Genomic DNA, 56,212 nt, shown 5'->3' with positions numbered 1-56,212 from the left:
TCGGCCTGCTCAACGTTCATCATCGGGTGAAACTTCTCTATGGCGAGGGGCTGCATATCCGCACCCTGACGCCAGGAACGGAGATCGCTTTTTATGTCCCCAATCACTCTACGCCGCAGGCGCTGACGGAGTCTCTGTTGTCATGAGCGGAGAAAAGATGAAAGTTATCATTGTGGAGGATGAGTTTCTGGCCCAACAGGAACTCTCCTGGCTTATCAACACCCACAGCCAGATGGAGATCGTCGGCAGCTTTGACGACGGACTGGACGTGCTGAAATTTCTCCAGCACAACAAGGTCGACGCCATCTTTCTCGATATCAATATTCCGTCGCTGGACGGCGTTCTGCTGGCGCAGAACATCAGCCAGTTCGCCCATAAGCCTTTTATCGTCTTTATCACCGCGTGGAAAGAACACGCCGTGGAAGCCTTTGAGCTGGAGGCGTTTGACTACATTCTGAAGCCCTACCAGGAGTCGCGCATCATCAATATGCTGCAGAAGCTGACCGCCGCCTGGCAGCAGCAAAATAACGCCGCTTCCGGGTTGACCAGCGTGGCGCCTCGGGAAAACGACACCATCAATCTGATAAAAGATGAGCGGATCATCGTCACCAGCATTCATGATATCTATTATGCCGAGGCGCACGAGAAGATGACCTTCGTCTACACTCGCCGGGAGTCATTCGTCATGCCGATGAACATTACCGAATTCTGCAGCAAACTGCCCACCGCACAGTTCTTTCGCTGTCACCGCTCGTACTGTGTGAATCTCAGCAAAATTCGGGAAATTGAGCCGTGGTTTAACAATACCTATGTGCTACGCCTGCGCGACCTGGAGTTTCAGGTTCCGGTCAGTCGCAGTAAAGTGAAAGAGTTTCGCCAGCTGATGAATCTGTAGACGGCGGGGAGCCCCGCCTGGCCGGGCTACGACAGTAGCCCGGGAGGAATGCGCTTACAGCACCTGACCCAGCGTCTGACGCAGATGCGCGCCGGAGCCCAGCAGGCCTGGGTTGTCATGCACGATCAGGTAAACCGGGATATCCTGGACATAGGCTTTAAAACGGCCTTTGTCCTCAAAACCGCCGCGGAAGCCGGAGGCTTTAAAGAACTCCAGGAAGCGCGGCACGATGCCGCCAGCGATATAGACGCCGCCAAACGTCCCCAGGGTCAGCGCCAGGTTTCCACCGAAGCGCCCCATAATGACGCAGAACAGCGACAGCGCCCGGCGACAGTCGGTGCAGCTATCCGCCAGCGCCCGCTCGGTGACCTCACGCGGCTGCAGGTTCTCCGGCAGTCGACCATCCGATTTGACTATCGCGCGATAAAGGTTGACCAGACCAGGACCGGAGAGGACGCGTTCTGCGGAGACATGCCCTAGCTCAGCGCGCAGCTCTTCCAGAATAATGCCCTCTTCTTCGCTGTTCGGCGCAAAATCGACATGGCCGCCTTCGCCCGGCAGGCTGACCCAGCGCTTATCAACGTGTACCAGATGGGCTACGCCCAGCCCGGTTCCGGCGCCATAAACGGCGATCGGTTTGCCGGCTACCGGCGCGCTGCCGCCGAACTGAATCAGGTGCTCGGCTTTCAGCATCGGGATGGCCATTGAAACGGCGGTGAAATCGTTGATAATCTCCAGGTGCGCAAAGCCAAGGTTGCGCTTCATCTCGGCGATGGAGAAGGCCCAGGTATGGTTGGTCATCGCCACCCAGTCGCCGGTGATCGGGCAGGCGATAGCGATACAGCCTTCGCTGACCGTCACCTGATGCTCCTCGAGATAGACGCGTACCACCGCCTCCAGACTGGGGTAATCGAGCCCGGAATAGGTCTTTGCACGAGAGATCTCTCCGCTCGCCAGATCACACAGCGCCAGGCGGGCGTTGGTCCCCCCGACATCTCCTACTAAAGCAAATTTTGTCATTCCGTTACGGCTCCGCTAAAGTCAAAATAAATCTTTTGGCACACTGTAAATTCATGGCGGCTTAACAACAACGTCCAACTCGCGGACGCCCCTTGTTTAGCGACACAGGTCACATTTAGTTTGTAATCAATGCAAAGTAGCCTATTAACGAGGCCACGGGTATCAGACGCCGCCTTAACTTTATCGTTTCAGCACCATTTGCATCGACGGTCCCCGCCGACAAAGGCAAAGTAGTGCTCCTGAACTTTAACAAGGACATTTTCATGCTCCATCCTTGCGCCAGAACAATGCTGATCCTGTCGGTGCCGGCTATCCTGATTGGCATCGCCTCCAGTCTGATCCTGATCGGCGCGATGAAGATTGCCGCGTTGCTGCAGCGCATCCTGTGGAGCAATTTGCCTGTGCAGTTTGGAGTGAGCGCCGAGAACCCGCTGTGGATCATCGCCATTCTCACGGCGACGGGGATCGCGGTGGGCCTGGTCGTCCGTTACAGCCCGGGGCATGCCGGGCCGGACCCGGCGACCGAGTCGTTAATCGGCGCGCCTATTGCCACCGGCGCGCTGCCCGGGCTGCTGGCGGCGCTGATCCTTGGCCTCGCCGGCGGCGTCAGCCTCGGCCCGGAGCATCCGATTATGGTGGTGAATATTGCGCTGGCCGTCGCCGTCGGCTCCCGACTGTTCCCGCGGGTCAGCTCTCTGGACTGGACCATTCTCGCGGCCTCAGGCACCATCGGCGCCCTCTTCGGCACCCCGGTGGCCGCCGCGCTGATTTTTTCGCAAACCCTCAACAGCAGCAACGAGTCGCCGCTATGGGATCGTCTGTTTGCCCCGATGCTTGCCGCCGCTGCGGGCGCGCTGACGACCGGGTTGTTTTTCCACCCCCACTTCACGCTGCCGCTCCCACACTATAGCCAGATGCACTTCGTCGATATCGTCAGCGGCATGATCGTCGCCCTGATCGCTATCGCCGTCGGTATGGTCGCCGTCTGGTGTCTGCCGCGCCTGCACACGCTGATGCATCGCCTGAAAAACCCGATCCTGACGCTGGGCCTCGGCGGCTTGCTGTTAGGGATCCTCGGGACAATTGGCGGACATTTAACGTTGTTTAAGGGGCTGGATGAGATGCAGCAGCTGGCTTTCAGCCAGACGCTGACCGCCTCGGATTATCTGCTCATCGCGCTGGTTAAACTGGCTGCGCTGGTTCTCGCCTCGGCCTGCGGCTTTCGCGGCGGGCGGATTTTCCCCGCGGTCTTCGTCGGCGTGGCGCTGGGGCTGATGCTGCATGCCCACGTGGACGCCGTGCCGGCGGCGATCACCGTCTCCTGCGCGATCCTCGGCATGGTGCTGGTCGTCACCCGCGACGGCTGGCTGAGCCTGTTTATGGCCGCCGTGGTGGTGCCGGACACCACGCTGCTGCCGCTGCTGTGCATTGTGATGCTCCCGGCCTGGCTGCTGCTGGCCGGGAGGCCCTTGATGATTGCCAGACACCATACCGACTAAACGCGGCTGTTTCGTTCCTCCAGCGCCTGCGTCACCGCGCGCAGGAAATCGGGGATATCCATTTTCGGCAGCATCACTTCCACCAGGGTGAGCGTATCGGAGGTGATGCTCTCCGCCATCGCCTCCCGTAGCTCATCGGTGTGCGTAACCCGCCAGCAGCGCGAGGCAACGTCCGGGGCGAAGGCTTCCGGCAGGCGTCGCCAGTCCCACAGGGCAATGTCATTGTAGCGCTGCTCCGGGCCGTGAATCGCCCGTTCCACGGTATACCCTTCGTTATTCAGCAGCAGAATAAGCGGCTTTTGCTTATCGCGCAGCATAGAGCCCATCTCCTGAATCGTCAGCTGGGCGGCGCCATCGCCGACGATCAGCACCACCCGCCGCTCTGCCGCCGCGGTTTGCGCGCCATAGGCGGCCGGGAGGGTAAAACCAATCGAGCCCCACAGCGGCTGGACGATCAGCGACGCCTCTGACGGCAGCTTCAGCGCGGCAATGCCGAAGGCGGCCGTACCCTGGTCGGCGAGAATAATATCGCCGGGACGCAGCGCCCCCTGCACCGTCGCCCAGAAATTTTTCTGAGTGAGTTCGCCGTCGGCCCCCTCCTCCACTTCCGGCGCCACGACCTGAGGCGCAGCCCACTCCGCCGCCAGCGGTGCGGAAAGGGTCATCAGCGCAGCCAGTGCCTGATCCATCGGCACGCCGCTGAACCAGTGATCGCCCACCCTGACCGCGAAGGGCTGGATCTCTATCGTCTTATCCCGCGCCAGATGCTGGGTGAATCCTGCGGTGATGGTGTCGGTGAAGCGCGTGCCGATGCAGATGATGGTGTCAGCGTTTTCGATGGCCTCCCGGGTCTGCGGCGCGCTGGCGATACCGCTGTAGGTGCCGACAAAACCTCTCTGCTGCTCATCGAACAGCCCCTTGCCCATTAGCATGGTGGCGTGGGCGACGGGGGTTTTCGCCACCCACTCCCGGAGCGTGTTTTGCAGGCCATAGCGTTGCGCGAGGAAGTCCGCCAGCAGGGAGATGCGTCGACTGCCCCGCAGCAGGCGGCTGGCATGCTCGCAGAATCCGGCGAGCTGGTTTTCATCCGCCGGAGCGGCCTCCACCAGCAAGCGCTGCGCTGGGGCAATCGCTGCCGCTCTGGCGACATCGGCCGGCAGCATCAGATAGCCAGGCCGATGATGCGTCAGCATATCGCGCAGAACACGGTCGATCTCATGGCAGGCGTTGCCGGCGGTCAGCAGCGCCTGGCTACAGGTGATCTGCTCGCTCATCCGCGCAAAATGGCGGAAATCGCCGTCGCCCAGGGTGTGATGCAGCAGTTCGCCGCGCTGCTGAGCGCCAGTGGAGGGCGCGCCGACGATATGTAATACCGGAATATGCTCCGCATAGCTGCCCGCCACGCCGTTCAGGGCGCTCAGTTCGCCGACGCCGTAGGTTGTTAGTAACGCACCGGCTCCCTTAATGCGTGCATAACCGTCAGCAGCATAGGCCGCATTGAGCTCGTTGGCGCAGCCGACCCACCCCAACGCATTGTGCGCAATGACCCGGTCGAGAAACTGTAAGTTGTAATCTCCCGGCACGCCGAACAAGCGGTCAATACCGCAGTCGACGAGGCGATCCAGCAGATAATCCCCAATAGTGTAAGTCGGTTGCATATCCATTTTCCTCATTTTGGCGCAGGTGTAATTTGAGTATTGAATAAGCGATCCGCCTGTCCAGAAAGGGGGCGTTAAAGGCAGTGTAAAGCAATAATTACGCCGAAAAAGCGATGTACTCCACGCAGAACATTGATTAGTGTAAACGTATACACACCCTGTTTTATCTGCGGAGGAAGAATGGTTTACCAGGCAAGTACCACGCGATATCAAACGATGGCCTATCGTCGCTGCGGCCGCAGCGGCCTTCAACTGCCGGCAATTTCTCTCGGTCTGTGGCATAACTTTGGCGATGAAACGCGGGTGGAAACCAGCCGGCAGATGCTCCAGCACGCGTTTGACCTCGGCATTACCCATTTCGACCTGGCCAACAACTATGGGCCGCCGCCGGGCTCGGCGGAGAGCAATTTTGGCCGCATCCTCAAAGAGGCGCTCCTGCCCTATCGCGATGAGTTGATCATCTCCACCAAGGCGGGCTACACCATGTGGGACGGCCCTTACGGGGACTGGGGTTCACGCAAATATCTGGTGGCCAGCCTTAACCAGAGCCTGCAGCGCATGGGGCTGGAATATGTCGATATTTTTTATCATCACCGCCCGGACCCGGAGACACCGCTGACGGAAACGATGCGCGCGCTTGATCACCTTGTCCGCCAGGGTAAAGCGCTGTACGTCGGCATCTCCAACTATCCGCTGGCCCAGGCGCGGGAGGCGGTGAAGATCCTTAACGATCTCGGCACCCCCTGCGTCATTCACCAGCCCCGCTACTCCATGTTTGAACGCGGCGTGGAAGAGGGGCTGCTGGATTTTTTGCAGACGGAAGGGGTGGGAAGTATAGCGTTTTCACCGCTGGCCGGCGGACAGCTCACCGACCGCTATCTCAACGGCATTCCGGCAGACTCACGTGCCGCCAGCAGCAGTCGTTTTCTGCAGCCGGAGCAGCTGACCAGCGCCAGATTAGAAAAAATTCGTCAGCTGAATACGCTGGCGGAAGCACGGGGGCAGAAGCTGTCGCAGATGGCGCTGGCCTGGGTGCTGCGCGAGGAGAAAGTCACCTCCGTGCTGATCGGCGCCAGCAAAACCGCCCAGCTGGATGACGCTGTCGGAATGCTGAAACATCGTCATTTCAGCGCCGAAGAGTGCGCCGCGATTGATGCCATCCTGGCGCTGTAAAGCAAATGTTACTTTAGCAAAAAGTGCTCTTTTCTGTGCTTTCGGAGTTCATCCGATGCGATAGGTCTTTACCGGCCCGTAATATCACGTTAACAGGCCGCTTAGGGCCCCGATCGTGAAGGAGAAGAGTATGTTCAGGTCACTGATTCTGGCAGCAGTACTGCTGGCCGCAGCGCCATTAGTCGCTAACGCTGGTGAAATCACCCTGTTGCCATCGATAAAATTACAAATTGGCGATCGTGACAATTACGGTAACTACTGGGACGGTGGCAGCTGGCGCGACCGTGATTACTGGCGTCGTCACTATGAATGGCGTGATAACCGTTGGCATCGTCATGACAACGGCTGGCACAAAGGCTGGTACAAAGGCAGAGATAAAGCCTGGGAGCGCGGCTATCGCGCGGGCTGGAGCGACCGCGACGATCGCCGCGGCGGCTGGGGACGTGGTCCCGGCGGGCGTGGTCACGGTCATGGACATGGCCATCACTAACAGACGAAAAGGGGAGCCCATCGGCTCCCCTTCGCTTTATTCCGCATCAGGAGGCCATTAATCCACCCCGAGCAGCGATCCCACAATTAACCAGCCGTTCAGGCTCACCACAATCGCGACTATCGCCCAGCCGATGCCTCTCACCCAGCGGGTATTCACCAGGTCTCCCATTAGCTTTGCATTGCTGGTAAATATCAGCAGCGGTACCAGGGCAAGCGCAATACCAAAGCTCAGCAACACCTGACTCATCACCAGGATGCGCGTTGGATCCAGCCCCAGCAGAATGACGACAAACGACGGCAGCATAGTGACCGCCCGGCGAAACCACAGCGGAATATGAAAGCGAATGAAGCCCTGCATGACCACCTGACCTGCGAGAGTCCCCACCACCGTCGATGATAAACCTGCAGCGACCAGGCTGAGGCCAAAGATGGTCGCCGCCGCATGGCTCAGCAGCGGCTCCAGCGTTCTGTAAGCCTGATCAAGATCGGCGACGCCGGTATGGCCATTGAAATGGAATGCCGCCGCGGCGGTCGCCATCATCGCCAGGTTGACGAACCCGGCAATGGTCATGGCGATCGCCACATCCCAGCGGGTCGCGTTATAGCGCTCTTTTCGCGTCCCGCCGTGCAGGTGCTGGGTAAGCGAGGAGTGTAAGTAGATCACGTGCGGCATAATGGTGGCCCCCAGCACCCCGGCGGCTAAGAATACCGCCTCGCCGTTGGGCAGCGTAGGGATCGCCAGCCCTTTGGTCAGGGGAGCCAGCGCGGGCTGGGAAAAGATCAACTCAACGACATAGGCGACGGCAACAAACAGCAGCAAGCCGCCAATCACCTTCTCCAGCGGTTTTTGTCCGCGCCGCTGCAGCATCAGGATCAGGAAGGTCGCCACCCCGGTCAGCACCGCCCCTTGCAGAAGCGATACGCCCAGCACCAGCTTAAAGCCAATCGCAGCGCCGATAAATTCGGCCAGGTCGGTGGCCATGGCGATGATTTCCGCCTGCACCCAGTAAAACCACACTACCGGGCGCGGGTAATGGTCGCGGATCTGCTCGGCCAGGTTTTTACCGGTGGCAATGCCGAGTTTGGCAGAGAGCACCTGGATCAGCATTGCCATCAGGTTGGCCCATACCACCACCCACAGCAGCTGATAGCCAAAGCTGGCGCCAGCCTGAATATTCGTGGCGAAATTACCCGGATCGATATAGCCAATGGCAGCGACGAAAGCTGGCCCCATTAAGGCGAGCTTCACCTTGCGCGCGGCGCGACTACTGCTATTCTCAACGCGACTGCTAGTCATCTTCTGCCTCTGGAAATATAGCCTTTGCTATGTTTCATGCTATCAAAATGCGAATGATTATCAAGTTCATTTAGAATGGAGATAATGATTGCTGTGATAGGAGGGAACAATTGCTGGCCGGAAATGAAAAACGGGCGTCAGTAAACCCGATCGCGCCCGCTATTAAGAGTAGTACAAGAATGCAACTTTTAAAACCTTTACGTAACATAACAAAAGTGGATGTTTGATCACTATTTTTGCCATTGGTCACAGTTCCTTGCAATAGTGTGCAATTGATCTCGTTTTCTTTAAAGCCGTTGCATAGAATGTGCACGGAAATTTAACCTGCCTCATATTTGGAGCAACTATGGACCGCGTCTTGCATTTTGTCCTCGCGATCGTTGTGGTGGCTATACTGGCCCTGTTGGTCAGTCATGACCGTAAAAAGATCCGTATTCGTTATGTTGTTCAACTGCTTGTCATTGAAGTCCTGCTGGCCTGGTTCTTCCTGAACTCCGATATTGGTCTGGGTTTTGTGAAAGGCTTCTCCGAGATGTTTGAAAAACTTCTCGGCTTTGCCAACGAAGGGACAAACTTCGTGTTCGGCAGCATGAACGACAAAGGTCTGGCCTTCTTCTTCCTTAAGGTTCTGTGCCCTATCGTCTTCATTTCCGCGTTGATCGGTATTTTGCAGCATATTCGCATCCTGCCGATTGTTATTCGCGCCATCGGTACCGTGCTGTCGAAAATCAACGGCATGGGCAAGCTGGAGTCCTTCAACGCCGTCAGCTCGCTGATCCTAGGCCAGTCGGAAAACTTTATTGCCTATAAAGATATTCTCGGCAAAATGTCGCGCAACCGTATGTACACCATGGCGGCGACCGCGATGTCCACCGTATCGATGTCCATCGTTGGCGCATACATGACCATGCTGCAGCCGAAGTACGTCGTCGCGGCGCTGGTGCTCAACATGTTCAGCACCTTTATCGTTCTGTCGTTGATTAACCCGTACCGTGTGGAAGAGAGTGAAGAAAATCTGCAGATGTCGAATCTGCACGAAGGTCAAAGCTTCTTCGAGATGCTGGGCGAGTACATTCTGGCGGGCTTTAAAGTCGCGATTATCGTGGCGGCGATGCTGATCGGCTTCATCGCGCTGATCTCCGCGCTGAACGCCCTGTTCGCCACTGTGACCGGCTGGTTCGGCTACAGCATCTCCTTCCAGGGGATCCTTGGCTATATCTTCTACCCGGTCGCCTGGGTGATGGGCGTGCCGGCAAGCGAAGCGCTGCAGGTGGGCAGTATTATGGCTACCAAGCTGGTCTCCAATGAATTCGTCGCCATGATGGATCTGCAGAAAATCGCCTCGACGCTCTCCCCGCGCGCGGAAGGCATTATCTCTATTTTCCTGGTCTCCTTCGCCAACTTCTCGTCTATCGGCATCATCGCCGGGGCGATCAAAGGTCTGAACGAAGAACAGGGCAACGTGGTTTCTCGCTTCGGTCTGAAGCTGGTTTACGGCTCCACGCTGGTCAGCGTCCTGTCTGCTTCTATTGCGGCTCTGGTTCTGTAACAGGCGCCAGTCATCTGAGCCGGGCGATGCCCGGCTTTTTTTTACCCGTCATTCGCCCAGCGGCTGAGGCTTGCCCACCAGGTAGCCCTGCAGATAATTCACCCCCAGCTCCAGCAAGCGCGCTTTTTGCGGTTCGCTTTCGACATATTCCGCCACCACGCTCATCCGTTTCGCCCGCGCCATCTCGACAATCGATTTCACCATAATGGCGTCCAGCGGGTCAGTGAGGATGTCGCGGACGAAGCAGCCGTCAATCTTGATGATATCGGCCTGGAGATGCTTCAGTCGTTCATAGTTCGCATATCCGGTGCCAAAGTCATCAATGGCGATGGCGCAGCCAAACGCGCGCAGTGCTTCAAGATTTTGCCGGCTGATGTCGGCATTGGAAAAGGCCTGCTCTTCAGTGACTTCAATAGTGATAAGGTCTGGTGAGACCGCATAGCGTTGAAACAGCGCGATAATCTGCGCGGCGCTATCCTTTTGCATCAGGGTTGCAGGCAGCAGATTGACCGAGAATCGCTGGCCAGCGTGCTGATGAAGCATGCTGAACAAGGTCTCCAGCACCAGCATGTCGAAACGTTGGCTGAGGTTAAACTGCACAATCAACGGGATAAACTGATCGGGCATAATGACGCTATCGCCACAGCGCATCCGGGTAAGGATCTCATGATATCCCTCCCCTTCCCTGTTCTGAATCGGTTGCGCATAGAGCATGAGCGCCCGCTCTTTGAGCACCTGCTTGACGCGCATGAGGAGGCGCACCTGCTCGGTGGTTTGATCCACCACCAGCTCCTGCTCCTCATCCAGCGCCAGCACCCGACGTTCGCTGCCCGCCTGTTCGGAAAGCCAGCTTAGCTGACCCAGCATCTGGTGAAGTCCCTCGCGCTGACCGTCGTCGCGGCCCCAGGCCGCGCCAAACTCCAGATCCAGCGACTGATTGTGCCAGCTGAATTTTTTGTGGTTGAGAACCGCGACCATATGGTGCAAACGGGATGAAGGCTCCGGTCCGTCAAGCACGAGGATCAGTTCGCTGCCCGGCACCTGGAAAACTTTATCCGCCGCCCCCAGCAGCGGTTGCAGCGCCCGAATAATCTGCCGTTTACAGTCCACCCCCATCATCAGGCCATAATGCCTGCTGAGAAAGTCGAGATTATGAATACGCAGGCTGCAGATAACCTGCTGCGGACAGCTTTGTAAATGGCTCTCCAGCGCGCGCAGGTTAGGCAAGCCAGTCAGCGGATCTTCTTCCGCCTGACTACGCCAGCGGCGTTTATTGCGATCGCTGCGGGCATAGGTGTCTGCCATATAAAACAAACAGATAGTAAAGGAGATCAACACTGACAGCACAAAGGATAATGAATACTCGCTTTGGACGCCCTGGAGAAAGTTTTTGTTATACACCACCAGTAAAAAAGCCGAGACCGACCATGAAATACGCAGCAGCGCATGACCAATCCGGCTAATCCCGATAAAGTAGACGATAAAAATCACCGGAACTAAATAACCGGCAATAAATTCAGACTGATACGGCGCACACAATAGCGTTAATATCACCGCCAGCGCAATAAACCAATATAGCGTAAAGGAACGATATTTTGCTGCCAGCCACGGTAAACATTCCTGCCGCCAGAATCGTCGAGCGTAGCGTGGATTGATAATCATCCGCATTGGATAATATAAAAAGGTGGTAAAAATTAATGCTGCGCTGATTAAACTTTGAATATCTATTACGGTGTAAATCAACGGCATACTACCAAAATAGCTGGTAATAGATAGGGGAAACGCAAAATATTGTCCGGCGAGGTACATGGTGATTTTCAGCAGCACCGGCGCGAAGAACCCGCCCCAGAAGATCCGCGCCCCCATATGTTTCGCCGTTGGACCACAGCGCCAGCGCTTACCCACCATCAGTCTTAGAATAGCGCAGGAGACGAACACCGCAAACAGCTGACAAAAGAGTAAGATAAACGCCTGCGGTAGCGTTAATTTAATTATCAGGCTATTGGTAATGGCAAATGCGAGAATTAATGGTGCAATCGCATAGCGACCAAAGATAAAAATAACAGAAAACATTACGCTGATTGGCAGCCAGGCAATATAAATAAGATTGCCATCAATAACCGTTTGCGGTGAAATAAAACGAGCCAGCGGAATAACGACTAAACAGACGATAAAGGCCAACAGAGTTTTTTTGATATTAATGTTAATTTTATCAACCATTATTGTTAATTAAAACTCCGGCAACCTCATTACGTTTAATGGGGGAAATGTTATGTTGCTTATTTAGGGCAAGCAAGGTGAATTATCAGGAAAAAGTCTGAAATTACTTTCGATTTTAATAGCTGGAGATTAACTGACGTAACCAGAAAGTGCTTTACATGAAAATAGATAAAAAAAACCCCCGCCGAAGCGAGGGTTCTGAATTTTGGTGGAGCTAAGCGGGATCGAACCGCTGACCTCTTGCATGCCATGCAAGCGCTCTCCCAGCTGAGCTATAGCCCCACAGGACCTCTTTACGAACCAAATCCGCTGGGTGCAGAATTTGGTGGAGCTAAGCGGGATCGAACCGCTGACCTCTTGCATGCCATGCAAGCGCTCTCCCAGCTGAGCTATAGCCCCGTAACGTAAAGCGTGTCGTGTTGACGGGCGGCATAATATGAATTCCTCGCTCAGGTGTCAACGGCAAAATTATCCTTCTCGATTCAATCGCTGAAAAAGCAGGCAACCTGCTGAGATTGCGAGCCTTATCGCAGCCAGAAGTTAAACAGGTCACCTTTTCCAGTAAAAGGATGCTATAACATGGACAGCTAATTCCCATACATTTACTCAGGAAATAGTATGCTCAAGGAACGAATGACACCTGAAGAAATCGCCCATCTGACCGGCTACAGCCGGCAAACTATCAATAAGTGGGTGCGGAAAGAAGGCTGGCAGACCTCTCCGCGGCCTGGCGTCCAGGGCGGTAAGGCGCGCCTGGTCCATGTCAATGAGCAAGTCAGGGAGTTTATCCGCAGCGCCCAGCGCGTGGCGGAGACGCCCGGCACCTATTCTCCCCACGACAGCGACCTGGAATCGCTGCTGCTGACCCTCTGTAAAGAGCTCACTCCCAGCGAGCAGAAGCAGCTTATGTCGCTGCTGTTACGCGAGGGGATCACCGGGTTACTGCTTCGGTTAGGGATCCGCGATCGGTAAACCATGATGAAACTAAAAGATAAAATGACGCCCGCAGAACTTGCCGACTGCCTGGGGCTGGCGAGACAAACGATCAATCGCTGGGTTCGTGAGAAGAAATGGCGCACGGAAACGATACCCGGCGTCAAAGGGGGACGAGCGCGGCTGGTGGTCATCGACCAACCGGTGCGCGAGTTTCTGACGAACATTCCCGCCAGACGCCATCTGTTTAGCGACAATCATCTCGCGGAATCGCCAGGCGCTTACCTGGTCAATGAAGCGGACGCGATCTGGCGGCAAATCACAGAAACCCTGCAACTGATGACTCCGGCAGAACAGCTGCAGCTCCGCGACCTGCTGGCCCGGGAAGGGATTAGCGGTTTTCTTGCCCGCCTCGGCATCGCCAGCCCGGCGTAACAGACAAAAAAACGGCAGGGGTATCCTGCCGTTATATCATCTACGTCCCCGTCAGGACGCCTGGCCTTCGCGCTCAGCGATAAAAGCCAGCGCTTTATTGATACGCTCTACGCTACGGGACTTGCCGATTGCATGGACGGTAACGTCAAGCGCAGGAGACTGCCCTGCACCGGTAACGGCCACGCGCAGCGGCATACCGACTTTACCCATGCCCACTTCAAGCTCATCAGCGGTCGCCTGAATCGCGTGGTGGACGTTTTCCGCCGTCCAGTCGCTAATCGCCGCCAGCTTGTCGCGGACGACTTCCAGCGGCTGACGCGCTACCGGACGCAGATGTTTCTTCGCCGCGTCGGCGTCGAATTCAGCGAACTCTTCATAGAAGTAGCGGCAGCTCTGGGCAATCTCTTTCAGCGTTTTGCAACGCTCGCCCAGCAGCTTCACCAACTCGGCCAGCTGCGGACCGTTGCGGGTATCGATATTTTCCTGCTCAATATGCCACTGCAGATGCGTCGCCACATACTCCGCAGGCAGCGTATTGATGTAATGATGGTTCAGCCACAGCAGCTTGTCGGTGTTGAACGCACTCGCGGATTTGCTGACCGCCCCCAGCGAGAAGAACTCGATCATCTCTTCGCGGGTGAAGATCTCCTGATCGCCATGGGACCAGCCCAGACGCACCAGATAGTTCAGCAGCGCTTCCGGCAGGTAGCCATCGTCGCGATACTGCATCACGCTGACCGCCCCGTGGCGTTTGGAGAGTTTCTTGCCATCGTCGCCGTTGATCATCGATACGTGCGCGTATACCGGCACCGGCGCATTCAGCGCTTTAAGGATGTTGATCTGGCGCGGCGTGTTGTTGATATGATCTTCACCACGGATCACGTGGGTGATCGCCATGTCCCAGTCATCCACTACGACGCAGAAGTTGTAGGTCGGGGAACCATCGGTACGGCGAATGATCAGATCGTCCAGCTCCTGGTTGCTGAACTCGATAGGTCCGCGGATCTGATCGTCAAAAATAACCGACCCTTCCTGCGGGTTGGCGAAACGTACCACGCACGGCTCATCGTCGGCATGATGCTCGTGGCTATGGCGGCAGCGTCCATCGTAACGCGGCTTCTCACCGTTCGCCATTTGCTCTTCGCGCAACGCTTCCAGACGCTCTTTCGAGCAATAGCATTTATAAGCGGTACCGGCTTCCAGCATCTCATCGATCACGTTGTTATAACGATCGAAACGTTTGGTCTGGTAATAGGGACCTTCGTCCCATTGCAGATTCAGCCAGTTCATGCCATCCATGATGGCTTCAATTGCTTCCGGGGTGGAGCGTTCGAGATCGGTGTCCTCAATACGCAGTACAAACTCACCGCCGTGGTTACGGGCAAAAAGCCAGGAATAGAGAGCAGTACGCGCACCGCCAACGTGCAGATAGCCGGTTGGGCTTGGCGCGAAGCGAGTTTTGATTTTCATGAATTGGCCTTACGTTTAATAAAGATGCCGATAGCCGGCAATGTCCGGTGGAAATTATGGGTCAATATTCTAACACCGTGGGCTGATTCCTCAATGTTGTTCCCGTCGGAACGTCGCGGTTTGCCGTTTTTGTTTATAAATCATGCTATGACGCCGGTTTTGCGATCGCTTTGTTTAATTTTACGACGAACGAACGAATTCTTTAGAAAAGGCGTTGACTCATTTTCAACTCTCCCTATAATGCGACTCCACACAGCGGGGGTGATTAGCTCAGCTGGGAGAGCACCTCCCTTACAAGGAGGGGGTCGGCGGTTCGATCCCGTCATCACCCACCACTACTTAACGTAGTCTCCGCCGTGTAGAACAGAAAATTGAGAAGTGGGTGATTAGCTCAGCTGGGAGAGCACCTCCCTTACAAGGAGGGGGTCGGCGGTTCGATCCCGTCATCACCCACCACTTTCTCGCCAGCTGGATTTTCTGTCAAAATGTGAAGTACCGAAGTGGGTGATTAGCTCAGCTGGGAGAGCACCTCCCTTACAAGGAGGGGGTCGGCGGTTCGATCCCGTCATCACCCACCACTTCGGGTCGTTAGCTCAGTTGGTAGAGCAGTTGACTTTTAATCAATTGGTCGCAGGTTCGAATCCTGCACGACCCACCAATGTAAAAAGGCGCCCTAAAGGCGCCTTTTTGCTATGCGCGGAACTCAACGATTCGAACCTGCAGCAGGTTCGGGTCGAACGCAGTGAGACAACGGAGCCGCTTGCGGCGACGGCCCGAAGGGCGAGGTGAAGCCGAGTCATCCTGCACGACCCACCAATGTAAAAAGGCGCCCTAAAGGCGCCTTTTTGCTATGCGCGGAACTCAACGATTCGAACCTGCAGCAGGTTCGGGTCGAACGCAGTGAGACAACGGAGCCGCTTGCGGTGACGGCCCGAAGGGCGAGGTGAAGCCGAGTCATCCTGCACGACCCGCCAATGTAAAAAGGCGCCCTAAAGGCGCCTTTTTGCTATGCGCGGAACGCACGCTCTGGCCACGAGCCTCCCCGTGGCGATAAACCGCTATCAACGCTGATACAGCGGATCTTCAACCCTGGCGGCGGTGAGATTCTCCCCTTCTTCTCGCACGATTTCCCATAAGGCCTGGGCGGCGGTCGACAGCGAGCGATTTTTCCGGCATGCCAGCATCAGCTGCCGCTCCATTATCGGAGTGAGTCGCTTCACCGCCAGATGGCTTCCCTGCGGTAACGGCAGCGCCAGCGCCGGCAGTACGCTGATGCCAATTCCCGACTCAACCATCGGAAACAGCGTTGCCGGATGGCCAATCTCCTGCACAATGTTCGCCCGGACAGCCAGCCTGCTGAGAGCCGCATCAATCAGCGGACGGCTGCCGGAGGCATAGTCCTGCAGGATCAGTCTCTCATCCTGTAGCGCCTGCCATGGCACTTCAGTCAGGCTGGCAAAAGGATGATCCTCCCGGCAGAGCAGCAAAAAAGGTTCCGCCAGGACCACTTCACACTGCAGGTCCGCCGCCGGGCCAGGGTCAATCACAATGCCGAAATCCACTTCCCCCTGGCGAATACTCTCCAGCACCCACTGCTGGGGCCGGTCGTGCAGGACGAAATCGATATCAGGATAGCGACGATTGCTGTGGGCAATACACTGGGGAATAAGGTGGGCGGAAATCGTCTGACTGGCGGCAACCTTGACGGTGCCGCTCAGCTGCTGGCCTACCCGACCGGCATCGCGCAGCGTCACCGCCAGCTCATCGAGCAAACGCTCCAGCCTGCCTGCCAGCTGCTGACCCGCCTCGGTGAGGACCACCTCCCGGGTGGTACGGTCGAGGAGACGGACCCCGGTCTGATGCTCCAGCTCCTTGACGCTGTGGCTGACGGCCGACTGGCTTAAGCCAATCATCTCCCCCGCCCGGCTAAAGCTCCTGGCGCGGGCGACGGTAACAAATACTTTTAACTGACGCAGAGAGTAATTCATCTTTTTTATTCATGAATAGATGCAATAAATCAATTTTATTTCTCAAATCAAAAAAAGCACAATAACGCATCTCTTTTCAGGAGCGTTTATGAAACTTTTCCGCATTCTCGATCCGTTTACGGCAACCCTGGTCACCGTTGTCCTGTTGGCCTCATTCTTCCCGGCCCGGGGCGCTTTCGTCCCCTTCTTTGAACATCTGACCACCGCCGCCATCGCCCTGCTGTTCTTTATGCACGGCGCCAAACTCTCCCGGGAGGCAATTATCGCCGGCGGCAGCCACTGGCGTTTGCATCTCTGGGTGATGTGCAGCACCTTTATTCTCTTCCCGGTGCTGGGGGTCCTGTTTGCCTGGTGGGCGCCGGTGAAGGTCGATCCGATGCTCTACAGCGGCTTTATTTATTTGTGCATTCTGCCGGCCACCGTGCAATCCGCCATCGCCTTCACCTCGCTGGCCGGAGGCAACGTCGCGGCGGCGGTCTGCTCAGCCTCGGCCTCCAGCCTGTTGGGCATCTTTGTTTCACCGCTGCTGGTGGGTGCCCTGATGAACCTTCATGGCGCAGGCGGTAGCCTCGAGCAGGTCGGAAAGATCATGCTGCAGCTGCTGTTGCCTTTCGTGCTCGGCCATTTATCGCGGCCGTGGATCGGCAACTGGGTGGCGAAGCATAAGAAGTGGATTGGTAAGACCGACCAGACCTCGATTCTGCTGGTGGTTTACTCCGCCTTTAGCGAAGCGGTGGTGAACGGCATCTGGCATAAAGTGGGTCTGGGATCGCTGCTGTTTATCGTGGTGGTCAGCCTGGTGCTGCTGGCCATCGTCATCGCGGTCAATGTGTTCGTCGCCCGCCGCTGCGGCTTTAACAAAGCCGATGAAATTACCATCGTCTTCTGCGGTTCGAAAAAGAGCCTGGCCAACGGCATCCCGATGGCCAATATTCTCTTTCCGACCTCCATCCTCGGCATCATGGTGCTGCCGCTGATGATCTTCCATCAAATCCAGCTGATGGTCTGCGCGGTGCTGGCGCGGCGCTATAAACAGCAAACCGATGCGCGTCTCGCTCAGGAAAAGGCCAACGCCGCCAAAGCTTAACGCGCTTTCTTCAGGGGCTGGACCAGATCGCTCAGCCCCTCGCTTTTAATCAGCAGGGTCAGCGCCATCAGCTCGCCGAGATGGCCGGCAGGGAATTGATCCTTGCGCGCAAACCACAATAAATACTCCTCCGGGACATCGATTAAACGACGCCCCTTGTATTTACCGAACGGCATCTCAGTATTGGCGATCTCGACCAGCTGCGCTTTATCCACGTTATTCTCCCAGCAGACGCATCATTTCGGCTTCGTCAATCACCTCGATGCCGAGCTCCTGCGCTTTCGCCAGCTTAGAACCCGCCGCTTCGCCAGCAATCACCAGATCGGTCTTCTTCGAGACGCTGCCCGCCACCTTCGCCCCCAGCGCCACCAGACGCGCTTTGGCGTCATCCCGCGACAGCTGACTGAGGCTGCCGGTCAGGACGACGGTTTTGCCTGCAAACGGGCTGTCAATCTCTTCCGCCTTCACCACCACCGGCGCCGGCCAGTGGACCCCTTCCGCCAGCAGCTGCGCGATGACATCGCGGTTGCTCTCTTCGGCAAAGAAGTTGAAGGTATGGGTGGCGACCACAATGCCGACATCAGGGACCTTCTGCAGCTCCTCAATGGAAGCCTGCTCCAGGGCCTCGAGGGTGCCGAAATGCGCCGCCAGGCCCGCCGCCGTCGCTTCTCCTACCTCGCGAATGCCTAAGGCGTAGAGGAAACGCGCAAAGGTTGTCTCTTTGGCTTTCTCGAGAGCGTTGACCACGTTTTGCGCGGACTTCGGCCCCATCCGATCCAGCCCGGTCAGTTTCCCTGCGGTCAGCCGGAACAGATCCGCCGGGGTATGGACGTACTCTTTCTCCACCAGCTGGTCGATGATCTTGTCGCCCATGCCGTCAACGTCCAGCGCGCGACGGGAGACAAAGTGCTTGAGCGACTCTTTACGCTGCGCGCCGCAGATTAGGCCGCCGGTACAGCGGGCTACCGCCTCGCCTTCCACTCGCTCAACGTCGGACTGACAGACCGGGCAGTGGGTCGGGAATTCAACATCCCGGGCATCTGCCGGGCGTTCGGAAAGCACCACGTTGACCACCTGAGGGATCACGTCGCCTGCCCGGCGAATCACCACCTTGTCGCCGATTTTCAAGCCTAAGCGTTCGATCTCATCGGCATTATGCAACGTGGCATTACTCACCAGCACGCCGGCGACATGGACCGGCTCCAGGCGCGCCACCGGCGTAATCGCCCCGGTGCGGCCCACCTGGAACTCCACGTCCCGGACGAAAGTCATCTGCTCCTGGGCGGGGAACTTAAAGGCCACGGCCCAGCGCGGCGCGCGGGCCACGAAACCTAACTGCTCCTGCAGCGCCAGCGAATCGACTTTGATCACCACGCCATCAATGTCAAAGCCCAGATGGGGACGATCTTCCTCGACTTTACGATAGTAAGTGAGCACTTCCTCGGGGGTATGACAAAGGGTGACGCGATCGCTCACCGGTAATCCCCATGCTTTAAACTGCTGTAAACGGGCCGAGTGGCTGGCCGGCAGCTCACCGCCCTCCAGCACCCCAACGCCGTAGCAGAAGAAAGTAAGCGGTCGCTTCGCGGTGATGCGCGGGTCCAGCTGGCGCAACGAGCCCGCCGCCGCATTGCGCGGGTTAGCAAACACTTTTCCGCCGGTGCGTCGAGCTTCTTCATTGATTTTTTCGAACCCGGCCTGCGGGAGGAACACTTCCCCGCGCACTTCCAGGCGTGCGGGAATATTATCGCCATGCAGCCTGAGCGGGATGGTGCGGATGGTTCGCACGTTAGAGGTAATGTCCTCGCCGGTGGTGCCGTCGCCGCGGGTCGCCGCCTGCACCAGCACGCCGTTTTCGTAGAGAATGCTCACCGCGAGGCCGTCGAGCTTCAGCTCGCAGCAGTAGATGAGAGGGTCAGTGCTTTTCAGGCGATCCTGCACCCGCTTGTTGAAGGCCAGAAAGCTCTCTTCGTCAAACACGTTGTCCAGCGACAGCATCGGCACTTCATGGCGGATCTGGCTGAAGGCGGTCAGCGGCGCCGCCCCCACGCGCTGAGTCGGTGAATCCGGGGTAATCAGCTCCGGATGCTGGCTCTCCAGCTCGCGCAGCTCGCGCATCAGCCGGTCATACTCCGCATCGGGCACTTCCGGTGCGTCCATAACGTGGTACAGGTATTCATGATGGCGAAGCGTGGTTCGCAGTTCAGTCAGTTGTTGTTCGATCGGTTCCATATCACACCATCAATGATAAAAAACCCCCGACAGGCGGGGGTTGAGAAGGAGTTGAGATAACGCGGAACGTCAGGCGTTCGCGTCTTTCACTTCGCGAATACGATCCTGGTATTCACGCAGTTTTTGCGGCGTCATCATGCGACGCTGATCGTCAAGCACCACGCCGCCCACTTCATCGGCGATATACTGCGCAGACTGCAGCATCAGCTTGAAGTTCTGCAGTTCATCACCGTAGGAAGGGACCTGCATAAAGATAGTCACCCCAGGGGTCATCATATCCGCCATGCTGTCCGGGTTGAAGGTCCCCGGCTTCACCATGTTGGCCAGGCTGAACAGTACCGGGCCGCTGCCGTCCGGGCTCAGATGGCGGTGGAAAATATTCATTTCACCAAACTTGAACCCGGCCTGCTGGATGCTATTGATAAGCACCTCGCCGTTAAGCTGCGCGCCATGGTGCGCGGCAACGTTCATCACGATGACCGTCTCTTTACGCTCTTTCGGCTGGGGCGCTGCAGGCTGCTGCGGCTCTGTCGGCTGCGGTTCAGCAACCGCGGGCTGCGGCGCGGCAACAGGCTGGGGCGCAGGCTGCTGCGGAGCGGCCGGCTGCGGCTGGGCGACGGCCGGGGTCACCGGCTGCGGCGCGACAGGCTGTTGCACAGCAGGTTGCGGCTGGTGTTGCGGCTGCGCGGGTTGCGGCTGTTGCCAGCCAGGCTGTGGAGCAGCATGCGGCGCAGACGGTTGCCCCTGCGGTTGTGCCGGGGCCTGGCGCGGCGGCGCCTGACGAACCGGTTCCTCAGGACGCACAGGCTGCTGCATCTGGCGCTCGTAAGGCGGCTGGTACTGGTGCTGTGGCGCCTGACGAGGGGCTTCATGCTCCCCATGCGCGCCGTGCGGAGCGTGAGTCACCGGATGAACGCGGACTTCACCTACGCCTTCAACATTATCATCAAAGTCGTCGTTTTCCGACTCATCGTCGCGCGACTTCATACGTTTCAGTGGGCGATCGCGAAACATCGAAGAACGTTCTTTACGGCTGGTCCAGAAACCATGTACCAGTAAAGCGATTATGGCGATCGCGCCAACAATGATTAATATCAGACGCAAATCCTGCATCATTATATTCTCTGTTGTTCTAACACCTTGCCACCACGGCAAACATTTACTCACTAAGAGTATTTGCCGATTACCTCAAGTGCAAGTGCGTCGGTCGCTTTCACCACATAAAGATGAACTAAATCGTGCTTTTTGCTGTTTTTTCGAACATTTCCTAACTGGTTATTGTCTGACGACCCGATAAAATAAGCGAGCATTCACACTGGATGTTCAAAAAGGAGCAATGCCTGGCTATGGTTTCATCATCCGCACCGACCCCGCGTAGCGGCGTATACTACTTTTCGCAGGGCTGGAAACTCATCAGGCTGCCGGGCATACGTCGTTATGTCTTCCTGCCTTTACTGGTTAACGTGCTGCTGATGGGCGGTGCTTTCTGGTGGCTGTTTACCCGTCTCGACAGCTGGATCCCTTCGCTGATGAGCCATGTGCCTGACTGGCTGCAATGGCTAAACTACCTGCTGTGGCCGGTGGTGGTGCTGTCGATCCTGCTGGTGTTTGGCTATTTCTTTTCTACTATTGCCAACTGGATTGCCGCCCCGTTCAGCGGCCTGCTGGCGGAACAGCTGGAAGCGCGTCTGACTGGCGCCACCCCGCCTGACGTCGGCGTCTTTGGCATCATGAAGGATATTCCGCGCATCATGAAGCGTGAGTGGCAGAAGCTGGCCTGGTACCTGCCCCGCGCCATCGTGCTGTTGCTGCTCTACTTTATACCCGGCGTTGGCCAGACGGTGGCCCCGGTACTCTGGTTCCTGTTCAGCGCATGGATGCTGGCGATTCAATACTGCGATTACCCCTTCGATAACCACAAGGTCCCCTTCAGGACCATGCGCGAAGCGCTGCGCAGCCGCAAGGTGATGAATATGCAGTTTGGCGCGCTCACCAGCCTGTTCACCATGATCCCGGTGTTAAACCTGGTGATCCTCCCGGTGGCTATCTGCGGCGCCACCGCCATGTGGGTCGATTGCTATCGCGACAGACACGCCAGCTGGAAGTAACAGCAGCACCTCCCCTGGAGCGGCGAAAGCCGCTCCTTATATCTCACTTATTCCTTCTTGATCATCATTATTTCCCTTCCGCATATAGATATGCTAAATCCTTACTTCCGCATATTCTTTAAGCGGGTATGCTGATGCCGTACCCCCAAATTTCATACAGTTAAGGACGGGCCATGAGTAAGATTTTTGAAGACAACTCCCTGACTATCGGTCATACGCCGCTGGTACGACTGAACCGCATCGGTAACGGCCGTATCCTGGCAAAGGTAGAATCTCGTAACCCGAGCTTTAGCGTAAAATGCCGTATCGGCGCCAATATGATCTGGGATGCTGAAAAGCGCGGCGTGCTGAAACCGGGCGTGGAACTGGTCGAACCGACCAGCGGCAACACCGGTATCGCCCTCGCCTACGTGGCGGCGGCTCGCGGCTACAAGCTAACGCTAACCATGCCGGAAACCATGAGCATCGAGCGTCGTAAGCTTCTGAAAGCGCTGGGCGCCAACCTGGTGCTGACCGAAGGCGCCAAAGGCATGAAAGGCGCCATTCAGAAAGCGGAAGAGATTGTCGCCAGCAACCCGGAAAAATTCCTGTTGCTGCAGCAGTTCAGCAACCCGGCTAACCCGGAAATCCACGAAAAGACCACCGGCCCGGAAATCTGGGAAGACACCGACGGTCAGGTGGATGTTTTCATCTCCGGCGTAGGTACCGGCGGTACGCTGACCGGCGTCAGCCGCTACATTAAAAACACCAAGGGCAAAAAAGATCTATTCACCGTCGCGGTTGAACCGACCGATTCGCCGGTTATCTCCCAGGCGCTGGCGGGTGAAGAGCTCAAGCCGGGCCCGCACAAAATTCAGGGCATCGGCGCAGGCTTCATTCCTGGTAACCTGGATCTGAAGCTGGTGGACAAAGTGATCGGCATTACCAATGATGAAGCGATCTCCACGGCACGCCGCCTGATGGAAGAAGAAGGCATCCTCGCGGGTATCTCTTCCGGGGCCGCCGTTGCCGCGGCGCTGAAGCTGCAAGAAGATGAAGCCTTTACCAATAAGAATATTGTGGTTATCCTGCCTTCCTCGGGTGAGCGTTATTTAAGCACCGCGCTGTTTGCCGATCTCTTCACCGAGAAAGAACTGCAACAGTAGTGCCAGCTTGTAAATAATGTGTAAAAAAGCACCTTTTCAGGTGCTTTTTTGTGGCATACGTCAAAGTTTTACCCCTCCTGGCATTGATTCACCTCGTAGGGTCTGGTATTTAACCAGCACATTTATTTTGATGCGCGAAATTATTCAGAAGAGGATTTCCGCCAGCTGAATCGATTTTATGATTTGGTTCAAGTCTTCCTTTCGCGGCATAATGTTTAATGACGTGCTAGACGTCAATGGCCCGCAGGTCTTCGCAGCGCCAGGCGCTGCCGACGCCAAGGCCGGAAACGTAACGCCGGCGCTAACAATACAGGCTAAAGTCGAGTCGTTAGACTAGACTTTAGGTCCACAACACTAAACCTATAAGTTGGGGAAATATAATGTTCCAGCAAGAAGTTACCATTACCGCTCCGAACGGTCTGCACACCCGCCCTGCTGCTCAGTTTGTTAAAGAAGCTAAAGGCTTCACTTCTGAGATCACTGTAACCTCCAACGGCAAAAGCGCCAGCGCCAAAAGCCTGTTCAAACTGCAGACTCTGGGCCTGACCCAGGGCACCGTAGTAACCCTCTCCGCGGAAGGCGAAGATGAACAGAAAGCGGTTGAGCATCTGGTTAAACTGATGGCTGAACTCGAGTAAGTTCACGGGTTCTTTTTCATATCAGTCACAAGTAAGGTAGGGTTATGATTTCAGGCATTTTAGCATCCCCGGGTATCGCCTTCGGCAAAGCACTGCTGCTGAAGGAAGATGAAATTGTCATCGACCGGAAGAAAATTTCTGCCGATAAGGTTGATCAGGAAGTCGAACGTTTCCTGAGCGGCCGCGCCAAGGCCTCCGCCCAGCTGGAGGTCATCAAAACCAAAGCTGGTGAAACTTTCGGTGAAGAAAAAGAAGCCATCTTCGAAGGGCATATTATGCTGCTGGAAGATGAGGAGCTTGAGCAGGAAATCATAGCCCTGATTAAAGATAAGCATATGACTGCCGACGCGGCAGCCAATGAAGTTATCGACGGTCAGGCCACTGCCCTGGAAGAGCTGGACGATGAATACCTGAAAGAACGTGCGGCTGACGTACGTGATATCGGTAAGCGCCTGCTGCGCAACATCCTTGGTCTGGCCATCATCGATCTGAGCGCGATTCAGGATGAAGTCATCCTCGTCGCCGCCGATCTTACCCCGTCAGAAACCGCACAGCTGAACCTGAAAAAAGTGCTGGGTTTCATCACCGACGCGGGCGGCCGTACCTCCCACACCTCCATCATGGCGCGTTCCCTCGAACTGCCGGCCATCGTGGGCACCGGCAGCATCACGGCGCAGGTGAAAAACGGCGACTATCTGATTCTCGACGCGGTGAACAACCAGGTTCTGATCAACCCGTCCAACGAGCAAATTGAAGCGCTGCGTAATCTGCAGGCTCAGGTTGCGGAAGAAAAAGCCGAACTGGCGAAACTGAAAGATCTGCCGGCGATTACTCTCGACGGCCATCAGGTTGAAGTGTGCGCCAACATTGGTACCGTTCGCGACGTCGAAGGTGCTGAGCGCAACGGCGCCGAAGGCGTAGGCCTGTATCGTACTGAATTCCTGTTCATGGATCGCGACGCGCTGCCAACCGAAGAAGAGCAGTTTGCGGCTTATAAAGCGGTGGCTGAAGCCTGTGGCTCTCAGGCCGTTATCGTGCGTACCATGGACATCGGCGGCGACAAAGAGCTGCCGTACATGAACTTCCCGAAAGAAGAGAACCCGTTCCTCGGCTGGCGTGCTGTGCGTATCGCGATGGATCGTAAAGAGATCCTCCGCGATCAGGTTCGCGCCATCCTGCGTGCCTCCGCTTTCGGTAAGCTGCGCATTATGTTCCCGATGATCATCTCTGTTGAAGAAGTGCGTGCGCTGAAGAAAGAGATCGAAATCTACAAACAGGAACTGCGTGACGAAGGTAAAGCATTTGACGAATCCATTGAGATCGGCGTGATGGTGGAAACACCGGCTGCGGCGACTATTGCTCGTCATCTGGCCAAAGAAGTTGATTTCTTTAGTATCGGCACCAATGATTTAACGCAATATACTCTGGCAGTTGACCGTGGTAATGATATGATTTCACATCTTTACCAGCCGATGTCACCGTCTGTACTGAATCTGATTAAGCAAGTTATTGATGCTTCTCACGCTGAAGGTAAATGGACTGGCATGTGCGGTGAGCTTGCGGGCGATGAACGTGCTACACTTCTGTTGCTGGGTATGGGGCTGGACGAATTCTCTATGAGCGCCATTTCCATCCCGCGCATCAAGAAGATTATTCGTAACACGAACTTCGAAGATGCGAAAGTATTAGCAGAGCAGGCTCTTGCTCAACCGACAACGGACGAGTTAATGACGCTGGTTAACAAGTTCATTGAAGAAAAAACAATCTGCTAATCCACGAGATGCGCGGCCCAAATTACTGCTTAGGAGAAGATCATGGGTTTGTTTGATAAATTGAAATCTCTGGTTTCTGATGACAAGAAAGACACCGGAACTATTGAGATTGTTGCTCCCCTCTCCGGTGAGATCGTCAACATTGAAGACGTGCCGGATGTGGTTTTTGCGGAAAAAATTGTGGGCGATGGGATTGCCATCAAACCGACCGGCAACAAAATGGTCGCGCCGGTAGACGGTACCATTGGTAAAATTTTCGAAACCAACCATGCGTTCTCTATTGAATCTGATAGCGGCATCGAGCTGTTCGTTCACTTCGGTATTGATACCGTTGAACTGAAAGGCGAAGGCTTCAAGCGTATCGCTGAAGAAGGCCAGCGCGTGAAAGTCGGCGACCCGGTTATCGAATTCGATCTGCCGCTGCTGGAAGAGAAAGCCAAGTCGACCCTGACTCCGGTGGTTATCTCCAATATGGACGAGATCAAAGAGCTGATCAAACTGTCCGGTAGCGTGACCGTGGGTGAAACCCCGGTAATCCGCATCAAGAAGTAATATCTGCTGCATAAAAATGGCGCCGAAAGGCGCCATTTTTTTATATCGCATGGGTCACCGGCTGATAGCATTTTTCGCGGGATAAGATACGCAATCCTTCCGGAGTGCTCTCCAGAATTCGCCGCTCGCTGTCAGAGACCAGCAGTTCACACTGATATCCACCGGCCAGGCCGAACAGCGACCGCGCCACGCAGGCATCCTCCAGCGCCGCCTCCCCTGAAGTATCAAAATGACCAACAATGCGTCCCTGCTGACGGATCACTAACCGATAGCTTTTCATCTCTGTTTCTCCAGCGGCGGCAGGATCAGTTCGTCACATCCCTGCGCGGCAGTCCAGTTCATCACCTCCAGCACGCGCTGGGCGGCTGCCTCCGTCGCAGCACCCAGCGCCAGGCCGGAAAGCAACCCGCTCACCAGCTCGGCGCAGAACAGATCGCCGGTACCCTTTAAATCCGTCTCCACCCGCGGGTGAACCACCACCTCCACCGCATCGGCCGTCACCACCAGCACATTGATCGTCGAATCAGCCTCTCCCGGCGCGCTGGTGATCACCACCCATTTGAGGCTGTCCGACAGCAGGCTACGCGCCGCGGAGACCGCCTCCGGCTGATTGCGACAGCGCTGGCCGCTCAGCGTCTCCAGCTCAAACAGATTAGGGGTGATCCCTTGCGCCAGCGGCAGCAGGTGCTGACGATAGGCGTCCGGGATCTCGGCCTTGACGTAGATGCCGCTGTCGACATCGCCAATCACCGGATCCACCAGAATACAGAGATCGGGATGGCGGTCGCGGACCCGCGTCAGCCACTGCGCCAGACGTTCAATTTGCACGGCGTTGCCCATATAACCGGTCGTCACCGCACGCAGTTCGCGCAACGCGTCGCGCTCCTCCAGCGCCTGCAGGTACCCGACAAACCACTCCTCCGGGATAATGCCGCCATAGAACGTCTCATAATGGGGCGTATTGCTGAACAGCACCGTCGGTACCGCCAGCACGCGCAGACCGTGCTGTTTAATCGCCGGTACCGCGATGCTGTTGCCGACGCTGCCGTAGACTACCTGCGACTGCACGGCGACGATATCGACTTCCGACGCCCGGCTTTTGTCGTGAAAGAGCACTGATTGTATGTCATCTTGCTGGCCCATCTTTTCTCCCCCCGCTGGACAGCGGGTCACGCTCTGATTATGATTCGTCCTATGCTAAATTTCATTTTGTCATAGGTCAATAATGTTTGCCGGAAAAACCGCCAGCGATATCTTCGATCATATCCGCCATCTGGTGCAGAGCGGTGGCTTGCAGCCCGGAGAGGTTCTGCCGCCGGTCCGCGAGCTCGCCAGCCAGCTTGCGGTGAATCGCAATACCGTCGCCGCCGCCTATAAACGGCTGGTCACCTCCGGGCTGGCCGTCAGCCAGGGACGGAACGGCACAGCTATCAAAGCACGGGATCCGCTGCCGGCGCTGGAAGGCGGTGACCCCACGACGCCGCTGAACGATCTTTCCAGCGGCAATCCGGACCCCGCCAGGCTGCCTGATTTACCACGCTATCTGGGCCAAATTGCCCACACGCCCCGCCTGTATGGCGATGCCCCCATCGAGCCGCGGCTAGGAGAATGGGCTGAGGCATGGTTTGCCAGGGAGATAACCGTTCCCTTTGCCCTGAATCTCGCTAGCGGGGCGATTGACGCGCTGGAGCGTCTGCTGTGCGCCTTGCTGCTCCCCGGCGACGGCGTGGTGGTTGAAGATCCCTGTTTTCTCAGCAGCATCAATATGGTGCGTTACGCTGGCTTTACCCCCTGCCCGGTGGCGGTGGATGCCGAGGGGATGGATCCAGACGGGCTGGAGGAGGCATTACGCAACGGCGCGCGGGCGGTGATCTTGACCCCGCGCGCGCACAATCCTACCGGCTGTAGCCTGACGGAAACCCGGGCGCATGCCCTGCGGGAGGTGCTGGCCCGCTATCCGCAGGTACTGGCGATCGTCGATGACCATTTTGCCCTGCTGTCGGCCACGCCCTGGTTTTCTCCTCTGCCAGCGAGCACCCAACGCTGGGCGGTGGTGCGTTCGATGTCAAAAACCCTCGGGCCAGACCTGCGGCTGGCTTTTATCGCCAGCGATGTCGACACCTCCTCCGCGCTGCGTCTGCGGCTTAACGCCGGCAGCCAGTGGGTCAGCCATCTGCTGCAGGATCTGACGCTGGCCTGTCTCACCGATAAGGCGTTTATCGCCTCGATGACGGAGACCCGCCGTCACTATCGGCAACAGAATGAGAAACTGGCGGCAGCGCTGGCCCGGCACGGCGACAGTCATGCTGCGCCTGGCGATGGCCTCAATTTCTGGCTGCCGCTGCCAACGGCGAGCCAACCCTACGCCTTACGCCTGGCCCGGGCCGGCTGGCTGGTCCGCGAGGGGGAGGTGTTTGGCATCCGTACGCCCTCCCACGGGCTACGCCTGTCGCTGGGCCGCCTGAGCGACGCTGAGATTGCCCGCCTGGCGGCCGATATAGCCCAGGTGTTAGACGCCCCCTGACGCAGGCAGTGCGCCGAACGCATCGGGGAGGGATGGCAGCTGTCGACAAGTTACTGAAAAATTAAACGAAAACAGGCGTAGTCTTACCTGCATGACCGGAACGTCGAGACGGATACAACGCTCTCGGTGGCTGATAAATCGCTCACAATAAGGAGCACCAGAGATGCATCACATTGACCTGACGCTAAAAACAGCCATTGAGGCCTGCGACCGCGCTATCTCGCAGGAAGATTACGATACCCTGATGGGCTATTACGCGGAAGACGCCGCGCTGGTCGTCAAACCGGGCATGGTGGTCAGAGGGAAAGAGAATATCCGCAAAGCGTTTATCGCCATTGCCGACTATTTCCAGCACCGGCTGATCGTGACTCAGGGGAAAATGGAGATCATCGAGGGCGGCGGCAATGCGCTGGTGATTATGGAGACCCGGCTGGATATCCCGACGGCACAGGGGATAACACAGGTTACGCGACGCGCAACCTATGTCTTTCAGAAGCAGGGCGAGCGCTGGCTGTGCACCGTCGATAACTCCTACGGCACCGACCTGCTCGATGATTAAATACCCGCCCCCTGGCTAAAGTGTTCCTCGCCGAACACGCCGGTGGAGAGGTAGCGATCGCCGCGATCACAGACGATCGCCACCACCACCGCGCCTGGGTTTTCGCGAGCGATACGTAACGCCCCGGCTACCGCGCCGCCAGAGCTGACGCCGCAGAAAATGCCTTCCTGTACCGCCAGCTGACGCATGGTGTTCTCGGCATCCTGCTGATGAATATCCAGCACCGCATCCACCAGCGAAGCGTTAAAGATCCCCGGCATATACTCTGCCGGCCAGCGGCGTATCCCGGGAATACTGCTGCCCTCCTCCGGCTGCAGGCCGACAATGGTCACCGGTTTACTCTGTTCGCGCAGAAAACGTGACACGCCGGTAATGGTGCCGGTGGTCCCCATACTGGAGACAAAGTGGGTGATACGCCCCGCGGTCTGCTGCCAGATTTCCGGCCCGGTGGTAGTGTAGTGGGCGTAGGGGTTGTCCGGGTTGTTGAACTGATCGAGCAGTTTGCCCTCCCCGCGCTGAGCCATCTCCAGGGCCAGGTCGCGGGCCCCCTCCATCCCCTGCTCTTTGGTGACCAGGATCAGCTCGGCGCCATAGGCGCGCATCGCGGCCCGGCGCTCCTGGCTCATGTTGTCGGGCATCAGCAGCTTCATCCGGTAGCCTTTCAGCGCGGCGATCATCGCCAGCGCGATACCGGTGTTGCCGCTGGTCGCTTCAATTAGCACGTCGCCGGGCTGAATTTCGCCCCGCTTTTCCGCTTCAACGATCATCGACAGCGCAGCGCGATCTTTCACCGAACCGGCTGGATTATTGCCTTCAAGTTTGACCCAGATTTCGCTGCCATTGTCCGGCCCCAGACGCTGAAGCCTGACCAGAGGGGTATTGCCGATGGTGTGTTCGAGTGTATTCACGATTTTTACTCAATAAAAAAGCCGGGCGGCGCTTCGCTTACCCGGCCTACCAGACGCGTGATAATTCCAGACCGGGTAAACACAGCGTCACCCGGCAAAAGCACATGGATTTAAGCTATCAGGCCGACTGCGCCAGAGCAAGCTCGCCGCGCGGCTCGATACGCTCGGTACCGTTGTACAGGCGCGCGTTTTGCAGCCCGACGAACAGCCGTTCGCCGCGGGACGGCGCCTCATCGCCCGTTAACACCACGCTCAGCGGTTCGTCATACCACCCCAGAGGCTGGACGACTAATTGGGTGTAGTGACCTTTCGGGCTGGCCTCCAGGACCTGCACCGGCAGCGGCGAATCCAGGCTGGTTCGGCGGCTGATGTCCACTTCCCACGGACGCAGGAACAGATCCACCGGCCCCTGGTAAGCCGGGGTATAGCCTAACGGCCAGCGGTGAGCGCCAACGTGGAACTGTCCGCCGCGGATAACCCCCTGCAGGCGATTCACTTCCCCCATGAACTCCAGCACGAAGCGGGTCGACGGCTCACGCCACACGCGTTCAGGCGCATCGGCCTGTTCGATGTTGCCCTGGCTCATCACCACCACCCGGTCGGCAACTTCCATCGCCTCTTCCTGATCGTGGGTGACGAACACGCTGGTAAATTTCAGCTCTTCATGCAGCTGACGCAGCCAGCGGCGCAGCTCTTTACGCACCTGCGCATCCAGCGCGCCGAAAGGTTCATCCAGCAGCAGAATTTGCGGCTCTACCGCCAGGGCGCGCGCCAGCGCCACGCGCTGTTTCTGACCACCGGACAGCTGCGCCGGATAGCGATCCGCCAGGTGGGCCAGTTGCACCATCTCCAGCAGTTTGGTCACTTTGGCTTTAATCGCCGCGGCGTTGGGTCGTTCGCGGCGCGGCAGCACGGTCAGGCCAAAGGCGATGTTATCGAACACCGTCATATGGCGGAACAGCGCATAGTGCTGGAAGACGAAGCCCACTTTACGGTCGCGGGCGTGCATCCGGCTGACGTCGGTACCGTGGAAGCGGATATGACCGCTGGTCTGATGTTCCAGCCCGGCGATAATCCGCAGCAGGGTCGTTTTCCCGGAGCCGGAAGGCCCCAGCAGCGCAACCATTTGTCCGGAAGGGATATCCAGCGAGATATCATTCAGCACCTGGGTGCGACCAAACGATTTCTTAATATTGGCAATCTCAATGCTCATGATTTCCCTCCTGTTGCGCGCGTTTTTCCTGATTGGCCAGACGCCATTGCAACATACTCTTTAAAAACAGGGTCAGAATAGCCATTAACGTCAGCAGGGCCGCGGCGGTAAACGAGCCGACGGTGTTGTAATCCTGCTCCAGTAATTCAATTTGCAGCGGCAGCGACAGCGTTTCTCCGCGGATCGAACCGGAGACCACCGACACCGCGCCGAATTCGCCGATGGCGCGGGCGTTGGTCAACACCACGCCGTACAGCAGCGCCCAGCGAATATTGGGCAGCGTCACCCGGCGGAACATCTGCCAGCCGGAAGCGCCCAGCAAGACCGCCGCCTCATCTTCATGACTGCCCTGACTCATCATCACCGGCACCAGCTCACGCACCACAAACGGACAGGTGACAAAGATCGTCGCCAGCACCATGCCGGGCCAGGCGAACATGATTTGCAGGTTATGCGCATCAAGCCAGCCGCCCAGCGGACCGTTAGAGCCGTAGAACAGCAGATAAACCAGACCGGCTACCACCGGCGAGACAGCGAACGGGATATCCAGCATCGTCAATAGCAGCTGGCGTCCCGGGAACGTAAAACGCGTGACCAGCCAGGCCAGCAAGGTCCCGAACACCAGGTTCACCGGCACGGTAATCAAGGCGATCATCACTGTCAGCCAGATGGCGTGGAGCATGTCCGGATTGGCCAGGTTTTCCAGCACCGGCATTAACCCTTTGCTGAAGGCCTGGATAAAGATGTAAAGCATCGGCACCACGAGGATGAAGGCGGAGACCAGCATCCCGACGCCAATCAGAAACCATTTTCCCCAGTTGATGCGGGGCGCGTCGTAGCGTTTCAATTGAGTAACTTCCGCCATTAGTGACCTACCACGCGTCGACCAAAGCGACTCTGCAGGGTATTGATGGAAAACAGCAGCAGCAGTGAGGCGGCCAGGATCACCGAGGCGATGGCGCTCGCCGCCGGATAGTCAAACTCCTGCAGTCGAATAAAGATCATCAGCGACGTCACTTCCGTCTTCCACGCGATGTTGCCGGCGATAAAAATCACCGCGCCAAATTCGCCGAGGCTGCGGGTAAACGACAGGGCAATGCCCGCCAGCAGGGCTGGCGACAGCTCCGGCAGCACCACCTTGCGGAAGCTCTGCCAGCGCGTAGCGCCCAGCGTTTCCGCTGCTTCTTCATATTCCGGACCCAGCTCTTCCAGCACCGGCTGCACGGTACGTACCACGAAGGGGATGCTGGTGAACGCCATCGCCACGGCGATACCGAGCCAGGTATAGGTCACTTTAATATCGAACTTCGCCAGCCATTCCCCGTAAATGCCGTTAACCGAAAACAGCGAAGCCAGGGTCAGGCCGGCCACCGCCGTCGGCAGCGCAAACGGCAGATCCATTAAGGCATCCAGCAGCGTGCGGCCCGGAAAACGATAGCGGGTAAGGATCCACGCCATCAGCAGGCCGAAGACGCCGTTAAAAATCGAGGCCACGAACGCCGACAGCAGCGTCACCTTATAGGCCGCCACCACCTGCGGGTTGGTGATCACATCCCAGTACTGCGCCCAGCTCATCTGCGCCAGCTGCATCACCAGCGCGCTGAGCGGTAATAACAGAATCAGACAGACAAACAGCAGGCTGGTGCCGAGGCTCAGGGTAAAGCCCGGCAGCACGCGCTTGGACGACACAGCAAACATTACTTACGCCCCGCCGCCAGCAGTTTGTCCAGTTCGCCGCCGCTGGCGAAGTGGGTTTTCATCACCTCAGGCCAGGAGCCAAACTTGTCCTCCACGCGGAACAGTTCGGTCTGCGGGAATTTATCCTTCAGCGAATCCATCACTTTCGGGTTGTTTACCCGATAGTAGTAGTCGGTAATGATGGTCTGCGCCTGCGGACTGTAGAGCCAGTTCAGGTAGGCCTTCGCCGCCTTTTCCGTGCCGTTGGCTTTGACGTTTTTATCCACCCAGGCCACCGGGAACTCCGCCAGAATGTTGGTTTTCGGGATCACCACTTCAAATCCCTGCGCCTCATACTGCTTGCGAATATTGTTCACTTCCGACTCGAAGCTGATCAGCACATCGCCCAGGCCGCGCTCGGCGAAGGTGGTGGTCGCCCCGCGTCCGCCGGTGTCGAAGACTTCGACGTTCTTCAGGAACTGGGTCATAAACTGTTCGGTTTTGGCTTTATCGCCGCCGTCGGCTTTATCCGCCGCGCCCCAGGCCGCCAGGTAGGTGTACCGCGCGTTGCCCGAGGTTTTCGGGTTCGGGAAGATCAGCTTAACGTCAGAGCGGACCAGGTCATTCCAGTCATGAATGTTTTTCGGGTTGCCTTTGCGCACCAGGAAGCCCATCGTCGAATAGAACGGCGAGCTGTTGTTCGGCAGGCGGCTTTGCCAGTCGGCCGGGATCAGGTTGCCTTTGTCATGCAGGATCTGCACGTCCGTCACCTGGTTGTAGGTCACCACGTCCGCCTTCAGGCCCTGCAGGATCGCCAGCGCCTGCTTGGACGAGCCAGCGTGCGACTGCTTGATGGTCAGCTTGTCCCCGCCATTGTCCTTCGCCCACTGCTGCTCAAAAGGCGGGTTAAGGGCGGCAAACAGCTCGCGGGAGACATCATAGGAGCTGTTCAGCAGCTCCGTCGCCTGCGCCTGCGCCACCAGCAGCATGGAAGCCGCCAGCGCCAGATATCCTTTTTTCAGTGATTTAACGGCCATTGCGCACCCTTATCAAAAATGATCATTTACTGATGATCATCATATTTATAACGGGTACGAAAGGAGTAACGGTTTTATATACCGTTTGGCGATTTGGAAGTCGAAAAGGGAATAAGCACCTGGCAAAGCTTAGCTGAAAGCGGCTGGCAAATAAGGTGATGAAATCGGACGAGGAGCGAACAGCGTGGCACACTTTGTTAATGGAAAACAGCACAAATGACGCCCGGCAGTTGCGCCGCCACCTGACGCCGCAGGAGCGCCGCCTGTGGCACCAGCTGCGCGATCGCCGTTTTGCCAGCTACAAGTTTCGCCGCCAGCATCCCGCTGGACCCTATATTCAAGATTTCGCCTGGTGATTGAGCTCGACGGCGGCCAGCATGACAGCCGGACTGAATACGATGCCCGGCGCACAACATGGCTTAAGCAGCAGGGCTGGACCGTTTTACGCTTCTGGAATATCGAGTATGACCGGAACGAAACCGGCGTGCTGCAGGTGATCCTGCGCACGCACGAGGAACTCTCCCCCTCACCCCGGCCCTCTCCCTCAGGGAGAGGGTTAGGGTGAGGGGAAAGCATTACAGCGCCTGAATACGCTCCAGGGACGGCGCGAAGTAATAGCCGCCGGTCACCGGTTTGGTGAAGCGCAGCATCGCGTCGCGTTTGCCGTCGGTATCGCCGAACATGCTCAGCAGCTGCTGCTCGATGTTGTACAGACGCGCGCAGTAGGCGCAAAAATAGAGGCCATGGGTACCGCTGGCGGTGCCATACGGCAGGCTCTGGCGGACGATTTTCAGCCCTTTGCCATCTTCTTTTAAGTCAACGCGGCTCAGGTGAGACGTGACCGGACGTGCGTCGCCATCGATCTCTTCGTTGGCTTCTTTGGTGCGGCCAATCATCATCTCCTGATCCGGCACGCTCATGCGGTTCAGCTGTTTGAGATTATGCTCCCAGCGCTGGACGAATACGTAGCTGCCGCCCGCATCCACGCCGTCTTTGATCACCGCCACTTCACGACGGGTTTCTTCCCCCGCCGGGTTTTCGGTGCCGTCGACGAAGCCGCTGAGGTCACGCTCTTCCACCCAGCGGAAGCCGTGGATCTCTTCTTTCACCTCGATAGCGTCGCCAAAGGCGGCCAGCGCGGCCTGCGCCACCGAGAAGTTCACTTCATGGCGGGCGGATAAAATATGAATCAGCAGGTCATACTGGGTGGATGGCGCCAGCCCTTTGCCGTAGACCGGAAAATCTTTTAACTCCTCCGCCCCTTCGCCGCCGCTCAGCTGACGCCAGACGGTATTGCCGAACGCCACCACCGCACCGAGTTTAGCGTCGGGGAATTTAGCCTGGAAGGTGGCCACGTTATCGACAAAATTTTTGCTCGCTTCGCGCAGGGCGTTAACGTCCCCTTTGATATTGGCTTCAATCCAAATCGCCGCGCGGCAATGTTCCGGCAAAATGCCGCTCTGAACCTGAGACATCGCTCCTCCTGAAATGATGCAACTACAACGCTGTCGCGTTGCTAACGCGCCATTGTAACCGTTTTTCAGGGCCGTCGTGTCTCTTCAGATCAATTTAGCGACGCCAGATAATTTTGCTGACCTTCCAGTTTTTCAGCGTATCGTCGGAGGGCATCAGCTCGTCCGGGCCGCTCCAGTGACCGGTGAAGGCGTAACTGATATGCTGGCTCCCCTCGGCCTGACACTCGACGACCGCGCCATTGTCATTGCTGCCTTTCTGGCAGTTGCCGAAGGCTTTGCTGTACAGGTCGCTGAACGGTGTGCCGATTTTCACGCCGCTGGCGGTTTTGATTTCGGCATCGCGGACGTCAATCCGGCTGATGGCGCCGTTGTCGCCATTGATGGTCAGCGCCACGCTGTTGTCTTTCAGCGCTTCAAAGTAGTGGACGATATTCCCCTTATCGGTCTTCATTCCGCTGCGCAAACGGTAGTCGCTCCCCAGCGCATCGCTAATGGCCTGTTCGTTGAGCGGCGTGGACGCCGTCAGTTTCCCCACCCCCTGCTCGGTCACCTCGGTGGAAGAACTAAACCAGTTCCACGGATAGGCCGCCGACCAGTTGACCGCGCTCATCGTTGAGCAGCCGGTCAGCGCCAGCGGAAGCGCGCAGAGCATTACACGTAGCGATTTCATATCACAATCCTTTCTGAGTCATTCAACGCATGTTGGAGTTCACGATCGGCAAAAAGTGCCATTAAAAGGTGGTCTGGCGAAAACAGGCGCCGAGGCGACGGCTGGTCGCCAGCCACCACAGGGCATAACCATCCGCCGCCAGCAGTCCGATGGTCAGCGAGGAGGGAGATTCGCCGCTCAGCCATAGCATCGGCTGCCACAGCAACAGCAGCACTTGCGATAACACCAGCAGCCAGCGCATCGCCCGCCACAGGCGCGGCAGGCGCTGACGATAGCCGCTAAGCAGAAAGGCCAGCACCGCCGGCACGCCGGGGAGTAGACCGAGCCAGAAGCGGTCGTGATCGGGATAGAACAGATTTAGAATCGCGTCGCCCTGCTGACGCGACGCGCCGGCCATCAAGAACAGCACCCAGGTGCGGGCCTGTAACAACAGCACGCACCAGAAAAGGAAAGGCAGACGCAGACGGCCATGGGCATCAAAATCGGCGGGGATAAACTCAGTATTCTTCATCTTCAATCAGGCGTTTGCCCAGGGTCAGGACATCGGCGTACTCATAGCCCAGCCGCTCGTACATCCCCTGCACCACGTCGTTGTCCTCGCGGACCATAATATTGATTTTCGGGCAGCCGCGAGCAATCAGCTTTTTCTCCAGACGGTTGAGCAGCGCGTTCGCGATCCCCCGACCGCGATATTCCGGATGGACGCCCAGATAGTAGGCCGACCCGCGATGGCCGTCATATCCGCCCATCACCGTACCGACGACTTCGCCGTTCACTTCCGCCACCAGGAACAGGCTGACATCGTGATTCAGCTTGCGCTCAATATCCATCTCCGGATCGTTCCAGGGACGCAGCAGATCGCAACGCTCCCACAGCGTCACAACCTCTTCGAAATCCTGCTGGCGAAAAACGCGAATCTCCATGGTATTCCCCACCATTGACGGTTAAAAACAGTGATTATGGCGCGAATATGACTGATAGCCAATATCAGGCGAAATCAGCGACAAAAAATGGCATAATATGACTTTGTCATGTATTGAAATGAAAAGTAAAACAATTCTTATTTTGAATGGTCGTAACGGCAAACGCGATACGATATAACATTGGACATCACTTGTTTACAATTCAGGCCGAATGAGCACTTTTAAACCCTTAAAAATACTTGCTTCGCGCCGTCAGGTGCTGAAAGCCGGGCTGGCTGCCATGACGCTGAGCGGCGTCACTGCACAGGTCAGCGCAAAAGAGCAGCCACTGAAAACATCAAATGGACACAGCAAACCCGCCGCCAAAAAGGCCGGCGCACGCCGCATTGTGATGCTCGACCCGGGCCACGGCGGCATCGACACCGGGGCTATCGGCCATAATGGCTCGAAAGAGAAGCATGTGGTGCTGGCGATCGCTAAGAACGTGCGCAGCATCTTGCGCAGCAACGGCATTGACGCCCGCCTGACCCGCACCGGCGATACCTTTATCCCGCTGTATGACCGCGTGGAGATTGCCCATCAGCACGGCGCCGATCTGTTTATGTCGATCCACGCCGATGGCTTCACCAACCCGAGCGCTGCCGGCGCCTCGGTGTTCGCTCTGTCAAACCGCGGCGCCAGTAGCGCCATGGCGAAATACCTCTCCGATCGCGAAAACCGCGCCGACGAGGTCGCCGGTAAGAAAGCGACGGATAAAGACCATCTGCTGCAGCAGGTGCTGTTCGATCTGGTACAGACCGACACCATTAAAAACAGCCTGACGCTGGGCTCGCATATCCTGAAAAAGATCAAGCCGGTGCATAAGCTGCACAGCCGCAATACCGAACAGGCGGCGTTCGTGGTGCTGAAGTCGCCGTCCATACCGTCCGTGCTGGTGGAAACCTCGTTCATTACGAACCCGAACGAGGAAAAACTGCTCGGCACCACCGCCTTCCGGCAGAAAATCGCCACCGCGATTGCCAACGGCATTATCAGCTATTTCCACTGGTTCGATAACCAGAAAGCCCATTCGAAGAGACGTTAATGAAACCCGATGCCGCGCAGGTTAAAACTTTTCTGCTCCAGCTGCAGGACAGCCTCTGTCAGCAGCTAAGCGCCGTGGATGGCGCGCCGTTTATTGAAGACGCCTGGCAGCGGGAAGGCGGCGGCGGCGGACGCAGCCGGGTGCTGCGCGACGGCAATGTGTTCGAGCAGGCGGGGGTCAACTTTTCCCATGTCCATGGCGACGCCATGCCAGCCTCCGCCACCGCCCACCGCCCGGAGCTGGCCGGACGCAGCTTTGAAGCCATGGGCGTCTCGCTGGTGGTCCATCCGCTGAACCCCTATGTGCCCACCAGCCACGCCAACGTGCGGTTCTTTATTGCCGAAAAGCCTGGCGCCGAGCCGGTGTGGTGGTTCGGCGGCGGCTTTGATTTAACCCCTTACTACGGCTTTGAAGAGGATGCCGTCCACTGGCATCGTACCGCCCGCGATCTGTGTCTGCCTTTCGGCGAAGCCGTCTATCCGCGCTATAAAAAATGGTGCGATGAATATTTCTATCTGAAGCACCGCCAGGAACAGCGCGGGATTGGCGGTCTGTTCTTTGACGACCTGAACACCCCGGATTTTGACCACTGCTTCGCCTTTATGCAGGCAGTGGGTAACGGTTACGCTGACGCCTATTTACCCATCGTCGAACGCCGAAAAGCCACGCCGTACGGCGAGCGTGAGCGCCATTTTCAGCTCTATCGCCGCGGCCGCTACGTCGAATTCAATCTGGTCTGGGACCGTGGCACCCTGTTCGGTCTGCAGACCGGCGGTAGGACGGAATCTATTCTGATGTCGATGCCGCCGCTGGTGCGCTGGGAATATGATTACCAGCCGGAGGCCGGCAGCCCTGAGGCGGCGCTGAACGAGTTTATTAAAGTGAAAGCCTGGATCTGAGCGACGCCAAATCAGACCAAAAAGCCCCGGAGTACCGGGGCTTTTTTATGACGTTTACAGCGGTTCGGTTTGCGCTTCGACAACCGCCAGCGCCACCATATTCACGATGCGACGCACAGAGGCGATCGGCGTCAGGATATGCACCGGCTTCGCTACCCCCATCAGCACCGGCCCGACGGTGACCCCTTCCGAACTGGAGACGCGCAGCAGGTTATAGCTGATCCGGGCGGCTTCCATATTCGGCATCACCAGAATATTGGCCGACCCCTTCAGCGGGCTGTCCGGCATGCGATCGTTGCGAATGCTTTCCACCAGCGCGGCGTCGCCATGCATTTCGCCATCGATCATCAGCTCCGGCGCGCGCGCCTTCACCAGCTCAAGGGTTCTGCGCATCTTGCTGGCGGACGGGCAGTCGGCAGAGCCAAAGTTGGAATGCGACAGCAACGCCACCCGCGGTTCGATACCAAAGCGACGCACGCTTTCCGCCGCCATCAGGGTGATCTCCGCCAGCTCTTCCGGCGATGGATCGTGATTGACATAGGTGTCGGCGATAAAGGTGTTGCCGCTCGGCAGCAACAGCGCGTTCATCGCCCCGGCGGTGCTGACGCCGTCGCGATAGCCGAACAGCGGCTGCACCACGCGGTAGTGGTCGTGGTACTCGCCAATGGTGCCGCAGATCATCGCATCCGCTTCGCCACGGTGAACCATGATGGCGCCAATCACCGTGGTGTTGCTAATCACCGCCCGCTGCGCCTGCTCCTGGGTAATGCCGCGGCGTTTCATCAGCTGGTAGTACTCGCTCCAGTACTCTTTAAACCGCGGGTCGGATTCATTATTGACGATCTCGAAGTCAACGCCGGCCTTGATCTGCAGGCCCAGCTTCTGGATGCGCATTTCAATCACGCTCGGGCGCCCCACCAGAATCGGTTTGGCCAGCCCCAGCGACACCAGCTCCTGGGTGGCGTGCAGCACCCGGGTCTCCTCCCCTTCCGCCAGCACCACGCGCTTCGGCTCTTTGCGCGCCTGAGAGAAGATAGGCTTCATAAACAGGTTGGTCTTATAGACGAACTCGCTCAGCTTCTCGATATAGGCGTCAAAATCGGCGATCGGGCGCGTCGCCACGCCGGAGTCCATCGCCGCCTTCGCCACCGCGGGGGCGATCTTGACGATCAGCCGCGGATCGAACGGTTTCGGAATAATGTAGTCCGGGCCAAAGCTTAAATCCTGATCGCCGTAGGCGGAGGCGACCACTTCGCTCTGCTCGGCGTGGGCCAGCTCGGCAATGGCATGCACCGCCGCCAGCTTCATCTCTTCGTTGATCGCCGTCGCGCCGACGTCCAGCGCGCCGCGGAAGATGAACGGGAAGCAGAGGACGTTGTTGACCTGGTTAGGGTAGTCGGAGCGGCCGGTGCAGATGATGGCGTCATCGCGGACCTGCTTCGCCAGCGGCGGCAGAATTTCCGGCTCCGGGTTGGCCAGGGCGAGGATCAGCGGCGCGCGCGCCATCTTCTTCACCATCTCCGGGGTCAGCACTTTCGGACCGGAGCAGCCGAGGAAAATGTCCGCGCCGTCGATCACGTCATCAAGGGTGCGTTTGCCGTCGTCTTCCACCGCGTAGGCCGCTTTGGTTTCCGCCATGTTCGGCTCACGATCCTTATAGATAACGCCTTTCGAATCGCAGACCACGATGTTGTGCTTTTGCATCCCCAGCGCCACCAGCAGGTTCATGCAGGCGATAGCCGCCGCCCCCGCGCCGGAGACCACCATCCGCACGTCGGACAGATTCTTCTCAACGACGCGCAGGCCGTTGAGGATCGCCGCGGTGCTGATGATCGCCGTGCCGTGCTGATCGTCATGGAACACCGGAATATTCATCCGCTCGCGCAGCTGCTGCTCAATGTAGAAACACTCCGGCGCTTTAATATCTTCGAGGTTGATGCCGCCGAAGGTCGGCTCGAGGGCGGCGACGACGTTAATGAATTTGTCCGGGTCCAGCTCATCGACTTCGATATCAAACACATCGATGCCGGCAAATTTCTTAAACAGGACGCCTTTGCCCTCCATTACCGGTTTGCCGGCCAGGGCGCCGATGTTGCCAAGCCCCAGCACCGCAGTGCCGTTGGAGACGACCGCCACCAGGTTGCCGCGGGCGGTATATTTGTAAGCCGCCAGCGGATCTTTTTCGATTTCCAGACAGGGGGCCGCGACGCCCGGCGAGTAGGCCAGCGCCAGATCGCGCTGGGTGGCGAGAGGTTTGGTCGGTGAGACCTGGATTTTTCCGGGAACCGGAAATTCGTGGAAGTCGAGGGCGCTCTGTTTTAACTGCTCATCCATTTTATATTCCTTTCTTTCACGTATCGTTCGTAGGGAAAAAGCGTGATGACCATCCTGTCGTTCACCTTTCAGTGGCAGACAGTATCCCTCCTGGCGGGGCGATAAACTTTGAACACCGCCAAACTCTGGCCATCGCTATGATCTGGTTGTTATCAATTTATAGCGGTTATGTTACCCGGATTCGCCGCCAATAATAGCCCCGTCTGCTATGCTTTTTGGTTATGTACCTCATCAATATTTATACCGCATACCGGCAAGCACTCATGTAACACCTTGTTCCAGGAGGACTTATCCATGAATCAGCTAGACAGTATTAAGCAGTTCACCACCGTGGTCGCCGACAGCGGCGACATCGAATCCATCCGCCACTACCATCCGGAAGATGCCACCACCAACCCCTCCCTGCTGCTGAAGGCCGCCGGGCTGGCGTCCTATAGCGGACTCATCGACGACGCGATCGCCTGGGCCAAAAAGCAAGGAGGCAGCCGCGAAGCGCAGGTAACTCACGCCTGCGATAAGCTGGCGGTCAATTTTGGCGCGGAGATCCTCAAAAGCATTCCTGGCCGTGTCTCCACCGAGGTGGACGCCCGGCTCTCCTTCAACCGGGAGAAGAGTATCGAGAAGGCGCGCCATCTGGTGGCGCTGTATCAGGAGATGGGCATTGATAAGTCACGGATCCTGATCAAGCTGGCCTCCACCTGGGAGGGGATCCGCGCCGCCGAAACGCTGGAAAAAGAGGGGATCCACTGCAACCTGACGCTGCTGTTTTCCTTCGCCCAGGCCCGGGCCTGCGCCGAGGCCGGGGTCTATCTGATCTCCCCTTTCGTCGGGCGTATTTATGACTGGTATCAGGCGCGCAAACCGCTGGATCCTTACGTGGTTGAGGAAGATCCAGGGGTGAAATCCGTGCGCAATATCTATGACTACTTCAAACAGCATAAATACAACACCATCGTGATGGGCGCCAGCTTCCGCCGCACCGAGCAGATCCTCGCCCTGGTCGGCTGCGACCGCCTGACCATCGCCCCGCCTTTATTAAAAGAACTGCAGGCCAGCGACGCCCCGGTGGTGCGCAAACTGATCCCTGCCAGCCAGATCCTGCCGCGCCCGGTGCCGCTCAGCGAGGCGGAGTTCCGCTGGGAACATAATCAGGATCCTATGGCGGTCGAAAAGCTGGCGGAGGGTATCCGCCTGTTCGCCGTCGATCAACGCAAACTGGAAGATCTGCTTGCCGCCAAACTGTCACTTTAGTCTCACGGAGAAAACTATGTCCCGAAGAGAGCTTGCCAACGCCATCCGCGCCCTGAGTATGGACGCGGTGCAGAAAGCCAATTCCGGCCACCCCGGTGCGCCAATGGGGATGGCAGATATTGCCGAAGTGCTGTGGAACGATTTTCTCAAGCACAATCCGCAGAACCCTGGCTGGGTGGACCGCGACCGCTTTATTCTGTCCAACGGCCACGCGTCGATGCTGCTCTACAGTCTGCTGCACCTGACCGGCTACGATCTGCCGCTGTCAGAGCTGAAGCAGTTCCGCCAGCTTCACTCTAAAACGCCGGGTCACCCGGAGCATGGCTATACCCCCGGGGTGGAGACCACCACCGGCCCGCTGGGCCAGGGGCTGGCGAACGCCGTCGGTATGGCCATTGCCGAACGCACCCTGGCGGCGCAGTTTAACCGCCCCGGTCATGAGATTATCGACCATCACACCTGGGTTTTCATGGGCGATGGCTGTCTGATGGAGGGGATCTCCCATGAAGCCTGTTCGCTGGCAGGCACGCTCGGACTGGGCAAGCTGATCGGTTTTTACGATCACAACGGCATCTCCATCGACGGCAAAACCGAAGGCTGGTTTTCCGACGATACAGCGGAACGCTTCCGCGCCTACCACTGGCATGTGATCGGCGATATCGACGGCCACGATCCGCAGGCCATCAAACAAGCCATTACGGAAGCGCAGGCGGTGAAAGATAAGCCGTCGCTGATCATCTGTCGGACCATCATCGGCTTCGGTTCGCCCAACAAAGCCGGCTCAGAGGAGTCGCACGGCGCGGCGCTGGGTGAAAAAGAGGTGGCCCTGGCCCGCCAGCAGCTGGGCTGGAAATATCCGCCCTTTGAGATCCCGAAAGAGATCTATCAGGGTTGGGATGCGCGGCCACGCGGCGAAAAAGCCGAGCACGCCTGGAACGAGAAATTCGCCGCCTACCAGCAGCAGTTCCCGGAACTGGCCGCTGAGCTAACCCGTCGCATGGCAGGCGCCCTGCCGGAAGATTTTGCCGCGACGGCGCGTGACTACGTGGCGAAGCTGCAGGCCGAGCCGGCGAAGATCGCCAGCCGTAAAGCCTCGCAGAATGCGCTGAACGCGTACGGCCCCCACCTCCCGGAGCTGCTGGGCGGTTCGGCGGATCTCGCGCCGAGTAACCTGACCATCTGGTCTGGCTCGACATCGATTAAAGAGGATGCCGCCGGCAACTATATTCACTACGGCGTGCGCGAATTCGGCATGACCGCGGTGGCTAACGGCATCGCCCTGCACGGGGGCTTCATTCCCTATACCTCGACCTTTCTGATGTTTGTGGAATACGCCCGCAACGCCGCGCGCATGGCGGCCCTGATGAAGGCCCGGCAGATCATGGTCTATACCCATGACTCCATCGGTCTTGGGGAAGACGGTCCGACCCACCAGGCGGTGGAACAGCTGGCCAGTCTGCGGCTGACGCCCAACTTCAGCACCTGGCGCCCTTGCGACCAGGTGGAGACCGCCGTCGCCTGGCAGGCGGCCATCGCGCGTCAGGGCGGACCGACGGCGCTGATCCTGTCGCGACAAAACCTGGCGCAGATGCCGCGTACCCCGCAACAGGTTCAGGATATCGCCCGGGGCGGCTACGTGCTGAAGGATGCCGGCGGCAAACCCGACCTGATCCTTATCGCCACCGGCTCGGAAGTGGAAATCACCGTCCTGGCGGCGGAAAAACTGTTGGCCAACGGAGTGAATGTGCGGGTGGTTTCGCTCCCCTCCACCGACGTGTTTGACGCTCAGGACGAGGCCTGGCGCGAGTCGGTGCTGCCGTCGGACGTCAGCGCCCGGGTGGCCGTCGAGGCCGGGATAGCGGACTACTGGTATAAATATGTCGGCTTAAAAGGCAAGATCGTCGGCATGACCGGCTACGGTGAATCCGCCCCGGCGGAGCAGCTGTTCCCGTTCTTTGGCTTTACGGTCGACCATATCGTCGCCACCGCCGAACAGGTGCTTAACGGGTGATCCACAGCGTGGGCCAGGCATCTGGCCCCTGCCAGTTGTCGCACGTCGGCTGCTGTGCGTAACGGGAGAGACTGAACCGCTGGCCGTCAAAACGCCAGCGGGTCTGGATCCCGCAATCGCCAGACGCGCGCCCCTTGTCCAGGGTCACCAGCTCATGACGACGGTCATCATAGCTGGCGTTAATCAGCTCAATCTCCCGCGGCGCCTCGCCGGGCGGCTGAAATGGCAGCGTCAGCCGCACCTGACGGGCGACATACGGGCGCTGGCGGGAGACCAGCCAGGCCAGCCAGACGGTGTTGTACGCCCCGGATTCACAGCTGGTCATCAGCAGCACTTTGTCATCCGTCAGCGCAGTGACGCGAATTTCGCGGCGGAACGGATCGAGGGAGCAGTTGCTGTTGCTCATCCGCTCATTGCCGTAATCCATCAGATCGTTGAGTTCATCACGTCCCAGCGGCGACTGCGCCGTGACCGCGCTCGCCACCGCGCGCAGCGCCGGCGCCGGCGGTACGCTGAGCGGCGGCTCCTCCCCTTTGCCGACCCAGGCCGTTTCGCTGCCCACCCGCTTTTGCCGGGCATCGATAAATAACAGGGCCGCTTTCAGCCCCTGCAGGGAGATGGTCTGCAGGCCGTTGGCCAGCGAGAGGGTTTTTCCCTCCTGGACCCGCTGAAGGAAGGCATCGATCGTCACGCTGTCGTCGGTTTTAATGAGTTTATCTTCAATGCGCCAGCGCTTGTCGGTCAGGTACAGCGGTTTACCATCCAGCAGCAGGCGCGGTGCTATCGGCGCGAGCGTCGCCACCGGATTGCCGGTGCCGCCCAGTTCGATACGCAGGCTGGCGTCAGTAGCCGCCCCGGCGCTGCGGCTGAGGGTCATCACCAGACCATAATGCAGCCCCACGTTGCGGGTGACGCAGAAATTTTGGTTATTACAGGTGACCTGCCAGTCGTTGAAGCGCTGCTGCGCCGGTGCCGACCATGCCTGTGAGCAAGGCAGCACCGCCAGAAAGAGGAAAAAAATGATGCGAAAAAGCATGAACCGCCCGACCCCAGATAAACCCGACCACGGCGCCTATCCTGGACAACGGCAGCCGCTGACTCAATCGGATTTGTCAGAGTTCCCCGACATCAGGCCGGAGGTTTGCAGATACTGCAGCAGAATGACCGCTTTCCCGTCGCGGATCTCCCCATCAGCGACCATCTGTAGCGCCTGGCTAAAGGGCAGCTCCAGCACCTCGATGGCTTCGTCATCCACCCCGCCGCCGCTGGTGGTTCGCTGGGCGTCGCTGTACTCGGCGATAAAGAAATGCACCACTTCGGTGACGCCGCCTGGCGACATAAACAGCTCAAACAGCTTTCGCACCTCGCCCACTTCATAGCCGGTCTCTTCCACCGCCTCTTTCCGAATGCAGGCCTCCGGCTCGTCGTTGTCCAGCAGCCCGGCGCAGGTTTCAATCAGCATGCCGTCATGATTGCCATTGACCCAGGTGGCGACCCGGAACTGACGCACCAGGACCACCGTCTGCTTATGACGGTTATACAGCAACACGGTGGCGCCATTGCCGCGATCGTAGACCTCGCGTTTGTGGCGCACGACGCTGCCGTCCGCCCGCGTCAGCTCATAGGTCATGTTGCGTAGTACGAACCAGTTCTCAGAGAGGATTTTATCTTTAATGACGTGAATATTGAGTGACATACCGACCCCACAGCGTAAAAGGACGCCCTCATACTACGCTGCGGAGCCGGGTTTGTCGTCAGTGAAGCGGCGTCGTTTTCAGCCCCAGATAGTCAAGGATCCCCTGCGCCGCATGACGGCCTTCCGCCATCGCCGTTACCACCAGGTCGGCGCCGCGCACGGCATCGCCGCCGGCGAAGATCTTCTCCTGACTGGTCTGATAACGGTAACGGCTCTCCACTCCGGCTTTAATCCGCCCCTGGCTGTCCAGCGCCACCCCGGCCGCTTCCAGCCAGGGCATGCGGTGCGGGTGGAAGCCAAAGGCCATGATCACCGCCTCTGCCGGCATAACAAACTCGCTGCCGGGGATCGGCGTCGGGCGGCGTCTTCCGCCGGCGTCCGGAGCGCCAAGCTCGGTGCGCAAAAAGCGAACCCCGTTCACCCGTCCGTTCTCGTCCAGCTCAAGCGTCACCGGCTGGACGTTAAACTCAAAGAGCGCCCCCTCTTCGCGGGCGTTTTTGACCTCTTTTTTCGAGCCCGGCATGTTGGCTTCATCCCGCCGATAGGCGCAAGTCACCTGGCGGGCGCCATGGCGCAGCGCGGTGCGCACGCAGTCCATCGCCGTATCGCCGCCCCCCAGCACCACCACGTTCAGCCCGGCGGTGTTGACATAAGGCTCCAGCGCCGATTCCGTCAGCCCCATCACCTGTTTGGTGTTGGCGATAAGAAACGGCAGCGCGTCGTAGACCCCGGGCGCCTCTTCATTCGGCAGGCCGGCCTTCATGGAGCGATAGGTTCCGGCGCCGACGAACACCGCGTCATACTCAGCCAGCAGCGTCGCCAGGGGGATATCTTTCCCCACCTCGCAGTTGAGCTCAAAGTGGACGCCCATCTCGCAGAAAATCGCCCGCCGCCGGGCCAGCAGTGACTTATCCAGCTTGAACGCCGGAATGCCGAAGGTCAGCAGGCCGCCGATCTCCGGATGACGGTCAAAGACCACCGGCTGTACGCCGTGGCGCACCAGCACATCGGCGCAGGCCAGCCCGGCCGGTCCGGCGCCGATAATCGCCACCCGTTTGCCGCTCGGCTTAACCTGCGAGAGGTCCGGACGCCAGCCGCTGGCCAGCGCCTGGTCGGATATAAATCGCTCAATATTGCCGATGGTGACCGCGCCGCTTTCATCGCGCAGGGTGCAGGCGCCCTCACACAGCCGGTCCTGAGGGCAGACGCGGCCGGTGATCTCCGGCAGACAGTTGGTCTGATGGGACAGGGCGACCGCGGCGGCGATATCCCCTGCCTTCACCAGCTCGACCCACTGTGGAATGTGGTTATGCAGTGGACAGGTCCATTCACAGATGCTGTGTTCTCCACATTTCAGGCAGCGGGCGGCCTGCTGCCGTGCCTGCGTCGGGGTGAACGGCTGATAGATCTCCTCAAAGTGGCTCTTACGCGCCTCCGCCGCCAGCTTATCCGGCTCTCCGCGCGGCGGCGTCATCGCCATTTGCCTGGCCTTCTCGCCGGCGTCGGGCTGCCTGGCGGGGGCCGCGCCGCGCTGCCACGGCTGCGCCTCCTGGCAGGCCGACCGCAGACGCCGCTGCCTGGCCAGCGTGGTCAATGTCTCATCGTCGGCGAGGGTCAGCGCCTGCGCCGGACAGTTTTCCACACAGGCCGGTCCCGCCTCGCGGCCCGCGCACAGATCGCATTTTTGCGCGCTGGCTTTCACCTGGCCTGCGGCTTGCGGCGTGACCACGACCTGCATCACCCCGAACGGGCAGGCCACCATGCAGGATTTACAGCCAATGCATTTCTCCTGACAGACCTGAACGCTGTCGCCAGTCTGGGCGATGGCGCCGTTGGGGCAGCTGCGGAGGCAGGGGGCGTCTTCGCAGTGGCGGCAGGTGATGGCGTTACGCTGCCCTTCTGCTTTAATCACGGTGATACGGGGCAAAAAGCGCTGCGGGGTCAGCGCATGTTGCTCCTCGTTATGCGCCATTACGCAGGCCACTTCGCAGGCCTGGCAACCGATACATTTTCGGCTATCGCTCAATATAAAGTGGTTCATGGCTTCCTTTTGTCTTATTGGTGAATAACCCCTTAATGCGCATGCCTATTTATTACCCGACAAGACGAGGCCGGAACAATGTTCATTTGCCCAGGATACCCTTTTTCTGGAAAGAATCCGTTTTGGATCAATTTTTTTGACTTAAATGAAATCAGGTTTCACATCGGCAAGGAATAATGCGTCACCGGGTGCTGCGGGCGAAGCGGAGTGGCCGACCCGGCGGCAGGAAAGTTCGATGTTTCTTTACGATACGGCAAAAGCAACATGATAAATTACACTATCTCCTTAATTTCTCCACGATTGCCGGAGGCGCTGGGGCTAAAGTGGCACAGGCTGTGCAATAACAAGAACATGTGCATATGAGGTTTTTATTCTGATGGCGAATTTCTTTATCGATCGCCCCATTTTTGCGTGGGTGCTGGCAATCCTGTTATGCCTGACGGGCACCCTTGCCATTTTGTCGCTGCCGGTTGAACAGTATCCCGATCTGGCCCCGCCGAATGTGCGGGTCACGGCCAACTATCCCGGCGCCTCCGCGCAAACCCTGGAGAATACCGTCACCCAGGTTATCGAACAGAATATGACCGGCCTCGATAACCTGATGTATATGTCATCCCAGAGCAGCGCCACCGGCCAGGCGACCATCACCCTCAGTTTTACCGCCGGTACCGACCCGGACGAAGCCGTGCAGCAGGTGCAAAACCAGCTGCAGTCGGCGATGCGTAAGCTGCCGCAGGCGGTGCAAAACCAGGGGGTAACGGTGCGCAAGACTGGCGATACCAATATCCTGACCCTCGCCTTCGTCTCCACCGACGGCAGTATGGATAAACAGGATATCGCCGACTACGTCGCCAGTAACATTCAGGACCCGCTCAGCCGCGTCAACGGCGTAGGGGATATCGACGCCTACGGCTCGCAATACTCAATGCGCATCTGGCTCGATCCGGCAAAGCTCAATAGCTTCCAGCTGACCACCAAGGATGTTACCGACGCCATCAGTTCGCAGAACGCCCAGATTGCCGTCGGCCAGCTAGGCGGCACGCCTTCCGTCGATAAGCAGGCGCTGAACGCCACCATCAACTCGCAATCTCTGCTGCAAACCCCGGAGCAGTTTCGCAATATCACCCTGCGCGTCAATCAGGATGGTTCAGAGGTGACCCTCGGCGATGTCGCTACCGTGGAGATGGGGGCGGAGAAGTACGACTATCTTAGCCGCTATAACCGCCAGGCCGCCTCTGGCCTGGGAATTAAGCTCGCCTCCGGCGCCAACGAAATGGCCACCGCGGAGCGCGTGATCGCTCGCCTCAATGAGCTGTCGCAGTATTTCCCGCACGGGCTGGAATATAAAGTCGCCTACGAGACCACCTCCTTCGTGAAGGCTTCCATTACCGACGTGGTGAAAACCCTGCTGGAGGCGATCCTGCTGGTTTTCCTCGTGATGTATCTGTTCCTGCAGAACTTCCGCGCCACCCTGATCCCGACCATCGCCGTGCCGGTGGTGCTGATGGGCACCTTCGCGGTGCTTTATGCCTGTGGCTACAGCATCAACACCCTGACGATGTTCGCGATGGTGCTGGCTATCGGCCTGCTGGTGGATGACGCCATCGTGGTGGTGGAAAACGTTGAGCGCATCATGAGCGAGGAAGGCCTGTCGCCGCGGGAAGCCACCCGCAAATCGATGGGACAAATTCAGGGCGCGCTGGTGGGGATCGCGATGGTGCTGTCGGCGGTGTTTGTGCCGATGGCCTTCTTCGGCGGCACCACCGGCGCTATCTATCGCCAGTTCTCAATTACTATCGTCGCGGCGATGGTCCTCTCGGTGCTGGTGGCCATGATCCTCACCCCGGCCCTTTGCGCCACCCTGCTCAAACCGGTTAAGCCAGGTGAATCTCATGAGAGAAAAGGCTTCTTCGGCTGGTTCAACCGCACCTTTAACCGCAGCGCCAGCCGCTATGAAACCTTCGTCGGCAAAATTCTTCATCGCTCGCTGCGCTGGATGCTGATCTACGTCGTTCTGCTCGGCGGGATGGTGTTCCTGTTCCTGCATCTGCCCACCTCATTCCTGCCGCTGGAGGATCGGGGAATGTTCACCACCTCGGTACAGTTGCCGAGCGGCAGCACCCAACAGCAGACGCTGAAAGTGGTGCAGAAAGCGGAAGATTACTTCCTCAATAACGAGAAGCAAAACGTGGAGTCGGTGTTCGCTACCGTTGGCTCCGGCCCCGGCGGCAACGGGCAGAACGTAGCCCGTATGTTCGTGCGCCTCAAAGACTGGGACCAGCGCGATCCGCAAACCGGCTCCTCCTTTGCCATTATTGAACGCGCCACCAAAGCGTTTAATCAGATCAACGAAGCCCGGGTCATCGCCAGCAGCCCGCCGGCGATCAGCGGCCTCGGCAGTTCGGCAGGCTTCGATATGGAGCTGGAAGATCACGCCGGTAAGGGGCACGATGCGCTGATGGCGGCACGCGATACGCTGCTTGAGCTGGCGGGTAAAAACCCGCTGTTGACCCGCGTCCGGCATAACGGGCTCGACGACAGCCCGCAGCTGCAGGTCGATATCGATCAGCGTAAAGCTCAGGCGCTGGGCGTCTCCATTGACGACATCAACGATACGCTGCAAACCGCGTGGGGGTCGAGCTACATCAACGACTTTATGGATCGCGGGAGGGTGAAGAAAGTCTACGTCCAGGCGGCGGCGAAATATCGAATGCTGCCTGACGATATCAATCTCTGGTACGTCCGCAACAGCAGCGGCACGATGGTGCCGTTCTCGGCCTTCGCCACCTCGCGCTGGGAGACCGGCTCGCCGCGTCTGGAGCGCTACAATGGCTATTCGGCGGTGGAGATCGTCGGTGAGGCGGCGCCGGGCATCAGTACCGGTACCGCGATGGACATGATGGAGAAACTGGCCGCGCAGCTGCCAACCGGCTTTGGCCTCGAATGGACCGCCATGTCCTATCAGGAACGCCTCTCCGGCGCTCAGGCGCCGGCCCTGTACGCGATTTCTCTGCTGGTGGTGTTCCTGTGCCTGGCGGCGCTGTACGAGAGCTGGTCGGTGCCGTTCTCGGTGATGCTGGTGGTCCCACTCGGGGTGATTGGCGCCCTGCTGGCGACCTGGATGCGCGGCCTGGAGAATGACGTTTACTTCCAGGTGGGCCTGTTGACGGTGATCGGCCTGTCGGCGAAAAACGCCATTCTGATCGTCGAGTTCGCCAATGAGCTCAACGAGAAAGGCCAGGATCTGCTCAGCGCCACGCTGTCGGCCTGCCGTCAGCGCCTGCGCCCCATTCTGATGACCTCGCTGGCGTTTATCTTCGGCGTCCTGCCGATGGCCACCAGCACCGGAGCCGGCTCCGGCAGCCAGCATGCGGTCGGTACCGGGGTGATGGGCGGGATGATCTCCGCCACCGTGCTGGCCATCTTTTTCGTACCGCTGTTCTTTGTGCTGGTGCGCCGCCGCTTTCCGCTGAAGGAGCGTCCGCAATAAACCGTCGGGCGTCGGCGGCGAGCCGGAATAACAGAAAAGGCGACCTGGATGGTCGCCTTCTTTATGTGTTCAGAACCATGACGCGCTTATTTACGTCGCGTTATTCCCCTGCTCACATTGCGGAAATTTATTTACGAAGCATGCCTTCAATAAAATCTTTCCAGTTCCCCAGTTCATGTTCAATCATAATAGCCTCTCTTATTATTATGGTCGATTCTATATAACTTCATTGCTGATGGGAAGTTGTGCTCCCCTATTGCTCTGATTGTCTTGTGGACCGCTGACAGAGATAAAACCTCTGGTTGCCGCCACTATGCCGTCTCGTATGTAAAAATTATGTGACGCAGAGCACCATCAGGCAACATTTTCATAATATTGTTAGTGCCCTCACATCATCCCCGCGACTGGGCAAATTTTAATCACCCGAATACATGGCATAAGATACCCGGTAAAAAGTTATATTTATTCATCTGAATCACGTATTATTTCAATAAGGCTTATATATTCGGAAATATCTGAGTTAACCGCTTAATTGAATGTTAAAGGTTTATGTATGCTCACCATGTACGGAATTAAAAACTGCGATACCATTAAAAAAGCCCGCCGCTGGCTGGAAGCACATCAGATTGACTATCGCTTCCATGACTACCGCGCCGATGGCCTCGACCGCGCGCAACTGGATACCTTTATTGCCGAACTGGGCTGGCAGGCGCTGCTGAACACCCGCGGCACCACCTGGCGCAAGCTGGACGAATCGCTGCGCAACAGCATCGATAATGCCGATGCCGCCGCCGCATTGATGCTGGAAATGCCGGCGATTATCAAACGCCCATTGCTCTGCGCGCCCGGTCGTCCTATGCTGCTGGGTTTTAGTGAAGCAAGTTATCAGCAGTTTAACGAGGTATAGTCTATGTCTTGCCCGGTCATTGAGCTGGCTCAGCAGCTTATTCGCCGCCCTTCCCTTAGCCCCGATGATGCGGGATGCCAGGCGTTAATGATTGAACGCCTGCGTGCGATCGGCTTTACCGTTGAACCGATGGATTTCGGCGATACGCAGAACTTCTGGGCCTGGCGCGGCCACGGCGAGACGCTGGCCTTCGCCGGCCACACCGACGTGGTCCCGGCAGGCGACGCCGACCGCTGGATCAATCCGCCGTTCGAACCCACCATCCGCGACGGGATGCTGTTTGGCCGCGGGGCGGCAGATATGAAAGGCTCGCTGGCGGCGATGGTGGTTGCCGCTGAGCGTTTTGTCGCGCAGTACCCGAACCACCGGGGCCGGCTGGCGTTTTTGATTACCTCTGATGAAGAGGCCAGCGCCAAAAACGGCACCGTCAAAGTGGTGGAGACGCTGATGGCGCGTAACGAGCGTCTGGACTACTGTCTGGTCGGCGAACCCTCCAGTACCGAAGTGGTCGGCGATGTGGTGAAAAACGGCCGCCGCGGCTCGCTGACCTGCAATCTGACCATTCACGGCGTACAGGGCCATGTCGCCTATCCGCACCTTGCCGATAACCCCGTCCATCGCGCGGCGCCGATGCTGGCGGAGCTGGTCACTATCGAGTGGGATAAAGGCAATGAATACTTCCCGCCGACCAGCATGCAGATTGCCAACGTGCAGTCCGGCACCGGCAGCAACAACGTGATCCCTGGCGATATGTTCGTCCAGTTCAACTTCCGCTTCAGTACGGAACTGACGGACGAGATGATCAAAGCCCGGGTGGTCGCCCTGCTGGAAAAATACCAGCTGCGTTACAGCGTGGAGTGGTGGCTCTCCGGCCAGCCGTTCCTCACCGGACGGGGCAAGCTGGTGGATGCGGTCGTCAACGCGATTGAGCACTATAATGAGATCAAACCGCAGCTGTTAACCAACGGCGGCACCTCAGACGGACGGTTTATCGCGCGCATGGGGGCGCAGGTGGTAGAGCTGGGCCCCGTGAACGCCACGATTCACAAAATTAATGAATGTGTGAACGCCGCCGACCTGCAGCTGCTGGCGCGGATGTATCAACGCGTAATGGAACAGCTGGTCGCCTGACGTACTGACGTAAAGAGGAAGCGCGCATGGAATGGCTTATTAAACACTGGTGGATTCTGGTGCTGGTCTTTTTGGTGGGGGTAATTATCAACGTGATTAAAGATCTGAACCGCGTTGACCACAAAAAATTCCTTAACAACAAACCCGATCTGCCGCCGCACCGTGATTTTAACGATAAATGGGACGATGACGACGACTGGCCGAAGCACGACCAGTCGAAGAAACCGTAAGTTTGCCTTTATCGCGGTACCGCCCGCCTGTAACCCCGCCCGCCGGGGTTACAGCATTTCGATGATATCGTCCCCTTTCGGCGTACTGCCGCTCAGCGCCTCATCAAAATAGTGCTTCGGCACGGTATAGCGCAGTCGCTCAATCGCAAACTGCATGCTGCGATCGTCAATGGCATGCCCCAGATCGTCAACAATATCTAAGGTCACGTCGCCCCCCGCCTGCAACAACGCCTCCTGAGCCGACACCGCCCATGCCAGATCGATAACCCGATCGTCACCACCGTGGATCAGGTGAATGGTGGTGGCCGTCGTTGCGGTGACCGGCAGCGTCGCGTAGCGGCCATTAAAGGCGATCACCCGCGAAGCCAGATCCGGCGCCGCTTTGATGCTCTCCAGCGACATGATCGCCCCCTGAGAGAAGCCGATCAGCGCGGTGGCCAGCGGGCTGACGCCGCTCTTTTCCTGCCAGTAGCGCACAATGTCAATAAAGGTCGGCATAATGGCGTCGATACGCTGCTGACGATTCTCTTCCGTCACTCCCTGCACCGAAAACCACTGCCGGCCGTTGGGACCGCAAGGCTCCACCCCGCCAATGCTAACGATCAGCGCATCAGGAAACTGCGGCGCGAACCAGCTGCCAATTTGCCCCATGGAGACCGGGTTATCCCCCACGCCATGAAACAGCAGCAACAGCTGTTGCGCAGGCGTCGCAGGGCTTTGAACAATAAAATGATCGTGTTTCATGGCTGTCTCCTTTGTGTATGCGGGCAGTGTACGCCGCTCGCCAGATATGACCATGCCATTTAACTGAATGAGTTAGTTAAAAAAATTGCAGGTGCGCTACCTGCTGACGCAGCGCCTCAGCGCGCGCTGCATCGAGGAAGCGCAAGGCGTCAGCGGTCTCCTGACGCCATCTCGCCAGCAGCGCTTTACGCCCTGTTAGCTGCAGCGCGGCGCAGAGTTCGGCCTCTTCTTCCCCCTGCAGGCGCCCGCGCAGCGCCGGCAACGGCATGTCGACCTGCATCAGCAGACGATTGAGGCAACCCAGCGCCGCAGCCAGCGGGCGGTGGGCGAAGGCAAAGCTGGCCGCTTCCAGCCAGTCCTCCTCACTAAGCATAGCCCCTGAAACGGCAGGCAGCGGCGCGGGCACGTCCCGCCACGGGCGCAGCCAGTATTCATCGCGTTGTAGCCGCTGTGCCTCCCGCTGCGCGAGCTGATGCCCCGCTGCAGTCAGCGGGAACAGAGCCATCGCGGTATAGCATCCGCTGCTGGCCTCGCGATGAGTACCCAGCCGCACGAGGATAAACCCGCAGCGTTGCCAGAAGCGCCACAGCTCAGGGGTATAGCCAAAGCTGACGGAGAGATAGTCATAACCTGCGGCATCGGCGGCGATATCCGCGATCATCTGCTGCCCCAGCCCTTCGCGCTGGCGGGCGGGGTGGACGGCGATCCGACTGACCCGCAGCCCGCGCAGCGTCGCCGCCAGGGGACTGCCGCCATGCGCCGCCAGAGACTGGGCGACCAGGTTCCCTCGCGGCCGGCGAAAACCCGCCCACACCGCCCGGCTGAGTTCAGGAGAAAGTCCCCCCTCGGCCACCAGCCACAGGGCGCCCGCCACCGCGCCGCCGGCGCGTGCGCAGCGGAAAGCCTGGCCCGGCGCGTCCATCATGCGCCGCAGATCGAGAGGAGAAGTGCGGTAATGCGCCCCGGACAACAGCTGGTACATCGCCTCCGGCAGCGTCGGCCGCGTTTGCCAGCTGGACTGTTCGACCGCTTCGAGGGCAACCTCCCCTGTCGGCGCATCGCGAAATGCCTCATCGCTGAAGATCAGCAGCTGACTGATGGCTGACTCCAGCGGGCAGCCCGCGGCCCAGCGGATCGGCGCGCTCAGGCTGAACATCTGCAGATGGGGCAGGCTGGCGCAAAATTTCAGCAGGAACCCGCGCCCGGTGCCCTCATAACCCTGCACCGTCGTGGTGAGAAGCGTGC

General features: G+C 58.2%; 51 protein-coding genes, 6 tRNA genes, 2 other RNA genes and 1 pseudogene (2 of these 60 cut by a window edge). 31 read left to right on the top strand and 29 right to left on the bottom strand.

Translation table 11 applies throughout. From position 1 onward, the window contains the following. Together ACOI7Z_RS22895 and ACOI7Z_RS22890 are read left to right on the top strand one after the other, a co-directional pair. Positions 1-146: the end of a sensor histidine kinase gene (locus tag ACOI7Z_RS22895; protein WP_023290579.1), read on the top strand. 1,552 nt of this gene lie to the left of the window's left edge; the window shows 146 of its 1,698 coding nt (coding positions 1,553-1,698); its start codon lies off the left edge, out of view; the stop codon is at positions 144-146. A gap of 11 nt (positions 147-157) precedes the next feature. Then, entirely contained in the window at positions 158-895 is a 738-nt protein-coding gene (locus ACOI7Z_RS22890; protein WP_086076161.1) for a LytR/AlgR family response regulator transcription factor, read from the top strand. Between the two features lie 54 nt (positions 896-949). Here the strand turns inward: ACOI7Z_RS22890 and glk are convergent, their stop codons facing one another. Beyond that, positions 950-1,915 carry a glucokinase gene (glk, locus tag ACOI7Z_RS22885; protein WP_004202027.1) on the bottom strand — a complete coding sequence of 322 codons (966 nt, stop codon included), beginning with the start codon at positions 1,913-1,915 and terminating at the stop codon, positions 950-952. A 263-nt stretch (positions 1,916-2,178) separates the two neighbouring features. Here glk and ACOI7Z_RS22880 point away from each other — a divergent pair, with 263 nt between their 5' ends. Beyond that, positions 2,179-3,414: an ion channel protein gene (locus ACOI7Z_RS22880; RefSeq protein ID WP_420702444.1), complete on the top strand. Its 1,236-nt coding sequence runs from the start codon at positions 2,179-2,181 to the stop codon at positions 3,412-3,414. On the opposite strand, the gene ACOI7Z_RS22875 is transcribed toward ACOI7Z_RS22880, so the two are convergent. After that, positions 3,411-5,072 carry an alpha-keto acid decarboxylase family protein gene (locus ACOI7Z_RS22875; RefSeq protein ID WP_032453679.1) on the bottom strand — a complete coding sequence of 554 codons (1,662 nt, stop codon included), beginning with the start codon at positions 5,070-5,072 and terminating at the stop codon, positions 3,411-3,413. The genes ACOI7Z_RS22880 and ACOI7Z_RS22875 overlap by 4 nt on opposite strands. A 180-nt stretch (positions 5,073-5,252) precedes the next feature. Here ACOI7Z_RS22875 and mgrA point away from each other — a divergent pair, with 180 nt between their 5' ends. Then, positions 5,253-6,245: an L-glyceraldehyde 3-phosphate reductase gene (mgrA, locus tag ACOI7Z_RS22870; protein WP_023290583.1), complete on the top strand. Its 993-nt coding sequence runs from the start codon at positions 5,253-5,255 to the stop codon at positions 6,243-6,245. Between the two features lie 130 nt (positions 6,246-6,375). Further along, a complete protein-coding gene (locus ACOI7Z_RS22865; protein ID WP_023290584.1) occupies positions 6,376-6,735 on the top strand; it encodes a DUF2502 domain-containing protein in 360 nt (119 codons plus the stop codon). Positions 6,736-6,792: 57 nt separating this feature from the next. Here ACOI7Z_RS22865 and ACOI7Z_RS22860 read toward each other — a convergent pair whose 3' ends face one another. Beyond that, positions 6,793-8,034, bottom strand: coding sequence for an Nramp family divalent metal transporter (locus tag ACOI7Z_RS22860; protein ID WP_004202021.1), 1,242 nt, complete (start codon positions 8,032-8,034; stop codon positions 6,793-6,795). 346 nt (positions 8,035-8,380) lie between these two features. On the opposite strand from ACOI7Z_RS22860, the gene nupC reads away from it, so the two are divergent. Next, positions 8,381-9,583: a nucleoside permease NupC gene (gene nupC / locus ACOI7Z_RS22855; protein WP_012540950.1), complete on the top strand. Its 1,203-nt coding sequence runs from the start codon at positions 8,381-8,383 to the stop codon at positions 9,581-9,583. A gap of 48 nt (positions 9,584-9,631) precedes the next feature. Here nupC and ACOI7Z_RS22850 read toward each other — a convergent pair whose 3' ends face one another. The 3 genes from ACOI7Z_RS22850 to ACOI7Z_RS22840 all read right to left on the bottom strand — a co-directional run bounded on the left by ACOI7Z_RS22850 (position 9,632) and on the right by ACOI7Z_RS22840 (position 12,202). Next, positions 9,632-11,803, bottom strand: a complete 2,172-nt coding sequence (locus ACOI7Z_RS22850) for an EAL domain-containing protein (protein WP_087849550.1) — start codon at positions 11,801-11,803, stop codon at positions 9,632-9,634. A 206-nt stretch (positions 11,804-12,009) separates the two neighbouring features. Then, a tRNA-Ala gene (locus ACOI7Z_RS22845) sits at positions 12,010-12,085 on the bottom strand. A gap of 41 nt (positions 12,086-12,126) precedes the next feature. Next, positions 12,127-12,202: transfer RNA gene (locus ACOI7Z_RS22840), tRNA-Ala, on the bottom strand. A 219-nt stretch (positions 12,203-12,421) separates the two neighbouring features. Here ACOI7Z_RS22840 and ACOI7Z_RS22835 point away from each other — a divergent pair. Continuing rightward, complete coding sequence (locus ACOI7Z_RS22835) at positions 12,422-12,775, top strand: YfeC-like transcriptional regulator (RefSeq protein ID WP_004202017.1); 354 nt, start codon at positions 12,422-12,424, stop codon at positions 12,773-12,775. A 3-nt stretch (positions 12,776-12,778) separates the two neighbouring features. Continuing rightward, entirely contained in the window at positions 12,779-13,171 is a 393-nt protein-coding gene (locus tag ACOI7Z_RS22830) for a MerR family transcriptional regulator (RefSeq protein WP_023290586.1), read from the top strand. Positions 13,172-13,222: 51 nt separating this feature from the next. Here ACOI7Z_RS22830 and gltX read toward each other — a convergent pair whose 3' ends face one another. Beyond that, a complete protein-coding gene (gene gltX / locus ACOI7Z_RS22825) occupies positions 13,223-14,641 on the bottom strand; it encodes a glutamate--tRNA ligase (protein WP_004202014.1) in 1,419 nt (472 codons plus the stop codon). Between the two features lie 259 nt (positions 14,642-14,900). Here gltX and ACOI7Z_RS22820 point away from each other — a divergent pair. The 6 genes from ACOI7Z_RS22820 (at position 14,901) to ACOI7Z_RS22795 (ending at position 15,615) form a co-directional block, all read left to right on the top strand. Further along, positions 14,901-14,976, top strand: a tRNA-Val gene (locus tag ACOI7Z_RS22820). A gap of 45 nt (positions 14,977-15,021) precedes the next feature. Further along, positions 15,022-15,097, top strand: a tRNA-Val gene (locus ACOI7Z_RS22815). Positions 15,098-15,143: 46 nt separating this feature from the next. Next, positions 15,144-15,219, top strand: a tRNA-Val gene (locus ACOI7Z_RS22810). A gap of 4 nt (positions 15,220-15,223) precedes the next feature. After that, positions 15,224-15,299: transfer RNA gene (locus ACOI7Z_RS22805), tRNA-Lys, on the top strand. A gap of 22 nt (positions 15,300-15,321) precedes the next feature. Continuing rightward, positions 15,322-15,457: non-coding RNA, RtT sRNA (locus ACOI7Z_RS22800), on the top strand. Positions 15,458-15,479: 22 nt separating this feature from the next. Then, positions 15,480-15,615: non-coding RNA, RtT sRNA (locus ACOI7Z_RS22795), on the top strand. Between the two features lie 87 nt (positions 15,616-15,702). Here the strand turns inward: ACOI7Z_RS22795 and ACOI7Z_RS22790 are convergent. Then, positions 15,703-16,629, bottom strand: coding sequence for a LysR family transcriptional regulator (locus ACOI7Z_RS22790; RefSeq protein ID WP_032453682.1), 927 nt, complete (start codon positions 16,627-16,629; stop codon positions 15,703-15,705). A gap of 88 nt (positions 16,630-16,717) precedes the next feature. Here ACOI7Z_RS22790 and ACOI7Z_RS22785 point away from each other — a divergent pair, with 88 nt between their 5' ends. Then, on the top strand, positions 16,718-17,716 hold the full coding sequence (locus ACOI7Z_RS22785) for a bile acid:sodium symporter family protein (RefSeq protein ID WP_023290588.1): 999 nt from the start codon (positions 16,718-16,720) through the stop codon (positions 17,714-17,716). On the opposite strand, the gene ACOI7Z_RS22780 is transcribed toward ACOI7Z_RS22785, so the two are convergent. From ACOI7Z_RS22780 to zipA, 3 genes are all read right to left on the bottom strand, one after another. Then, positions 17,713-17,931 carry a DUF3820 family protein gene (locus ACOI7Z_RS22780; protein ID WP_004202007.1) on the bottom strand — a complete coding sequence of 73 codons (219 nt, stop codon included), beginning with the start codon at positions 17,929-17,931 and terminating at the stop codon, positions 17,713-17,715. The two genes, ACOI7Z_RS22785 and ACOI7Z_RS22780, sit on opposite strands and share 4 nt — an antisense overlap. A gap of 1 nt (position 17,932) precedes the next feature. After that, positions 17,933-19,948 (bottom strand): NAD-dependent DNA ligase LigA, encoded by a 2,016-nt coding sequence (gene ligA, locus ACOI7Z_RS22775; RefSeq protein ID WP_032453683.1) that lies wholly within the window; start codon positions 19,946-19,948, stop codon positions 17,933-17,935. A 69-nt stretch (positions 19,949-20,017) separates the two neighbouring features. Next, positions 20,018-21,064, bottom strand: a complete 1,047-nt coding sequence (zipA, locus tag ACOI7Z_RS22770) for a cell division protein ZipA (RefSeq protein WP_170927820.1) — start codon at positions 21,062-21,064, stop codon at positions 20,018-20,020. A gap of 230 nt (positions 21,065-21,294) precedes the next feature. Between zipA and cysZ the strand changes: the two genes are divergently transcribed. The 5 genes from cysZ (at position 21,295) to crr (ending at position 26,163) form a co-directional block, all read left to right on the top strand. Next, a complete protein-coding gene (gene cysZ, locus ACOI7Z_RS22765; RefSeq protein WP_023290591.1) occupies positions 21,295-22,056 on the top strand; it encodes a sulfate transporter CysZ in 762 nt (253 codons plus the stop codon). Between the two features lie 173 nt (positions 22,057-22,229). Further along, on the top strand, positions 22,230-23,201 hold the full coding sequence (gene cysK / locus ACOI7Z_RS22760; RefSeq protein ID WP_023290592.1) for a cysteine synthase A: 972 nt from the start codon (positions 22,230-22,232) through the stop codon (positions 23,199-23,201). 380 nt (positions 23,202-23,581) lie between these two features. Further along, positions 23,582-23,839 (top strand): phosphocarrier protein Hpr, encoded by a 258-nt coding sequence (gene ptsH, locus ACOI7Z_RS22755; RefSeq protein ID WP_002913505.1) that lies wholly within the window; start codon positions 23,582-23,584, stop codon positions 23,837-23,839. Positions 23,840-23,883: 44 nt separating this feature from the next. Beyond that, on the top strand, positions 23,884-25,611 hold the full coding sequence (gene ptsI / locus ACOI7Z_RS22750) for a phosphoenolpyruvate-protein phosphotransferase PtsI (RefSeq protein WP_004201998.1): 1,728 nt from the start codon (positions 23,884-23,886) through the stop codon (positions 25,609-25,611). A gap of 42 nt (positions 25,612-25,653) precedes the next feature. Continuing rightward, positions 25,654-26,163, top strand: coding sequence for a PTS glucose transporter subunit IIA (gene crr, locus ACOI7Z_RS22745; protein ID WP_000522253.1), 510 nt, complete (start codon positions 25,654-25,656; stop codon positions 26,161-26,163). Positions 26,164-26,203: 40 nt separating this feature from the next. Here crr and ACOI7Z_RS22740 read toward each other — a convergent pair whose 3' ends face one another. Further along, the gene (locus tag ACOI7Z_RS22740; RefSeq protein ID WP_044524307.1) at positions 26,204-26,443 is read right to left on the bottom strand and encodes a hypothetical protein; all 240 of its coding nucleotides are present in this window, start codon (positions 26,441-26,443) and stop codon (positions 26,204-26,206) included. Then, entirely contained in the window at positions 26,440-27,306 is an 867-nt protein-coding gene (pdxK, locus tag ACOI7Z_RS22735) for a pyridoxine/pyridoxal/pyridoxamine kinase (RefSeq protein WP_087848852.1), read from the bottom strand. Before pdxK ends, ACOI7Z_RS22740 begins: the two co-directional genes overlap by 4 nt. A gap of 82 nt (positions 27,307-27,388) precedes the next feature. On the opposite strand from pdxK, the gene ptsJ reads away from it, so the two are divergent. Beyond that, entirely contained in the window at positions 27,389-28,687 is a 1,299-nt protein-coding gene (gene ptsJ, locus ACOI7Z_RS22730; protein ID WP_087848851.1) for a transcriptional regulator PtsJ, read from the top strand. A gap of 163 nt (positions 28,688-28,850) precedes the next feature. Beyond that, positions 28,851-29,246 carry a YybH family protein gene (locus ACOI7Z_RS22725; RefSeq protein WP_087848850.1) on the top strand — a complete coding sequence of 132 codons (396 nt, stop codon included), beginning with the start codon at positions 28,851-28,853 and terminating at the stop codon, positions 29,244-29,246. On the opposite strand, the gene cysM is transcribed toward ACOI7Z_RS22725, so the two are convergent. The 5 genes from cysM to cysP form a co-directional block, all read right to left on the bottom strand. Next, positions 29,243-30,154 carry a cysteine synthase CysM gene (gene cysM / locus ACOI7Z_RS22720; protein ID WP_044524311.1) on the bottom strand — a complete coding sequence of 304 codons (912 nt, stop codon included), beginning with the start codon at positions 30,152-30,154 and terminating at the stop codon, positions 29,243-29,245. The genes ACOI7Z_RS22725 and cysM overlap by 4 nt on opposite strands. 118 nt (positions 30,155-30,272) lie before the next feature. Beyond that, on the bottom strand, positions 30,273-31,367 hold the full coding sequence (gene cysA, locus ACOI7Z_RS22715) for a sulfate/thiosulfate ABC transporter ATP-binding protein CysA (RefSeq protein WP_004201991.1): 1,095 nt from the start codon (positions 31,365-31,367) through the stop codon (positions 30,273-30,275). Then, the gene (cysW, locus tag ACOI7Z_RS22710; protein ID WP_004201990.1) at positions 31,357-32,232 is read right to left on the bottom strand and encodes a sulfate/thiosulfate ABC transporter permease CysW; all 876 of its coding nucleotides are present in this window, start codon (positions 32,230-32,232) and stop codon (positions 31,357-31,359) included. Before cysW ends, cysA begins: the two co-directional genes overlap by 11 nt. Continuing rightward, the gene (cysT, locus tag ACOI7Z_RS22705; protein WP_002913626.1) at positions 32,232-33,065 is read right to left on the bottom strand and encodes a sulfate/thiosulfate ABC transporter permease CysT; all 834 of its coding nucleotides are present in this window, start codon (positions 33,063-33,065) and stop codon (positions 32,232-32,234) included. Before cysT ends, cysW begins: the two co-directional genes overlap by 1 nt. Continuing rightward, positions 33,065-34,081: a thiosulfate/sulfate ABC transporter substrate-binding protein CysP gene (gene cysP, locus ACOI7Z_RS22700; RefSeq protein WP_032444750.1), complete on the bottom strand. Its 1,017-nt coding sequence runs from the start codon at positions 34,079-34,081 to the stop codon at positions 33,065-33,067. The genes cysT and cysP overlap by 1 nt, the downstream gene beginning before the upstream one ends. A gap of 200 nt (positions 34,082-34,281) precedes the next feature. Here cysP and ACOI7Z_RS22695 point away from each other — a divergent pair. Next, a pseudogene (locus tag ACOI7Z_RS22695) lies at positions 34,282-34,646 on the top strand (endonuclease domain-containing protein). A gap of 10 nt (positions 34,647-34,656) precedes the next feature. Here ACOI7Z_RS22695 and ACOI7Z_RS22690 read toward each other — a convergent pair. From ACOI7Z_RS22690 to ACOI7Z_RS22675, 4 genes are all read right to left on the bottom strand, one after another. After that, on the bottom strand, positions 34,657-35,556 hold the full coding sequence (locus ACOI7Z_RS22690; protein ID WP_048297987.1) for a Dyp-type peroxidase: 900 nt from the start codon (positions 35,554-35,556) through the stop codon (positions 34,657-34,659). Between the two features lie 94 nt (positions 35,557-35,650). After that, positions 35,651-36,226 carry an RpoE-regulated lipoprotein gene (locus tag ACOI7Z_RS22685; protein WP_420702443.1) on the bottom strand — a complete coding sequence of 192 codons (576 nt, stop codon included), beginning with the start codon at positions 36,224-36,226 and terminating at the stop codon, positions 35,651-35,653. A gap of 61 nt (positions 36,227-36,287) precedes the next feature. Beyond that, complete coding sequence (locus tag ACOI7Z_RS22680) at positions 36,288-36,737, bottom strand: DUF2919 domain-containing protein (RefSeq protein WP_032453690.1); 450 nt, start codon at positions 36,735-36,737, stop codon at positions 36,288-36,290. Further along, on the bottom strand, positions 36,724-37,149 hold the full coding sequence (locus ACOI7Z_RS22675) for a GNAT family acetyltransferase (protein WP_002913637.1): 426 nt from the start codon (positions 37,147-37,149) through the stop codon (positions 36,724-36,726). Before ACOI7Z_RS22675 ends, ACOI7Z_RS22680 begins: the two co-directional genes overlap by 14 nt. A 211-nt stretch (positions 37,150-37,360) precedes the next feature. Here ACOI7Z_RS22675 and amiA point away from each other — a divergent pair, with 211 nt between their 5' ends. Next, on the top strand, positions 37,361-38,233 hold the full coding sequence (amiA, locus tag ACOI7Z_RS22670; RefSeq protein WP_004201984.1) for an N-acetylmuramoyl-L-alanine amidase AmiA: 873 nt from the start codon (positions 37,361-37,363) through the stop codon (positions 38,231-38,233). Continuing rightward, positions 38,233-39,132 (top strand): oxygen-dependent coproporphyrinogen oxidase, encoded by a 900-nt coding sequence (gene hemF / locus ACOI7Z_RS22665; protein ID WP_064155262.1) that lies wholly within the window; start codon positions 38,233-38,235, stop codon positions 39,130-39,132. The genes amiA and hemF overlap by 1 nt, the downstream gene beginning before the upstream one ends. A 54-nt stretch (positions 39,133-39,186) precedes the next feature. Here hemF and maeB read toward each other — a convergent pair whose 3' ends face one another. Beyond that, positions 39,187-41,466, bottom strand: a complete 2,280-nt coding sequence (maeB, locus tag ACOI7Z_RS22660; protein ID WP_023290604.1) for an NADP-dependent oxaloacetate-decarboxylating malate dehydrogenase — start codon at positions 41,464-41,466, stop codon at positions 39,187-39,189. A gap of 294 nt (positions 41,467-41,760) precedes the next feature. Here maeB and tal point away from each other — a divergent pair, with 294 nt between their 5' ends. Together tal and tkt are read left to right on the top strand one after the other, a co-directional pair. Beyond that, entirely contained in the window at positions 41,761-42,717 is a 957-nt protein-coding gene (tal, locus tag ACOI7Z_RS22655; protein ID WP_023290605.1) for a transaldolase, read from the top strand. A 16-nt stretch (positions 42,718-42,733) separates the two neighbouring features. After that, positions 42,734-44,728 carry a transketolase gene (tkt, locus tag ACOI7Z_RS22650; protein WP_023290606.1) on the top strand — a complete coding sequence of 665 codons (1,995 nt, stop codon included), beginning with the start codon at positions 42,734-42,736 and terminating at the stop codon, positions 44,726-44,728. Here the strand turns inward: tkt and ACOI7Z_RS22645 are convergent. From ACOI7Z_RS22645 to aegA, 3 genes are all read right to left on the bottom strand, one after another. Then, positions 44,718-45,764, bottom strand: a complete 1,047-nt coding sequence (locus tag ACOI7Z_RS22645; RefSeq protein ID WP_420702442.1) for a DUF1176 domain-containing protein — start codon at positions 45,762-45,764, stop codon at positions 44,718-44,720. The two genes, tkt and ACOI7Z_RS22645, sit on opposite strands and share 11 nt — an antisense overlap. Before the next feature lie 63 nt (positions 45,765-45,827). Beyond that, entirely contained in the window at positions 45,828-46,424 is a 597-nt protein-coding gene (gene nudK, locus ACOI7Z_RS22640; protein WP_002913754.1) for a GDP-mannose pyrophosphatase NudK, read from the bottom strand. Between the two features lie 58 nt (positions 46,425-46,482). Next, positions 46,483-48,465 (bottom strand): formate-dependent uric acid utilization protein AegA, encoded by a 1,983-nt coding sequence (aegA, locus tag ACOI7Z_RS22635; RefSeq protein WP_261902142.1) that lies wholly within the window; start codon positions 48,463-48,465, stop codon positions 46,483-46,485. Between the two features lie 376 nt (positions 48,466-48,841). Here aegA and acrD point away from each other — a divergent pair, with 376 nt between their 5' ends. Then, entirely contained in the window at positions 48,842-51,955 is a 3,114-nt protein-coding gene (gene acrD, locus ACOI7Z_RS22630; protein ID WP_087848848.1) for a multidrug efflux RND transporter permease AcrD, read from the top strand. A 127-nt stretch (positions 51,956-52,082) separates the two neighbouring features. Here the strand turns inward: acrD and ypfM are convergent, their stop codons facing one another. Further along, a complete protein-coding gene (gene ypfM, locus ACOI7Z_RS22625) occupies positions 52,083-52,142 on the bottom strand; it encodes a protein YpfM (protein ID WP_100181659.1) in 60 nt (19 codons plus the stop codon). 366 nt (positions 52,143-52,508) lie between these two features. Between ypfM and ACOI7Z_RS22620 the strand changes: the two genes are divergently transcribed. Genes ACOI7Z_RS22620 through ACOI7Z_RS22610 form a run of 3 tightly spaced genes read left to right on the top strand, consistent with a single transcriptional unit; the run spans position 52,509 to position 54,223 of the window. After that, on the top strand, positions 52,509-52,862 hold the full coding sequence (locus ACOI7Z_RS22620) for an ArsC family reductase (protein WP_023290610.1): 354 nt from the start codon (positions 52,509-52,511) through the stop codon (positions 52,860-52,862). 3 nt (positions 52,863-52,865) lie between these two features. Further along, complete coding sequence (dapE, locus tag ACOI7Z_RS22615) at positions 52,866-53,993, top strand: succinyl-diaminopimelate desuccinylase (protein WP_023290611.1); 1,128 nt, start codon at positions 52,866-52,868, stop codon at positions 53,991-53,993. Between the two features lie 26 nt (positions 53,994-54,019). Continuing rightward, entirely contained in the window at positions 54,020-54,223 is a 204-nt protein-coding gene (locus tag ACOI7Z_RS22610) for a YpfN family protein (RefSeq protein ID WP_002913768.1), read from the top strand. Between the two features lie 48 nt (positions 54,224-54,271). Here the strand turns inward: ACOI7Z_RS22610 and ypfH are convergent, their stop codons facing one another. Both ypfH and ACOI7Z_RS22600 read right to left on the bottom strand, forming a co-directional pair. After that, complete coding sequence (gene ypfH, locus ACOI7Z_RS22605) at positions 54,272-54,967, bottom strand: esterase (protein ID WP_023290612.1); 696 nt, start codon at positions 54,965-54,967, stop codon at positions 54,272-54,274. A gap of 76 nt (positions 54,968-55,043) precedes the next feature. Further along, positions 55,044-56,212, bottom strand: partial view of a tRNA(Met) cytidine acetyltransferase TmcA gene (locus tag ACOI7Z_RS22600; protein WP_087848847.1) — the 3' portion only. 835 nt of this gene lie beyond the right edge of the window; 1,169 of the gene's 2,004 nt are visible here — the last part of the coding sequence; its start codon lies beyond the right edge, outside the window — the gene reads right to left on this strand; the stop codon is at positions 55,044-55,046.

It is taken from the genome of Klebsiella sp. C283 (assembly GCF_048822555.1).
Taxonomy (GTDB): domain Bacteria; phylum Pseudomonadota; class Gammaproteobacteria; order Enterobacterales; family Enterobacteriaceae; genus Klebsiella; species Klebsiella quasipneumoniae.
Note: the sequence above shows the minus strand (reverse complement) of the source record. Positions and strands in the feature narration are given on the sequence as shown.

Coding starts and splice junctions, on each gene's coding strand:
- ACOI7Z_RS22790 (WP_032453682.1), bottom strand. CDS start 16,629: ATGAATTACTCTCTGCGTCAGTTAAAAGTATTTGTTACCGTCGCCCGC.
- ACOI7Z_RS22860 (WP_004202021.1), bottom strand. CDS start 8,034: ATGACTAGCAGTCGCGTTGAGAATAGCAGTAGTCGCGCCGCGCGCAAG.
- ACOI7Z_RS22785 (WP_023290588.1), top strand. CDS start 16,718: ATGAAACTTTTCCGCATTCTCGATCCGTTTACGGCAACCCTGGTCACC.
- zipA (WP_170927820.1), bottom strand. CDS start 21,064: ATGATGCAGGATTTGCGTCTGATATTAATCATTGTTGGCGCGATCGCC.
- ACOI7Z_RS22740 (WP_044524307.1), bottom strand. CDS start 26,443: ATGAAAAGCTATCGGTTAGTGATCCGTCAGCAGGGACGCATTGTTGGT.
- nupC (WP_012540950.1), top strand. CDS start 8,381: ATGGACCGCGTCTTGCATTTTGTCCTCGCGATCGTTGTGGTGGCTATA.
- ACOI7Z_RS22875 (WP_032453679.1), bottom strand. CDS start 5,072: ATGCAACCGACTTACACTATTGGGGATTATCTGCTGGATCGCCTCGTC.
- tkt (WP_023290606.1), top strand. CDS start 42,734: ATGTCCCGAAGAGAGCTTGCCAACGCCATCCGCGCCCTGAGTATGGAC.
- ligA (WP_032453683.1), bottom strand. CDS start 19,948: ATGGAACCGATCGAACAACAACTGACTGAACTGCGAACCACGCTTCGC.
- tal (WP_023290605.1), top strand. CDS start 41,761: ATGAATCAGCTAGACAGTATTAAGCAGTTCACCACCGTGGTCGCCGAC.
- ACOI7Z_RS22725 (WP_087848850.1), top strand. CDS start 28,851: ATGCATCACATTGACCTGACGCTAAAAACAGCCATTGAGGCCTGCGAC.
- aegA (WP_261902142.1), bottom strand. CDS start 48,465: ATGAACCACTTTATATTGAGCGATAGCCGAAAATGTATCGGTTGCCAG.
- ACOI7Z_RS22850 (WP_087849550.1), bottom strand. CDS start 11,803: ATGGTTGATAAAATTAACATTAATATCAAAAAAACTCTGTTGGCCTTT.
- maeB (WP_023290604.1), bottom strand. CDS start 41,466: ATGGATGAGCAGTTAAAACAGAGCGCCCTCGACTTCCACGAATTTCCG.
- cysA (WP_004201991.1), bottom strand. CDS start 31,367: ATGAGCATTGAGATTGCCAATATTAAGAAATCGTTTGGTCGCACCCAG.
- dapE (WP_023290611.1), top strand. CDS start 52,866: ATGTCTTGCCCGGTCATTGAGCTGGCTCAGCAGCTTATTCGCCGCCCT.
- ACOI7Z_RS22880 (WP_420702444.1), top strand. CDS start 2,179: ATGCTCCATCCTTGCGCCAGAACAATGCTGATCCTGTCGGTGCCGGCT.
- ACOI7Z_RS22680 (WP_032453690.1), bottom strand. CDS start 36,737: ATGAAGAATACTGAGTTTATCCCCGCCGATTTTGATGCCCATGGCCGT.
- ypfH (WP_023290612.1), bottom strand. CDS start 54,967: ATGAAACACGATCATTTTATTGTTCAAAGCCCTGCGACGCCTGCGCAA.
- cysK (WP_023290592.1), top strand. CDS start 22,230: ATGAGTAAGATTTTTGAAGACAACTCCCTGACTATCGGTCATACGCCG.
- ACOI7Z_RS22685 (WP_420702443.1), bottom strand. CDS start 36,226: ATGAAATCGCTACGTGTAATGCTCTGCGCGCTTCCGCTGGCGCTGACC.
- ACOI7Z_RS22645 (WP_420702442.1), bottom strand. CDS start 45,764: ATGCTTTTTCGCATCATTTTTTTCCTCTTTCTGGCGGTGCTGCCTTGC.
- cysW (WP_004201990.1), bottom strand. CDS start 32,232: ATGGCGGAAGTTACTCAATTGAAACGCTACGACGCGCCCCGCATCAAC.
- gltX (WP_004202014.1), bottom strand. CDS start 14,641: ATGAAAATCAAAACTCGCTTCGCGCCAAGCCCAACCGGCTATCTGCAC.
- ACOI7Z_RS22835 (WP_004202017.1), top strand. CDS start 12,422: ATGCTCAAGGAACGAATGACACCTGAAGAAATCGCCCATCTGACCGGC.
- amiA (WP_004201984.1), top strand. CDS start 37,361: ATGAGCACTTTTAAACCCTTAAAAATACTTGCTTCGCGCCGTCAGGTG.
- ACOI7Z_RS22830 (WP_023290586.1), top strand. CDS start 12,779: ATGATGAAACTAAAAGATAAAATGACGCCCGCAGAACTTGCCGACTGC.
- mgrA (WP_023290583.1), top strand. CDS start 5,253: ATGGTTTACCAGGCAAGTACCACGCGATATCAAACGATGGCCTATCGT.
- cysT (WP_002913626.1), bottom strand. CDS start 33,065: ATGTTTGCTGTGTCGTCCAAGCGCGTGCTGCCGGGCTTTACCCTGAGC.
- ACOI7Z_RS22690 (WP_048297987.1), bottom strand. CDS start 35,556: ATGTCTCAGGTTCAGAGCGGCATTTTGCCGGAACATTGCCGCGCGGCG.
- ACOI7Z_RS22675 (WP_002913637.1), bottom strand. CDS start 37,149: ATGGAGATTCGCGTTTTTCGCCAGCAGGATTTCGAAGAGGTTGTGACG.
- nudK (WP_002913754.1), bottom strand. CDS start 46,424: ATGTCACTCAATATTCACGTCATTAAAGATAAAATCCTCTCTGAGAAC.
- crr (WP_000522253.1), top strand. CDS start 25,654: ATGGGTTTGTTTGATAAATTGAAATCTCTGGTTTCTGATGACAAGAAA.
- acrD (WP_087848848.1), top strand. CDS start 48,842: ATGGCGAATTTCTTTATCGATCGCCCCATTTTTGCGTGGGTGCTGGCA.
- hemF (WP_064155262.1), top strand. CDS start 38,233: ATGAAACCCGATGCCGCGCAGGTTAAAACTTTTCTGCTCCAGCTGCAG.
- ptsJ (WP_087848851.1), top strand. CDS start 27,389: ATGTTTGCCGGAAAAACCGCCAGCGATATCTTCGATCATATCCGCCAT.
- ACOI7Z_RS22865 (WP_023290584.1), top strand. CDS start 6,376: ATGTTCAGGTCACTGATTCTGGCAGCAGTACTGCTGGCCGCAGCGCCA.
- ptsI (WP_004201998.1), top strand. CDS start 23,884: ATGATTTCAGGCATTTTAGCATCCCCGGGTATCGCCTTCGGCAAAGCA.
- ptsH (WP_002913505.1), top strand. CDS start 23,582: ATGTTCCAGCAAGAAGTTACCATTACCGCTCCGAACGGTCTGCACACC.
- ACOI7Z_RS22610 (WP_002913768.1), top strand. CDS start 54,020: ATGGAATGGCTTATTAAACACTGGTGGATTCTGGTGCTGGTCTTTTTG.
- pdxK (WP_087848852.1), bottom strand. CDS start 27,306: ATGGGCCAGCAAGATGACATACAATCAGTGCTCTTTCACGACAAAAGC.
- cysP (WP_032444750.1), bottom strand. CDS start 34,081: ATGGCCGTTAAATCACTGAAAAAAGGATATCTGGCGCTGGCGGCTTCC.
- ACOI7Z_RS22620 (WP_023290610.1), top strand. CDS start 52,509: ATGCTCACCATGTACGGAATTAAAAACTGCGATACCATTAAAAAAGCC.
- cysZ (WP_023290591.1), top strand. CDS start 21,295: ATGGTTTCATCATCCGCACCGACCCCGCGTAGCGGCGTATACTACTTT.
- ACOI7Z_RS22890 (WP_086076161.1), top strand. CDS start 158: ATGAAAGTTATCATTGTGGAGGATGAGTTTCTGGCCCAACAGGAACTC.
- glk (WP_004202027.1), bottom strand. CDS start 1,915: ATGACAAAATTTGCTTTAGTAGGAGATGTCGGGGGGACCAACGCCCGC.